The following is a 56684-nucleotide window of genomic DNA, read 5'->3' as shown; positions in this document are numbered from 1 at the left end:
TGTGTGCACCTATCTGTTTGTGGTGCCGCTGATCCGCACCCTCCTTGGCAACACCCTCATCCATCACCGACGCGAGACGGCGGTGTTGGGGCGCAATCTCGCGGCAAACGACGTGCGCGAGGACTATTTGCGGGCCGTCATCGAGGCGCGCGCCGATGGCACGCTGGTCGCAAATCCTGTCAATCACCAGGATTCCTCGCTGCTCGCCAACCTCTCGCGCTCGCAGGGGCTCGTGATACGTCCGCCCTTTGCCCCTGCAGCGAAGGCCGGCTCGGCTTGCGAGATTTTGCGGCTGCCAGAGTAGCTTGCTCCGTCATTCCAGGGCGCGCGCGAGCGCGAACCCGGACTCTCGGGATTTTCAGGTGCGCAACGGCGCACCTGCGCTCGGTGCTTCGCATCACCCCGGAGTGCCGGGACCACGACTCAGACGATTCGCGGCCGATGCTGTGCGTATGAGCGGCCGAAGACACCTCATCCGCGCCGCGCAAAGAAAAATCATTCGCGCCTCTTGAGCGACGCCTTGGCGCTGGCGAGATCGACCTGCGGGCACCAGAACGCCTCTGTGACCGGCACATCCGCTCTTGCAGAAATGCCTGCGGCGCAGCTATTTCTCGCGTTCCACGCCGCATCGCTCGGCCTGATGCCTTGCGACCGCCTCGATGCCGGGACTAAGCTCGACCACGGCGTCGGCCGCGCCCTCAAATCGCGTTCACCTGAAATTAAGCTGTTGCAGAACACATATCGTACATATAGTGTACGTTCATGATTTGTTTCGAGTATCTGGGGGTCGGCTCCGCATCTCGTCATCGAACGACAAGCTAACTGGGGATTGGTCGCGATGCTTACGCGCAAACAGTATGAACTTCTGCGTTTCATCAATGAGCGGCTGAAAGAGGCCGGCGTTCCGCCCTCCTTCGACGAGATGAAGGATGCGCTCGATCTGCGCTCGAAGTCCGGCATCCACCGCCTCATCACGGCGCTCGAGGAGCGCGGCTTCATCCGCCGTCTGCCCAACCGCGCCCGCGCGATCGAAGTGATCAAGCTGCCCGAACTGTCGCCCGCCGGCGGCCGCCGCGGCTTCACCCCGAGCGTCATCGAAGGCAATCTCGGCAAGGGCCGCAGCAGCCCGCCGACAGCCGACGACGGCGAGCGGCCGATTGCGGTTCCCGTGATGGGTCGCATCGCGGCCGGCACACCGATCGAGGCGCTGCAGACCCGCAGCCACACCATCAGCGTGCCGCCCGACATGCTCGGTTCCGGCGAGCACTATGCGCTTGAAGTGCGCGGCGACTCCATGGTCGATGCCGGCATCCTCGACGGCGACATGGCACTGATCCAGCGCAACGAGACCGCCGACACCGGCGACATCGTGGTGGCGCTGATCGACGACGAGGAAGCAACGCTCAAGCGCTTCCGTCGCCGCGGCGCCTCGATCGCGCTGGAACCGGCGAACACCGCCTACGAGGTCCGCATCCTGCCGCCCAACCGGGTGAAGATCCAGGGGAAGCTGGTCGGGCTGTACAGGAAGTATTAGACTGCAAGTAACGGTCGGTTTGGCGCAAGCGGCATCGCTCTCGATCCGTCGTCCTGAGGTGCTCGCGAAACGCGAGCCTCAAAGGATGAGCGGCTCCGCTGCGAGAGCCGGGCTCGTCACCTTCGAGACGCGCGAAAATCGGCGCGCTCCTCAGGGGGACGGGTCAGCGCAAAGAGCCCGTTGCGCCAAACGATCTTGCTGGGTGCGCGCCTGACGTCATGCAGGCAGGCATCGCTGGTGTGGCACCTGCCGGACACATGATTCCGGCAGCATGTGATGTTGTGTTGCCGGCAACATCCTTCGCGCGCAGGCGAAGCGCGCCTGCCGAAAAACAATCGCACACAGTCAAACGGATGTGATCGCACTTCGCGCGAACGGGCCGCATAATCGCCCACAAGCCCTCACAACCTGAGGAGCTTCGTCCACTCTGATAGAGGCCTGCGCCTCGATGAGAGAGCGCGGGTTGGCTATCGCAATTGGACTATCTCAAAGCGAGGAGCAATCCGATGTGTGACTACAGCCTGCATGCCGTGGCGTCGCGTCCCGCCCAGGTCGGCGAAACGCTGATCACCACGACATTCCGCGGCACCTCGACCCGCGGTTTTGCATCAGAGAGCGATCCAACGGTCGCGGTCTGCATGCTGCCCGGCACCGAGCTCGCCTTCGCCGACAACGTCAGATATGACAACCGCTGGATCTGGACCCGCACGGTCAACTTCCGTGTCGGGAAGTTCAACACCATCGACACGCACGTTCCGGATCGTCACCACGACGCGATCGAATTTCCGGATGGAAGCCATGTGCTGGTGACCCTGCTCTGCGAAGGGCAGCGCGTGACGGTGCTGCAATTGCCGGTCACGCATCCTGCAAGCACGCCGGCGCATTCGGCGGAAGCGGCGACCACGACACGGCGGCTGCCGGTCGGCTGAGATTTGCTTTGCGCAGTCGATGGTCCCGCCGGCAATGTCCGGCGGCGCCGTCGCCTGTGACGTTGCGTGCAGTTGCTCAAGTGGCGTCGGCGTGAGCTAAGGGGCAGGCTTGGCAGTGCTCAACAAGATCACGTGGCAGAAGGCTGGGCGCGTTGCGCAGCCCGGCCGTTACATGTTCACCTTCGGCTGGCTCACGGTCACCGCCGAAGATCTGCGCGTTTGGGAGCAGTTTCCGGACGCCGCCTTCACGCTGGTGCGGCAGCCCAAGACACACGATGCAGGCTGTTCGCAAGACAGCTCGCAAGACAACCAGGACGGCGATGGCGTCGCGGACGAATTCCATCTCGGCGCCTTCGAGATACCCCTCGCAAATTCCGCGAGGTCCCCCCCGAGTCCGCATGGCGAGGCGTGAGCGGTAGGTCGGCCCGCCGGTCGCTGAGCGATCCCGATCGCTGCTCCAGCGGCCCACCGCCGTCACCGGCCCAAGTGCTTGCGAGAGCAAGCCGCAATGGGTTGCGAGCCTTGCTTCCTGCAAACGGCCGGCCGTCAATCGTCAGGCTGCAGGTCGCTTTCGGACGGCGTTACATCCTTGCGGCGCGCGGCTTGTAGGCGTGACAAGGTCGCAGCATCGGTTGCATCCTCGCCCGAGGCCGGGGCCCAGGGCCGGTCGAAGCCCGGTGGCTTCGCCGCCTCCACATCGAAGCCGTCGGCCTTGCGTCGCAGCGTGAGCGCGCCTTGCCGGCGCAGCCGGTCGCGGTCAATCACAGCGGCCGGGCAATCGCGCGGCGCCTGGCGAGCGCTGACAATGAGCGCGGCGCGGTCGCAGTCATCCAAGATCGCCTCCGCGCTGTTTGCGTGCGTCACCAGCCCGCCGTCGGCGAGCGCCGCCACGCAACCCTGATCGTCGCAGGAGACGCCGCTTGCGAGCGAAGCCTCGCCCGGCAGGCGTGCGTCCGCATCGGCGGCGAGCCATTCCTTGACCAGAAAGACATCCTTCCCTGTCTGCATCAGATGCAGATGGCCGTCGCGGCCACGCACCGCGACGCTGCGGCCGTCTGCGGAAATCAGCACCTCGGGCTGCGCCACCGTCAGCGCCCAGACCACAGCGAGCACAAGCGCCGCAGCGCCCGACCAGCGCAGCGGCGTGCGCAACAGGCCCATCACGATGATGCCGATGGACGCCGTGATCAACGGCCCCGTGCCGAACGCCGCCATGCGGCCGACCGCGCCCGGAAGGGCCGCGACCCATCTCGTCACCGCAATCATCCAGTCGATGCCGATCCCCATCAGCCACCAGAACACGCCGTCGAGGCCGAACGGCATCGCCGCAAGCCCGAACAGGCCGGCCGGCATCACCAGCACCGACACCACCGGCATCGCCGCGAGATTGGCCAGCACGCCATAGGGCGTGACCCGATGGAAGTGGAAGGCAGCATAGGGCGTGGTCGCAAGGCCTGCGACCAGCGAAGCCAGCACCAGCATCGATATCTCCCGGCCGCCCCACAGCGCGATGCGTGTCGCGGCGGAACTGTCGGGCGTCGCAAACAAGCGCGGCATACCGAGTTGCACCAGCGCAACGAGCCCAAGGGTTGCCGCAAACGACATCTGGAAGCTCGGGTGCACCAGTGCTTCGGGTGCAAGCGAAAGCACGATGAGGGCGGCGACCGCAAGCGTGCGAAAGGTGACGGCGCGGCGGTCGACGATGACGGCAATCAAGACCACTGCCGTCATCAAGAACGAACGCTGGGTCGCGACTTCGGCGCCCGACAGCAACAGATAGAACGCTGCGGCGAGCAGTGCTGCAGCCGCCGACCATTTCTTTATCGGGAAGCCCACCGTCAGGCTGGGGATCAGCGCAAGCAGCGCGCGCACGGCAAAGAACACGACGCCGGCGACGACAGCCATGTGATAGCCGGAGATCGACAGGACATGGCCGAGGCCGGAGATGAACATCGCATCGTTGACGGGCTCGGTGATGGCATCGCGCCGCCCGGTGAGCAGCGCGGTCGCAATCGCCCGCTCATCGCCGTCAAGGCGCGTGCGGATGCGCCGGTCGATGGCGTCGCGCAGGCCCTGCATGATTGTTGCATAGCGCAGGCCGAGCCCGCCGCTCCCGGCCGGCTCTGCCACCGTGATCGCGCCAATCGCAAAGCCGGAGGCGCCGATGCCCTGGAAGAACAGGTCGCGCGCGAAATCGTAAGACCCTGGCCGCAACGGAGGCAGCGGTGGCATCAGCCGCGCCTTCAGGCTGACAAAACTGCCGACATCGGGCGCGGTGCCCTTGCGCACGGAGAGCCGCACGCGGTCGAGCCTGATGTCGCCACGTGGCAGTTGAATGTCGGTCACGCGCAGCACGAAACGGTCGGTGCGCTCGCGAATGTCACGCGTCTCGACAAAACCTGACAGCGACACATCGTAAAGCGGACGGGTGAGGACAATGTGGGCGAGGCGCGCCGTCCTGATCGTCCCGGTGGCAAAGCCGGCGGCGGCGGCCGCCGCAAGCACCAGAGCGGGAAAGTATCTTTGCCGCCGCAGCAGAAAAGCCGCCATGCAAAGCCCAACGGCGAGCGGCACCGCCGCCAAAAGCGCCGGCTCGTGGTCCGCCGCAAAATAGACCGCGATCCCACCGCCGAACGCCACCGGCACCCAGGGAAAGAGCCGCCCCGCCCCTGCTTCCGCCCGCGCCCAGCCCTTCAGCCTGGCGACGAGAGCGGCGGTCCAGACATCGAAGCCGGCAGGAGCAAAGCCCCCGGCCTGCATGGCGCCGCGCGGCGGCCACGTGCCTGCGATCTCGCGCACCCTGCCCCCGCCCCGCCCCACCATCGAACGCCACTTTGAATACAAGCTGTGCGTCGATGCTACCTGAAGCAGGCAATACCCAGATACCGGAACAAAATGAGAATCAGTAGGAGGCTCGGGACTTCGGTGCGGTGCCGGGTTCCACGATGAAAGAAAAATTGATGATGGAAAACCTAAAAGATGACTTGATTTCCGTGCCTACTTGATTCGTGTCAATTTGTTCGAGTGAGGGTGATGACTGATCAGCAATTGACCCTTCAAATTATATGCGTAGCTCAATCCATATTTGAGGAATGTCGCCGGCCCCAATCGCAGAATATTAGCGAGCTCATCAGCGACAGGCTGTTGGCGGCGGTTCGCGAACCGCCCGATCCGGTGGCCGCTGTAAGTCGATTGCAGCAGCGAAGCAGTCTTGAGTGCTTCCGATGACGAAGCACCTTCCCCCCACCGTTCTGGCGGTCTGCATTACGACATCCTCATTGATTTGGATGATGCCCACCGCGCAGGCGAAGCAGCAGTGCGCCGCGGCCCCCTCAAACCAGCACGGGTACTGGTCCTGGCGCATCATCGATGGACGCAAATGCTGGTACGAAGGCAAGCCCATGCTTTCGAAGTCGTTGCTGCAATGGCCCGCACGGATTGCAGCACAGCCGGATTCCAGCAGGGAGCTCGCAAGCGCTGTCAAAGAGAAGCCTGAAGATCCATTGGATTCACAGGCGTGGGCGCCGGCCGCCTCGGATACCTTCGATGCCTTATGGCGCGCCAGGATCGAACGGCATTGAGCATTGGCGACATGCCGGTCAGCCACTGCTCATGGTGAACCAACTCTTAACTCGGGACTGCTATCGTTTGCCGTGTTCAGGCGGTGACCGCCCGATGAGACGGGAGCAAACGACGTGCCCCTTGAGATGCTGACATATGCCGAACTGGGCGAAAGGCTCAAAATCTCGCCCGAAGCCGCACGGGCGCTGGTGAAGCGACATCGATTGCCGCGCTCTCGTTCCAACGACGGCAAAACACTGGTCCAGGTCGACCTCACGGAAATCAATCATTCTCCGGTCGCTCGGTCGCCACAAATACCGGCCGCTCAACAGGCGGTCACAACCCTCAAGCAAAAAATCGAGACGTTGCAGACCGAGCTGATCGAGATGGAGGCTACGGCCCGCGGCCATCGGGCCGACTTTGAAAGAGAGTGCGAGCGCACGAACAAGCTCCTCGCCGAACTGCTCAAGTCGAGCGTGGAAACGCTGGCAGCCCGGGAGAGATTGGCCCTGGTCGAAGGAAAGCTTTCGATACTGACGCAGCCTTGGCGGCGCCGGCTGGTCGATGCCTTCACCCTTTGCCTGCCGCAAGCTGCCACGACAGTGCGCGAGAGACGGCTTGGCCGAAAGGCTGCCTAGTCCGGGCAGCACGAACGCAAGGGTGCCCGACCGGTCACCGGGCGGCCTAAAGCGCGATGAGGTTTGGTTGCATCGTCATCGCGCTTTAGGTCTTTGATTGAGCATGATCTTTTCGGAAAACCGCTGCACACTTTTCCGGATCATGCTTTAGGCCTTACGCCCTGAACGTATCAGCAGGGACCGGTAGTCGCGTCACGGGGTTCTCAACCGGCCGCTCGGATCTGGCCTTGGGCGGGTTGGCGGCGTGCTTGCGGCGGGCCTTTTCCGACGCATCGGCGCCGGCATAGGCTGTGGCCAGCATGGCTGCGACCACGAGGATGGCGAGCTTGCGCATCTCAAATCTCCTGCTGACACCGCCGGGCTCGAAGCCGGATCTCGGCTAGTCCCACTCCCGGCGCTATGCCGTGATCCAGATCACGCCAGCGCCGGCGGACAACCTTACCCCTTGCCCCCGACTTCTTTCGCAAAGGTGTCGCGCAAGCCGATGGTTCGGTTCAACACCAGCTTCGCCGGCGTCGAATCCTGGTCGCGCACGAAGTAGCCCTGCCGCTCGAACTGCATGGGCGCGTCCGAATTTCCTTGCGCGATCGCCGGCTCGATCCGCGCGTCGCTCAACACCTCCAGCGACTCCGGATTGATGTCGGCGGCGAAATTCGCGGCATCCGGATTGGGCTTGGCAAAGAGCTGGTTATAGAGGCGGATCTCGGCAGGCAGCGACTGCACGGCGGGCAGCCAATGCAGGGTAGCCTTGACCTTGCGGCCATCGGGGGCGTTGCCGCCCTTCGTCGCCGGATCGTAGGTGCAGCGCAGTTCCACCACCTCGCCCGATGCGTCCTTGATCGCCTCCCGGCACTTGATGAAATAGGCGTAGCGCAGCCGTACCTCGGCTCCGGGCGACAGGCGAAAGAATTTCTTCGGGGGATTCTCCATGAAATCCTCGCGCTCGACATAGAGCTCGCGGCCGAATGCGATGCGGCGCGTGCCCTTCGAAGGATCGTCGGGATGGTTGACCGCCTCCAGCTCCTCCGTCTGCCCTTCGGGATAGTTCTCGATCACGACCTTGAGCGGACGCAGCACCGCCATGCGGCGGAGCGACGTGCGGTTGAGCTCCTCGCGGATGCAGAACTCGAGCATGCCGACATCGACCACGCTGTTGGCCTTGGCCACGCCGATGCGCTTGATGAAGCTGCGGATCGCCGCCGGCGGCACGCCGCGCCGCTTCAAGCCGGCAATGGTCGGCATGCGCGGGTCGTCCCAGCCCGAGACATGGCCGTCGCGCACCAGCATGGTCAGCACGCGCTTCGACAGCAGCGTGTAGGTCAGGTTGAGCCGCGCGAATTCGTACTGATGCGGATGCGCCGGCACCGGGAGCTTGTCCAGGAACCAGTCATAGAGCGGCCGGTGATCCTCGAACTCCAGCGTGCAGACCGAATGCGTGATGCCTTCGATGGCATCCGACTGGCCGTGCGCATAATCGTAGCTCGGATAGATCGACCATTTATCGCCGGTACGGGGATGCGTCGCATGCAGGATGCGGTACATCACGGGGTCGCGCAGGTTGATGTTCGGCGAGGCCATGTCGATCTTGGCGCGCAGCACCCGGGTGCCGTTCGGAAACTCGCCTGCCTTCATGCGGCGAAACAGGTCGAGATTCTCCTTTGCCGAGCGATCGCGGAACGGCGAGTTCTTGCCCGGCTCGGTCAGCGTGCCGCGATTGACACGGATCTGTTCATGCGTCTGGTCGTCGACATAAGCGAGCCCCGCCTGGATCATGCCTTCCGCCCACTCGTAGAGCCGGTCGAAATAGTCGGAGGCGTAGAACAGGTTGGTGCCCCAGTCGAAGCCGAGCCAGCGCACATCGGCCTGGATGGAATCGATATATTCCTGCTCCTCCTTGGTCGGATTGGTGTCGTCGAAGCGCAGATTGCACTGACCGGCAAACTCCTGCGCAATGCCGAAGTTGAGCGCGATCGACTTGGCATGGCCGATGTGCAGGTAGCCGTTCGGCTCCGGCGGGAACCGGGTCACGATCCGCTTGTATGTCTGGGCAGCGAGATCGGCCTGGACGATATCGCGAATGAAGTCGCTGCCCACCTCTGCCGTATCCGCGGTCGCCGGTTCAAGAGCCATTCTGTCGTCCTTAAGGAAGCGGAAAATCCGCGCCCGTTCTGCCAAATTCGTCGGGATGAGCCAATAGCGCATCCGGGGGCGCAAAACGAATCCGCCCCCTCAACCAACCCTTTAGTTATGCACCGTTCCTGCTATACACCACCGCCCCTGCAGCCCACGACCTCGTTTCCTCATGACCAATTCCGTCGTCACCCGCTTCGCCCCCTCGCCCACCGGCTTCCTCCACATCGGAGGGGCGCGGACCGCGCTGTTCAACTGGCTCTATGCCCGCAAGCACGGCGGCAAGATGCTGCTGCGAATCGAGGACACTGACCGCGAGCGTTCCACCGAAGCGGCCATCGCTGCCATCCTGGACGGGCTGAAATGGCTGGAGCTCGATTGGGACGGCGAGGTCATCTACCAGTTCAGCCGCGCCGCGCGCCACCGCGAGGTGGCGGAGCAGCTCCTCGCTGCGGGCCGCGCCTACCGCTGCTACGCGACGCCGGAAGAGCTGCAGACGATGCGCGACAAGGCCCGCGCGGAGGGCCGCACCCGGCTTTATGACGGCATGTGGCGGGACCGCGATCCGGCCGAGGCGCCGGCCGGCACGAAGCCGACCATCCGCCTGCGCGCGCCGCTGACCGGTGAGACCGTGATCGAGGACCAAGTGCAGGGCCGCGTGGTCTGGCAGAACGAGAACCTCGATGACCTCGTGCTGTTGCGCGGCGACGGCACACCGACCTACATGCTGGCGGTCGTGGTGGACGACCACGACATGGACGTCACCCACATCATCCGGGGCGACGACCACCTGATCAACGCCGCGCGCCAGAAGCAGATCTACGATGCGATGGAGTGGGCGATCCCGAGCATGTCGCACATCCCGCTCATCCACGGGCCCGACGGCTCAAAATTGAGCAAGCGCCACGGCGCGCTTGGGGTCGATGCCTACCGCGCCATGGGATATCTGCCGGCGGCACTGCGCAATTACCTGGTGCGGCTCGGCTGGAGCCATGGCGACCAGGAGATCTTCTCCACCGAGGAGATGATTGCCGCCTTCGACCTCGCAGGCGTCGGCCGCTCGGCCGCACGCTTCGATTTCGCCAAGCTGGAAAACCTCAACGGCTATTACATTCGCCATGCCGACGACGCTGCGCTGGTCAGGATGTTCGAGGCCGTGCTTGACCACGCGCCCCAAGGCGCCGAGCTCAAGCCCAAGCTGAACGACGTGACCCGCGCCCAGCTCTTGGCAGCCATGCCGAGCCTGAAGGAGCGTGCCAAGACCCTGCTCGAACTGATCGACGGCGCCAATTTCATTTTCGCCGACCGGCCGCTTACGATCGAGCCGAAGGCGCTAGCCTTGTTGACGCCGGAGACCCGCGTGCTGGTCGGCCGGCTGCACGCGGCGCTGGAAAGCGTCGCTCCCTGGACGCAGGAGACCACGGAAGCGGCGATGCGGGCCTTTGCCGAGGCCAATGGGCTCAAGCTTGGCGCCGTCGCCCAGCCGCTGCGCGTCGCTTTGACCGGCAAGACCACCTCGCCCGGTATATTTGAGGTCCTTTCGGTGCTGGGACGGGCGGAATCGCTGCAAAGACTGGCCGATCAGGCCTCAACTTAAGTCGGGCGTTACCCCTTGAAGCGCCTATCTTGCAGCGCACATAGCAATAAGATACCCATTTCCCGAGCGCTCCTGGAATAACCGGCTGACGCCCGCCTCTCACCTAGTCCGGACAGGCTTAGCCGGCCGGCTTTCACAACGATTTCATCGGGGACTCACGATGGACGCATCCAACACAAAAACTGCAACGCTGACGGTCGGCAACAAGACCTACGATCTCCCGATTCAGAGCGGCACTGTCGGTCCTGACGTGATCGACATCGGCAAGCTCTATGGCCAATCCGGCCTCTTCACCTACGATCCGGGCTTCACCTCGACCGCGAGCTGCCAGTCCAAGATCACCTATATCGACGGCGATGCCGGCGTTCTCGAATACCGCGGTTATCCGATCGAGCAACTCGCCGAGCACGGCGACTTCCTGGAGACGTGCTATCTCCTGCTCTATGGGCAGCTGCCGACCGCGGCGCAGAAGAAGGATTTTGATTTCCGCGTCACCCACCACACTATGGTGCACGAGCAGATGGCCCGCTTCTTCCAGGGCTTCCGCCGCGACGCGCATCCAATGGCGGTGATGGTGGCCTCGGTCGGCGCACTCGCCGCTTTCTACCACGACTCCACCGACATCAACGATCCGCAGCAACGCATGATCGCCTCGATGCGGATGATCGCGAAGATCCCGACGCTCGCTGCGATGGCCTACAAATATTCGGTCGGCCAGCCCTTCGTGTATCCGAAGAACTCGCTGAAGTTCGCCGAAAACTTCCTCAACATGTGCTTCGCGGTGCCCTGCGAGGAATACAAGGTCAGCCCGGTGCTTGCGGATGCGCTGGAGAAGATCTTCATCCTGCACGCCGACCACGAGCAGAACGCCTCGACCTCGACGGTGCGTATCGCCGGCTCCTCGGGCGCGAACCCGTTCGCCTGCATCGCCGCCGGCATCGCCTGCCTGTGGGGGCCGGCGCATGGCGGCGCCAACGAGGCGGCGCTCAACATGCTCTACCAGATCGGCAGGGTCGAAAACATTCCGGACTTCATCAAGAAGGTGAAGGACAAGAACTCCGAAGTGCGTTTGATGGGCTTCGGCCACCGCGTCTACAAGAACTACGATCCGCGCGCCAAGATCATGCAGAAGATGTGTCATGCCGTCTTGAAGGAGACCGGCCATGGCGACGATCCAATACTCAAGGTCGCGCTCGAGCTCGAGAAGATCGCGCTGTCCGATCAGTACTTCATCGAGCGCAAGCTGTATCCGAACGTCGACTTCTATTCGGGCATCACGCTGAAGGCGATGGGTTTCCCGACCTCGATGTTCACCGTGCTGTTCGCGGTCGCGCGCACCGTCGGCTGGATCAGCCAGTGGAGCGAGATGATCGAGGACCCGCAGCAGAAGATCGGCCGTCCGCGCCAACTCTACACCGGCCCGACCCGCCGCGACTACATTCCGATCGACAAGCGCAAGTAAGACGCACGTCGTTCAGTTTTGCAGCTGCAGCTCCCGTCCGAGGCAACCGTCTCGGACGGGATTCTTGTTGGTGCGATCGGATGTCGCGCTGTGCGGGCCTGCCTCCATTGCGCCTCCATTGCTTGCCACCAAGCGCGCCCTGCAAAGGAGACCTGACATGCTGACCCGCCGCCGCTTCTCAACCGCCGCATTCGCAACCATCGCTGGCGCGTCGACCATCGGCTGGCACTCGTCGGCCTGGTCGTCGGACAACGGGCTCGGCGGCCTCGCAGAGGCCTTTGCCAGGGTCGAAGCCGATAGCGGCGGCCGACTCGGCGCAGGCGTGCTCGATACCGGAACCGGCGCGACGGCAGGCCATCGCCAGGACGAGCTGTTTCCGATGTGCAGCACCTTCAAATTTCTCTGTGTGGCCGCGATGCTTGCGCGTGTCGATGCCGGCAAGGAACAGCTCACGCGGCGCATCCCCGTCACGTCGGCCGATCTCCTGGACTACGCGCCGGTAACGAAGCAGCACGCGGGCAACGACATGACGGTCGCGGAGCTGTGCGAGGCCGCAGTGATCCTGAGCGACAACACCGCCGCCAATCTCCTGCTTGCGAGCATGGGCGGACCATCGGCCATCACCCAATACGCCCGCGCCATCGGCGATTCCGTGACCCGACTCGATCGCACCGAGCCCGAACTCAACACGGCGGAAGCGGGTGATCCGCGCGACACCACGACGCCCGCGGCCATGGCGTGCAACCTGCAGACGCTCGCGCTCGGCGTGGCATTGCTTCCAGCCTCGCGGGACCAGCTGAACAAATGGCTGGTCGGCTGCAAGACCGGCGATGCCAGGCTGCGCGCCGGCCTGCCGAAGGACTGGCGCGTCGGCGACAAGACCGGTTCAGGTGCGCACGGCACCTCCAACGACATTGCCGTGATCTGGCCGGCTGGCCGCGCGCCGATCATGATCACAGCCTATCTGACGCAATGTCCGGCCGGCGACGACAAGCGCAACGCGGCGATTGCCGCGATCAGCAAGGCCGTGGCGAACGCGATCACCTAAAGCGCGATGAGATTTGGTTGGATCGTCGTCGCGCCTTAAAGCGTTTTCGAGCGAAGTGGACACCGGTTCGCGTGAAGAAAACGCGTCAAAACAAGAATCTAGAGCTTCGATTCTAATTCGATCAGAACCGCGAATGCTCTAGGTCTTTGATTGAGCATGATCTTTTCGGAAAACCGCTACACACTTTTCCGGATCATGCTTTAGATTGTTCGCCTGCCCTTGCGCATCGTGGCCAGCACGATGTCGGCGGCGCGCACGCTCGGTGGCTCCTTGCCGGTCGACATGATCGGGTCGATCTTCTGGAACGCCTCGACCTGCCGCCGGCGCTCCGGCGAGTCGGACAGAACGGTCCGCAACGCCCCCGCGAGGTTTTCCGGGGTGCAGTTCTGCTGCAGGAATTCCGGAATCACCGCCTCGCCGATCACCAGATTGGCGAGGATGACCGACTGCACCTTGATCGCGCGCCTGAGGATGAAAGCCTCCACTGCGCCCACCTTGTAGGCCGTGACCATCGGCACGCCGGAGATCGCAAGCTCGAGCGTCACCGTGCCGGACTTGGCGAGTGCTGCGCGCGCGCTTCGGAAGGCCGCGCGCTTTTCCGCCTCGCCCATCACGATGGTGGGCGCAACCGGCCAGTCCGCAATGCCCTCACGCACCGTGTCCAGAAGATGCGGCATGGTCGGCAGCATCAGCTCGAAGGCAACACCTTGTGCGCGCAACTGTCCGAGCGCAGCGCCGAACACCGCAAGATGATGCCGGACCTCGCTGCGGCGGCTGCCGGGCAAAACCAAGAGCACCGGCGGCTCACCGCTGCGGCGTGCCTGCTCGGTTGCGTTGGGCCTGAGGCTTGCGAGCTGCTCGGTCAGGGGATGGCCGACATAGCTGCAGGGCGGCCCCTGCAGCCGCTGATAGGCCGCAGGCTCGAATGGCAGCAGCGCCAGCACATGGTCGACATAGCGGCGCATGGCGCGTGCGCGCCCCTGCCGCCAGGCCCAGACCGACGGCGAGACATAGTCGACGATCGGAATGCTGGAGTCGCGCGCGCGCACCAGGCGGGCGACGCGATGGGTGAAGTCGGGGCTGTCGATGATCACCAGCACATCAGGCCCGGCCGCGAGCGCGGCCTCGGCTGTCTGCCGGATCAGCCGCAGGATCTTCGGCAACTGCTTGACCACCGCCGCCAGCCCGACGATCGACAGCTCCTCGATCGGAAACAGCGTGGCCAGGCCCTCCTTGGCCATGGCGCGGCCGCCGATGCCTTCGAACTCGACGGCATCGCCGAGGCGCTGGCGCAGCACCTTCATCAGCGCAGCGCCCAGCCGGTCGCCGGATTCCTCGGTGGCGATCAGAAAGATCCGCCGCCCGATCCGCCCTGGCGTGCGCGCGAGCATCATGCCGATACGCCTGCGACGAACAGGCCGGCCGCGGCGGCCCGCTCGATCATCGCCTGCGGTTCGGCAAGAAGCGCGTTGCCGGCGACCACCGCGATCCCGGCGAGCTTTGCTTTGGCCACACCCTCGACGGTGCGCGGGCCAATGGTCGGCAGGTCGAAGCGCAGATCCTGGCCGCGCTTCGGCGCCTTCACCAGCACGCCGCGACCTTCCCTGGCGCGGATGCGGCCCTGCTGGCGCAGACTTGCGATACGCGCGAGCAACCCGTCGGTGCCCTCGATGTCCTCCACGCCGACCACGTGGCGATCGATCACCACCACCGCCTGCCCGATGTCGAATGGGCTCAGCGCGGTGAGCACCTCGCGCGCGAGCGCAATATCGGCGCTCGCATCGGCATCGGGCACGGCTCGGGTGAGGCAGCCTTCGGGCGCAAGCAGATCGGGCGCGACATCTTTGATGCCGACCATGCGAAAACCTTCCCGCTCGAAAATGCGGCCGACGCCCGAGAGCAGATGATCGTCGCCGCCGCGGAAGGACGCCCAGACCTGGGGCAGCACGCGCAGGGTCGTCCAATCGAGCCTGATATCGGAGAGCGCCGGGCGGCCCAGCGTGCCGATGAAAACGAGGTCACGGCAGCCTTCGCTGCGCAGGAGTTTTGTCGCCCGCCCGATCTCGCCGACCGAGATCCAGTGATGGCGAAAGCGTCCAAGCCGCGCCGGATCGCAGACGCCGCGCAGCGCGAGCAACACCGGCGCGATGCCGCGCGCTGCGAGCGAATCCGCGACGGCAAACGGCATCACTCCGCCGCCCGCGATAATTCCGACGGGCGAGGAGACCTGCTCGGCGTGCACGGACGCCACGCTCAGTCCCGGCCGGTCGCGGCCGGAAGACAAAGCGGCCGATGCTTGCCGTTGGCGATGAAGGTCAGGATATCCGCGATCGCGGGGTCCTCGCCTGCGAACCCCTGCACGGACGCGAGCCGCTCGGCGAAGGTGCCGGGGCCGTAAAACAACCTCTTGTAGAAGGCGCGTAACGTGGCTAGCCGCTCGCGGGTGAACTTGCGGCGTTTCATACCGATGATGTTGAAGCCTTCAAGCACAGCGTATTGGCCATTGACGAGGCCAAAGGGAATGACATCGTCGCGCACGCCGCAGACACCACCGACCATCACCTGCGAGCCGATCCGGGTGAACTGGTGCACCGCCGACAGGCCGCCGATATAGACAAAGTCACCGATCTCGCAGTGGCCACCGAGCGTAGCGGAGGTCGCGAAGATAGCGCCGTTACCGACCGTGCAGTCATGACCAACATGGCTGTTGTTCATGAAGAAGCCACCATTGCCGACGCGTGTCAGCCCGCCGCCCTTTGCGGTGCCGACATTCATCGTCACTCCCTCGCGGATGGTACAGCCGGAGCCAATTTCGAGCCGTGTCGGCTCGCCGCGATAGCTGAGATCCTGTGGCGGGCCACCAAGTCCCGCAAATGGCGAGATCACGCAGTCATCGCCGATTGCGGTGTGCCCCATCACAGACACATGGCCGATCAGTTTGCAGTTCTTGCCGATCGTCACATGCGGGCCGATCATGCAGAAGGGACCGATCACCGTGCCTTCGCCGATCACGGCGCCATCCTCAACGCGTGCGGTCGGATCGATCGTGCTCATCGAGTGGTTTACCCCAGCCCGGAATGCGTTTGATTTTTCGGTGGTTAGCCTGCGGGCTCAACCCTGTCCAGTGACAGATGGTTACGTCGTGTTGCGATGAGGGGCGCGCTTGTGCGCCCAGAGGTCGCCATGGCTCCAAACGCGAAAACAGATCGCAAGCTTGCGCCCGTCACCCTGAAGGCGCTCGCGACAGAGAGCCTCGAAGGACGATGGACCGGGCGGCTGCAACAGGGGCCGATTCATCCTTCGAGGCTCGCTGCGCTCGCGCCCCTGGATGACGGGGCGACAGCATCAATCGGTCAGCATGGCGCCGACATCGGCTTCGGCGACCACCGCGCCGTCCACTTTGGCCTCGCCGTGAAACCACCACATGGTCTTGCGGCGGCCAATGGAGCGCATGTGATATTCGACGGTGTTGCCGGGCATCACGGGCTTCCTGAACTTGCACTTGTCGATGGTCAGGAAGTAGACGGCGCGCGGCTTCTCGGTGCCTTCGACCGATTTGATGCCGATCACGCCCGCGGTCTGCGCCATGGCCTCGATCATCATCACGCCTGGATAGACCGGTCTTTCAGGAAAATGGCCGAGAAAGCATGGCTCGTTGAAGGTGACGTTCTTGATGCCGATGCCGCTGTAATCGGTGCGGATATTAATGACGCGGTCGATCAGGAGCATCGGATAACGGTGCGGAAGGGTTTTGAGGATCTCGTTGATATCGACCACCTCGAACCTGACAGATGCCTCCTCCATCACTCCCGCCTCTCGTCTTTCGCGACCTTTGTTTTCGCTTCATGGGTGCCGTCCTGCACCAGACGTTCCACCGCCAGGATTTCGCGGAACCATTGCTTGGTCGGCTTGGCAAAATGACCTCCCCAGCGGCCACCCGCGGGGATATCGTCCTTGACCGCGCTCATGGCCGTGACCTGAGCGCCGTCACCGATCTTCAGGTGGTTGTTGATTCCAACCTTTGCCCCCAAGGCCACATTGTCACCGATCGTCAGGCTGCCTGCGAGCCCGATCTGGGCGGCCAGCAGGCAGCGCCGGCCGATGGTCACATTGTGGCCGATCTGAACCTGGTTGTCGATTTTGGTGCCCTCGCCGATCACGGTGTCGCGCAGGCTGCCGCGGTCGATGGTGGTTCCTGCCCCGACCTCCACATCATTCTGGATCAGGACGCGCCCGGTCTGAGGGACCTTCAGATGGCCCTCGGGGCCAAAGAAAATGAAGCCATAGCCGTCTTGGCCGATGTGGCAGCCGGGATGCATCAGCACATTATTGCCGATCAGCGCGCACTGGATCGACGAATGTGGCCCGACATTGCAGTCCCGGCCGATCTTGACGTCAGGCCCGATCACGGCGGCGGCGCCGATCACCGTGCCCGAGCCGATCTCGACATTTGCCCCGATCACGGCGAGATGTTCGACAATGACGCCATCCTCCAGCCGCGCCGTCGGGTCGATGATGGCGGACGGCGCGATGCCCTCGCAACCGAACCAGGACTGCGGCCGCAGCGCATCCTGATGCAGATCGCTGGCGATCTGCACGAAGGCACGGAAGGGCTGGCTGGCACGCAGCACGGCAACATGCGGCGGCACCTGCGCCTCGAATCGTGGACTGACGAGAATGGCACCGGCGTTTGTCGCGGCAAGCTGATCGATATATTTGAGATTGTCGAAAAAGGCCAAGTGCATTGGGCCGGCTTCATCCAGCGACGCCAGTCCCCTCACGGTCTGGTGGGCCCGCGATGGATCGACCAACAGCGCCCCGGTCGACGCGGCCAATTCAGCCAGCGTCAACGACCGGGGTTGCTTAAAGAACGCGGGCTGCGCCATTCCCTCCGTCGCGATTTGCGCTGCTACAGTATGACCCGGAAAGCGCGTCGCGACTTTCCGGAAAAGATTATGCTTTATCAAAGACGTAAAGCGCGATGAGTCAACCTCATCGCGCTTTAGTGAGATCAGAAGCTGGTGCCGCCGCCGAACTTGAACTGCTGGACGCGGTCGAACTGGCCCTTGGTGAGCGGCACCGCATAGTCGAAGCGCAGCGGACCGAAGGGCGAGGCCCAGATCAGGCCGATACCGACCGAGCTGCGGATGACGTTGCTGTCGTTATACACTAGGCCCGTACAGGTGCCGGAGCTAAAGGCCGGCGGCTGGGTCGGCGGAATACAGTTCGAGTTGCCGCCCTTCTGCGAGGCCGGCGTCGTGAGTTCGCCGGTCGCAGCCCAGGTCGTCGGACCCTGGTAGTCATAGAGACCACCGGCGTCGGCATAGACAGCGCCCTTCAGACCCACTTCCTTGGGCAGGAACCAGAACGGCATCTGCAGTTCGAACGACGCACCCCAGTACTTGGTGCCGCCGATGGCGTCCTGGGTACCGAACGGATTGATGTCGCGTGGACCGATGCCGTTGGGCGCAAAGCCGCGGACCAGGTTCGGACCCATCTGGAAGTGATCCAGCATGCGCAGCTCGTCGTTGCCGATCTTGTTCAGGATGCCGCCCTGCAGGTGGATCAGGCCGACGATGTCGGAAACCAGCGGCGCGTAGTACTTGGCGTCGATCTGGCTCTTCAGGTAGGTGACGTCGCCACCGACGCCGGCGAAGTCCTGCTTGAAGTCGATCAGGAGGCCGTCGGTCGGATTCTTGTTGTTGTCGAGGGTGTTGTAGTTGAGCGTGTAGCCAATCGCGGAGGTGATCGCCGCGCCCTCCGAGAGCTCCTTGCGCACCGGCAACGAAGCTTCGCCGTCACTGTAACACCACAGGCCCAGGCCCGACGTATCCGTGGCGGTTTGCCCCCCGTCTGTGACCGTGCCACCGTTCGCAGTACCCGGTCTATTCGCAGTGACCCAAGCCGGCGACGGGTTGAAGGCAAGCAGGCCGTTGCCCGGGTTGTTGTTACAGTTGGCAAGATAAGAGGGCAGCGAGATCTCTTGCTGATAGATCGAGTAGCGCAGCTGCATCGAGAGATCTTCACGCAGTTGCAGGCCCAGTCGGGGGCTGAAGCCCACCGTCTTGGTGCCGTACGCGATGTAGTTGTTCGCCATCTGCTCGCGGTAATAAGCGTCGAGGCCGAGCGCGATGCGGTAGTCGAGCAGATAGGGCTCGACAAAGGACAGCGACAGGCCGCGCGCATACTGACCGTAGGTCACGGCTGCCTTTGCGAACAGGCCGCGGCCGAGGAAGTTGCGCTCGGAGATGCTGACCTCGGCCAGCGCGCCGTCGGTGGTCGAATAGCCGCCGGACACCGAGAAGTCACCCGTCGACTTCTCCTCAAGATTGACGTTGAGGACCACCCGGTCGCTGGACGAACCCGGCTCGGTGGTGATCTTCACTTCCTTGAAGTAGTCGAGGTTCTTCAGGCGCCGCTCGGCGCGGTCGACCAGCGCGCGGTTGTAGGCGTCGCCTTCGGAGATGTCGAACTCGCGACGGATCACATAGTCGCGGGTGCGGCTGTTGCCGCGGATGTTGATGCGCTCGATATAGGTGCGCGGACCTTCATCGACGGAAAACACGATAGACACGGTGTGGGCGTCGAAATTGCGGTCGCCGCGCGGACGCACCACCGCGAACGCATAGCCGCGCCGCGAGGCCTCGATCTGCATTTGCTCGACCGACTTCTCCACCGCCTCGGCATTGTACAGCGAGCCGACATAAACATACGAGAAGTTCGACAGCGCGTTGGGGTCGAAATTGGCGATGGTCGTTTCGTATTTGACCGAGGCCACGCGGTATTGCTGGCCTTCCTCGATCTTGAAGGTAACGAGGAAGCCCTTCTTCTCCGGATCATATTCGGTCAGCGCGGCGACGACCTGCACGTCGGCAAAGCCGTGCTTCAGGTAGAAGCGGCGAATCAGGTCACGGTCGGCTTCAACGCGATCCGGATCATAGATGTCGCCACTGCCGAGGAAGCTGAGCCAGTTCGTTTCGTGCGTCTTGATGACGTCCTTGAGGCGGTAGGACGAATAGAAATTATTTCCGACGAAGTCGATTGATCTGACGCCGGTCTTCCCCCCCTCGTCGATCGTGAAAACGAGGTCGACGCGGTTGTTGGGCTGCTCGATGATTTCGGGCGTCACATGCACGTCGTAACGGCCGGAACGGCGATAGATCTCGGCGATCCGCTGCGCATCCGACTGGACCATGGGACGGGAGAAGGTGCCGCGGGGCTTGGACTGGATTTCAGCCGAGAGCTGCTCGTCCTTGATCTTCTTGTTGCCCTCGAAGGCGACGCGGTTGATCACGGGGTTTTCAACCACCACGACAACCAGGCGGCCGTGGTCGCGATTGATCTTCACGTCCTGGAACAGGCCGGTCTCGATCAGCGCTTTCAGGCCGTCGTCGATGCGGCCGGCATCAAGTTGGCCGTTAGGACCCGGCTTGAAATAGGAGCGAATGGTCTCGACCTCGACGCGACGGTTCCCCTCAACCTCGATCGACGCCACCGTCTGCGCGGCAGCCGGAGCCGACGCAAAAGTAGCCACCAATGCGGTAGCCACCGGCACGGCAAACATGATCAGGGCGGCGAGCAAGCCCCCCCGCACTCGCATTCCAAACTTCATGCGCAACGCGCCCTTGTCATTTCATGCCGGACCGTAACCCCCACGGCCCGACAGATTCTCTTCACCGCTCCGGTTCTAGCTAAATTCGCCGGAGCGGCAAACGCCAGAGAAGGCGCGATTCCATTTTCATTCCAAGACGTTGCCATTAGGCAACGCCACAAAAAAGCCATTTCACGATGCGGCGAGGTGCAAGATGTCGTTATAGGTCGCAAACACCATCAACATCAGTACCAACGCAAGCCCGATTCGGAACCCCATCTCCTGGGCCCGCTCCGACAACGGGCGCCCGCGTATCGCTTCCACCGCATAAAACAGCAGATGGCCCCCATCGAGCAGCGGAACCGGGAACAGGTTCAACAGCCCGATTGAAATTGACAGGATGGCGGCCAGTTGGATCAAACCCGGCAGCCCCGCCGTGGTCGCGACCTGGCCGGAGATTCGCGCGATTCCGATCGGGCCACCAAACTGGTTCGCCGCCTCGTGCCCGACGAAAACCCCGCCGATGTAGGCGAGCGTCCGGTCGACCACGAACCAGGTTTCCTTCACCCCCAGCCACAATGCGGTGGCCGGATCGACCCGTTCAGTCAGCACATCGCCCGCCGCGGTCTGGCGGGTAATGCCGAGCACGCCAATCCGATGCAGGTTCCCAAAGGGGTCTTTGACTTCTCTTAACTCCGGCGTTCCCTCCAGATCGATGCTCGAATCACCGCGTTTGACCACAAAGCGCAGCTTGTCGCCGGCATGGGTCGAAACGATGCGCTGCATGTCGGTGAAGGTGTCGATCTTGCTGCCGTCAATCGACTGTACGATGTCGCCGACCTGGAACCCGGCGGCCGCGGCAGCGCTATTGGCCTCGATCTTGTCGACCCGGGCCGTGGTCGAGGGCTTGCCGAAGAAGGTGAAAAGGCAGGTGAAAATCACGATTGCCAGAATGAAATTGGCGATCGGGCCGGCGGCCACGATCGCCGCGCGCGGCCCCACCTTCTTGTGGTGGAAGCTGCCCTGCCGCTCCTCGTCGGTCATGGTCGCGAGCGCAGCCGCCGACGGTGTCGAGGCCTCGGTGTCGTCGCCGAAAAACTTCACATAGCCGCCAAGTGGCACGGCCGAGATCTTCCAGCGGGTGCCATGGCGGTCGTTGAAGCCGACCAGCTCCGGCCCGAAGCCGAGCGAAAAGGTCAGCACCTTCACCCCGGCGCGGCGGGCGACCCAGAAGTGGCCGAGTTCGTGGAAGAAGACGACAATCGTCAGGACAAACAGAAACGGGATGACATAGCCAATCAGGCCATGACCCAACACGTTGAAACTATGGAGAAAAGCTTCAGTCATCAGAATCCCCTCAAGCAGAGCCTGAGGCCCCCTCCCACCGCTCTAGGATGCCTTTAAGGCAACATGAGGCAATAGGGAGGCGGCCACATTTCGGGCATTATTGTCAACGGCGATGGCCTCGTCGGCCGAGCGGAGCGGGGCCAGATTGCTAGAACGAATCCACGTTTCAATGGTTGCTTCCACGAGCCGGGCAATCGCTCCGAACTTGATCTTTCCGCCAATAAAGGCAGCCACGGCAATCTCGTTCGCCGCGTTGAAGACCGTGGTCGCCCCGCGCCCGGTGCGCAGCGCCTCATAGGCAAGCCGCAGCCCTGGAAAGCGCTCGAAATCGGGCGCCTCGAAGGTAAGCTGGCCGATCTTGGCAAGATCGAGCCGGGCCGACGGCCCCTTGATGCGGTCCGGCCAGCCCAGGCAATGCGCGATCGGGATGCGCATATCTGGCGCACCGAGCTGGGCAACCACCGAACGGTCGGAAAACTCCACCATGCCGTGGATGATGGACTGCGGATGCACCAGCACGTCGATCTCGTCCGGCTTCAGCGAGAAGAGATAGGCGGCCTCGATCACCTCGAGCCCCTTGTTCATCATCGATGCGGAATCGATGGTGATCTTCTGGCCCATGCTCCAATTTGGGTGTTTCAGGGCCTGCGCGAGCGTCGCCTGCTCGATGTCGGAAGCGGCCCAGGTGCGGAACGGACCGCCCGAGGCCGTAATGATGACGCGGACCAGTTCATCGCGATTGCCCGACGCCAAGGCCTGGAACAGGGCATTGTGCTCGGAATCCGACGGCAGAATGCAGGCGCCGGCTTTTGCGGCCCGCTCCATGAAGAAGTCGCCGGCACACACCAGGCACTCCTTGTTGGCGAGTGCAACGGTGGCACCCCGATCGACCGCCGCCAGCGCCGGCTTCAATCCGGCAGCTCCCGACACCGCGGCCATCACCCAGTCCGCGGGGTGCGCGGCGGCCTCGATGATGGCGCTTTCGCCTGCCCCGCATTCGATACCGGTACCAGCCAATGCCTCGCGCAATTCGCTCAGGCGCGCGGGGTCCGCGACCGCCGCAAAGCGCGCATTGAACTCGCGGGCGAGTTTCGCAAGCCCTTGCACATTGCTGTTGCCGGTCAAAGCCTCGACGCGGTAGCGGTCGCGCGCGCCGCGCAACAAGTCCATTGTGCTGTCGCCGATCGAACCGGTCGCACCCAGCACGGTGACGCTGCGGACATTCGCCGCCGCAGCCTTGTTGTTACGCAATGGAACGGGGTTCATCGTTTCACCAAACCATAAGACCGCGGCCAATGCCATCGGCACCATGCCGCACAAATCCGAAAATGGCCGCCAGCACAAGCACGGCGACCAGGCTGTCGAGCCGGTCCAGCAGCCCGCCATGGCCGGGAATGATGTGACTGGAGTCCTTCACCCCAAACCGGCGTTTGACTGCGGATTCAAAGAGATCGCCGAACTGCCCGGCGACCGACAAGATGCCGCCAAGAACGAGCAGCGGCCCGATCCGCCCCACGCCCGCAGCCGCAAAGCCGGCAGCAACCACAAGGCTTCCCAGAAAGCCGCCGACGGCGCCCGCCCAGGTCTTGTTCGGGCTGACCCGCGGCCAAAGTTTCGGGCCCCCGATACCGCGGCCGGCAAAATAGCCGCCGATATCGGTCGCCCAGACCACCAGCAGCACGAAGATCAGCGCGGCAAAGCCCATCTCCTGGTCGGCACGCAACAGCACCGCAGCGAACAGGGCGGCACCCGCATAGAGGTACCCCGCGACGGCCCAGAGGCGGCCTTGCGCAGACAGCGCGGCGACGGCGGCAAGTCCCGCGACCGCCGCAACCAGCGCAAACTCGAATCGGACAAGTGCAAGGCCTGCCCCGGCAAGCACAAGCGCGACCACGCCGGCCGCGGCGGCGGGCCTTTGCTGCACAGCCCCAACGACCATCAGCCATTCGATGAACAAACCGATCACCGCGAGCGTGACCAGCGCAGTCCACAGCGCGCCGCCAATATAAGCGGAACCGAGTGCCAGCGGCACCAGCACCACTGCCGCCAGCACGCGCATCAGAAGATTGCGCGACGCAGGAGGAACCGGCTGCGCCGCCACGGCCTCGCGTTTGCTCACGATGCGGTTTTCGCGACGAGGCCGCCGAACCGGCGCTCGCGTCTGGCGAACTCGGCGATTGCGCCTTCGAGCGCCGCCTTGTCGAAATCGGGCCAATGCATGGGCACGAAGACGAGCTCGCTATAAGCCGCCTGCCACAACAGGAAATTCGACAGCCGCTGTTCGCCGCTGGTGCGGATGATCAAATCGGGATCGGGTATATCCGGCGCCTCGAGATATTGGCCGAGCATCTCGGCATCGATCGTGTCAGGATCGCGCTTGCCTTCGGCAACCTCGCGCGCCAGCCGCTGGGCTGCGCGCGCGATCTCCTGGCGCGAGCCGTAATTGAAGGCGACCACCAGCGTGAGACGGCTGTTGTTGCGGGTCAGCTCCTCGGCCTCGTTGAGCAGCGCGCAGATGTCGGGTTCGAGGCCATCGCGCTCGCCGATCACCCGCACGCGCACGCCGTCGCGATGCAGGCTTGCGAGGTCGTTGCGGATGAAGCGGCGCAACAGGCCGAACAGGTCGCCGATCTCGGCTGCCGGCCGCGACCAGTTTTCCGATGAGAACGAGAAGATGGTGAGATAGCCGATGCCGAGCTCATGCGCGGCGCGCACCACGCGCCTGAGCGCATCGACGCCACGCCGATGGCCCTCAGCCCGCGGCAACCCGCGCGCCGCCGCCCAGCGTCCGTTGCCGTCCATGATGAGGGCGACATGCAGCGGAGCGTCGGAGCGATCGGCCACGGGTGCGATCGGGGCAGCGTTGGACATCGGACGGTCCTTCAAACCGTGAGGATCTCTTTTTCCTTGGTCGCCAGCAGCTGGTCGATTTCGGCAATCGTGCCGTCGGTCGCCTTCTGCACGTCGGCGGACAGCCGCTCCTCATCGTCCTCGGAAATCTCGTGGCCCTTCTCGAGCTTCTTGACGAGGTCGAGGCCGTCGCGCCTGACATGGCGCACCGCGACGCGCGCGGCTTCGGCATATTTATGCGCGACTTTCACGAGCTCCTTGCGGCGCTCCTGATTCAGTTCGGGGATGCGCAGGCGCAGTACCTGACCTTCGGTCGCCGGTGACAGGCCCAGATTCGAATCGATGATGGCCTTCTCAACCGCCTTCACCATCGTCTTGTCCCAGACCTGCACCGAGATCATGCGCGGCTCGGGGACGCTGACGGTGGCCAGCTGGTTCAGCGGCATATGCGTGCCATAGGCGTCGACCTGCACCGGCTCCAGCATCGAGGCCGAAGCGCGGCCGGTGCGCAAGCCGCTCAGTTCGTGCTTGAGCGCCTGGGTCGCGCCCTGCATGCGGCGCTTCAATTCGTTGATGTCGAACTTACCCGTGGGCATAACGCTCTCCCGTCATTGCAAAATTCATCCCGGCCAAAGCCGTCTCGCTAACGTCGGCCAGCCCTCGATCGAGTGGCGGTCGGCTTATTGTTCCGATCAGCCGGCGACGACGGTCCCGCGTCCTGTGCCAGACAACACGGCGCCGATCGAACCGGGTTCGGCGATCGAGAACACGATGATAGGCAGCGAAGTCTCGCGGGCAAGGGCGAATGCGGTCGCATCCATGACCTTGTAGCCGCCTTCGATCGCCTCGGTATGGGTCAGACGGTCAAAACGCTTGGCAGCCGGGTCCTTTTTGGGATCGGCGCTGTAGACACCGTCGACATTGGTCGCCTTCAGCACCGCCTGGGCATCGATTTCGGCCGCACGCAGCACGGCAGTGGTGTCGGTCGTGAAAAACGGATTGCCGGTTCCACCGCCCAGAAGCACGATGCGGCCTTCGCTCAAGCATTTGTGCGCCGCACTACGGGTGAACAAGTCGCAGATCTCCGGCATCACGAACGCCGAGAGCGCCTTCGCCGCTCCGCCCTTGGCCTCGATCGCAGCTTCCAGCGCGAGGCAATTCATGACGGTGGCCAGCATGCCCAGGGTATCGCCGGTCGTGCGCGACATGCCGCGGGCAGACCCGCCGCGCATCATGTTGCCGCCGCCGACCACCACCGCGATCTCGGCGCCGAGCTTCGCGGCCGCGATCAAATCAGCGGCGATACGGTCAACGGTCGGCTGGTCGATACCGAAGGACTGGCTGCCTGCGAGATATTCGCCCGACAGCTTGACCACCACGCGACGATAGACCGGCTCAGCCATTCGCATTCGCTTTCGCTTGCGGATCGAGCTTCCAGCGCTCCAACGCCGGAAGCTCGATCTAAAGAGCTAGGCGCGATGATTCCATCGCGCTTTAGCCGCTTACTTCTTGCCGCTGGCGGCCGCAACCTCGGCTGCGAAATCGCTTTCCTGCCGCTCGATTCCCTCGCCGAGAGCATAGCGCACAAAGCCCGCGATCTTCACGGGGCCGCCGACCTTACCCTCAGCTTCCTTCACCGCCTGGGCGACCGACTTACCGGTGTCATGGATGAAGGCCTGCTCGAGCAGACAGACTTCCTTGTAGTAGGTCTTCAGGCCGGATTCGACGATCTTCTCGATCACGTTCTCAGGCTTGCCCTGCTGGCGATACTTGTCGGCGAGCACGTCCTTCTCGCGCTTGACGAGTTCGGGATCGAGACCCGACGGGTCGAGCGCCTGCGGATTGGCCGCGGCGACATGCATGGCGAGCTGACGGCCGAGCGCGGCAAGCTCGTCGGCCTTGCCGGCCGATTCCAGCGCCACGATCACGCCCATCTTGCCCGCGCCGTCAACCACGGCGCCGTGGACATAACTCGAGACCACGCCTTGGCCGACTTCGAGCACGGCAGCGCGGCGCAGCGTCATGTTCTCGCCGATGGTCGCGATCGCATCCGCAATCGCGGTCTCCACGGTGACGCTACCGACCTTTGCGGCCTTGATCTTCTCGATATCGGCGCCGACATCGAGCGCGACCTGGGCGATCATCTTGACCAGCCCCTGGAACTGTTCGTTGCGCGCGACGAAATCGGTCTCGGAATTGACCTCGACCACGACGCCCTTGCTGCCCCTGGTGAGGGCGCCGATCAGGCCGTCGGCCGCGACGCGCCCGGCCTTCTTGGCAGCCTTGGAAAGCCCCTTTTTCCGCAGCCAGTCCTGCGCGGCCGTCATGTCGCCGCCGGTCTCGGTGAGAGCGGCCTTGCAATCCATCATGCCTGCGCCGGTCGACTCGCGCAGGTCCTTCACCATCGCTGCGGTGATAGTAGCCATTGCTGATGTTCCTTTTGCCTGTTCGGACCGAGAACGGCGCGGCTCAACCGCCACGCCGCCCCAGCCACCAGGAATCTATCGTTGCTATGTGAGAGCCGGAAAACACCGGCCCTCGCCAATCCTTGAGCATGATCGCTTCGGAAAATCGGGTCCCCGCTCTTCCGGAACATGCATCTTGGTTATTCCGCTTCCGCGGTCAGCTTCTTGGCCTGCGCGACCCAGGCATCGGCGCGGCTCGGCAAGCCGACCTCTTCGCCGATCTGGTGCGCGGTGTCGTGATTGAGCTCGGCCAGCTGCCAATAGTGGAACACGCCGAGATCGTTGAGCTTCTTCTCGATCGCGCCCGATACGCCCTGCAGCTTCTTGAGGTCGTCGGCGGTGCCGCGCGGCCCGGGCAGGCCCTGGAAGCCCGACGCAGGAGCGGTCGGGATATCCTCGGCCACCGGCTGAGCGGAGGCACCGATATCGATGCCCGAATCGCCCTGCGCCCGCGAAATGCCGTCGATCGCGGCGCGCGCAATCAGGTCGCAATAGAGCGAGATGGCGCGGCCGGCGTCGTCATTACCCGGCACCACATAGGTGATGCCCTTGGGGTCCGAATTGGTGTCGACGATCGCGGCGACCGGGATGTTGAGGCGCTGGGCCTCCTGGATCGCGATGTCTTCCTTGTTGGTGTCGATCACGAAGATCATGTCGGGCAGGCCGCCCATGTCCTTGATGCCGCCGAGCGAACGGTCGAGCTTGTCGCGCTCGCGCTGCAGCGTCAGGCGCTCCTTCTTGGTGTAGGAGTTGCCCTCGCCCGAGGAAAGCACGTCATCAAGCTGGCGCAGCCGCTTGATCGAGGCCGAGATCGTCTTCCAGTTGGTCAGCGTGCCGCCGAGCCAGCGCGAGTTGACGAAATACTGCGCCGAACGCTTGGCCGCGTCGGCGACGTTGTCCTGCGCCTGTCGCTTGGTACCGACGAACAGGATACGGCCACCCTTGGCGACGGTGTCGCTGACCGCCTGCAAGGCATGATGGAGCATCGGCACGGTCTGCGCGAGGTCGATGATGTGGATGTTGTTGCGGGTACCGAAAATGTACTCCGCCATTTTCGGATTCCACCGATGGGATTGGTGACCGAAATGCACGCCAGCCTCAAGCAGCTGGCGCATAGAGAAATCAGGAAGCGCCATTGGTCTATTCTCCGGTTGGTTCCTCCGGAAACGCGTGAGCAAACGGACCCTTTGGGCCCGGTTGCCACCGGACGGCCTCTACAGCCATGTTTCCGTGTGAGATGGCGCGGTATATAGCGCGATTTCGGCCAGAAGCAAGAAAATAAGCCCGGATTTTGGGGCTAAAGCCCCGAAAATCATGCCGTTTTGGGCCAATTTCGCGCTCAAACCCGCGCGCGGGCTAGTTCGCCAGTTGAAGGCTCGAAAGCGTGGTCTGCGCGGTCGCAGGGCATAGATGTGGCACGGAGAGGTTGCAATATGCCGCGCGTCTTCGGCCTGTGGGAGCTGTCACGCGACCATATCGACCTTGCCGGTGCGCAGGCGATAAATGCCGCCCACAATCTTGAGCTTGCCCTGCTCGACGGGGGCGCTCAGGCTCGGGGCGGTCGATTTCAGCTTGGCGACGGTGTCGACCACGTTCTGCTTGATGGCATTGGCGAGCACATCGCCCGCCTCGCCTGAGACCGCCTTCACTGCGGGAGCGATTCCCGCCACCAGCGACGGCAGTCGTGGCGGCGCGTGACGCCCTCGATAGCGCTCATTGCCCTCCTCCAGCCGCTCGAGCGCGGCCTCCGGCGACACCGCGTTTTGCGGCTTCGGCGGCTTGCTGGCCTCTTTGGCGCGCGCGACGCCGCCGATCAGCATGGCCGAGGCCCCCAGCAACAGGCCGCGCCGCGACGGCACAAAGACATGAGGAACATGCCGCCCGCATTGTTCGCACATTGATCCCCTCCCCTTATGTGCACCAGAGCCTCAATTCTGATCGGCTCAGAATCGAGGCTCAAGGTCTCCTCAGCATTTCGGTTGGTTTGGCGGACATTTCTTCGCCGCCGCCGGCCTGGGTGGTGGCGGTGCAGCCGGTCTGGGTGGCGGGGGTGGCGCAGCGTGCGCGACCGGCGCTGGAGGTGGCGGCGCCGGATGCGGCGATGGCGGCGGCGCGTGAGCCGTAACAGGTGGCGGCATCGGTCTCGATGGCGCGGGCGGCGCCGCGTGCTGGACGCTTGGCTTTGGCGCAGCCGGCGTTGTTGGCGGAGTGAGCTTGGCCGTGGGCTTGGGCGTGGGCTTGGGCGCCGCACTCGGCGCCGGCGACGGCGTTACGTGGGCCGCCGGCGTTTGCGAGGGCGCAAGCTTGGTGTTGGTATGCACCCCAGCCGCCGGCGCAGCCGATTGTAACGGAGTTGGCGTCGGCGCAAGCTTGGCGGCAGGACTCACGCCGGGCGTTGGAGCGCCCGAAGGCGATGGCGATGGGCTCGCCGTCGTCGGCGCAAGCTTGGCACTGGGCGCAGCGACAGGCGACGTGGTCGCTGTGCCGGGGCCGGTGCCCTTGCTGGTCTGCGGAAGCGGCGTGGATCCGCTACCCGGCAGCGCATTCTGCGGGGCGATCGTCGGCGTGGCCGTCGGCGTCAAATTGGACGGCGCAAGGGCTGCCGGGCTGGCCTTGGCGCCGCCGCTGATCACTGCGCTTTGCGGCATCGGCGCCCTGCCCTGCTGGATCAGGGTCGCCTGACGCTGCGCCGATTGCGGCAGCTGGGGTCCTGCACCAGCCGCGGCAGCTCCGACATTCCCCGCCGGCGCCGCAGCCGGCTGCACGTTGATGACGTTGTTGATGACGGTGGTGTTGTGGATGTTGTTGAAGATGACGTTGTTCGGCGGCGGCGCGACATAGACCGGCGGCCGGACGAACACCGGCATCGGCACGAAGCGCGGCTGCGGCAGGATAAACAGCCCAACCGCAACAAAAGGCGGCGTCAGCACCACGAAATCCGGCGGCGGCGGCGGCAGCAAGAACACCGGGGGTGGCGGCGGGGGCGCAAAGGCGAAATCCGGATCGCCGAAATAGAGCACCGGCCGATCGACATAGACGATCTCTTCCGGCGGTGGCGGCGGCACGTCGTAGTCAAGCATCGCAAAGGACGGTGGCGGCTCCAGCGGCGCGACCAGGATGGTGAGCCTTCGCCGCGCATCCCATGCATGCGGCCCCTGCGGATAGAGTCGCAGGTACGACCAGTAGGCCTCGCGCGAGTCGACCCGGTAGGTCCGGCGCCAGGTGATGGCCTCGCGCCGCGCGGCAATGATCGCTCTCACCCGCTTGGCCAGAGGATCGGCGGGGAAGCCCAGGACAAAATCCTCATAGCCCTGCAGCGTGTCGCGCTCGAGCGCCGCAGCGTAAGCATCGTGCGCCGACATCTCGCGGATCGGCCGATCCCGGATCGCCGCCACCTGATCGGCGGGTCCTTGCGCGGGCGGCGCGTCGGGCGCGCGATCGAAGAAGGCGAACTGGGCCTGGATCTTCTGGTCGTCCCACGGGACCTGCGCGCCCTTGCTCGATTCGTTGACGCGCAGGCGCACCCGATCGAACACGTCGGGCAGCGAAAGTCCGCCGGTGCGGATCATTTCGGCAAGCGACTGGGCGTAGACGCCGTACGGTCCAGGCTCGGTGGGCGCGACGGTGCCCGGTGCCGCATTGAACGCGATCAGCATGTTGTTTTCGGCCTCGACCAGCGCAAGTCCGCTTGCGATCTGCTGGGCGCCACCTTCGATGAAAGGCTGCTGGCGGGCCGCATCCAGCACCACCACGCTTGCCTTCAACGGAATAGACGCAAGCTGCCGGGTATAGTCGCTGATCCGCAAGCCCTCGATCGGGATGTCGGGATCACGGGTGATGTTGGAATCGACCGGAATGAAATAGTTCTCGCCCGCGAGCTGTACGCCGTAGCCGGCGAGATAGATGATCGCGACGGTGTTCCGCCCCGAGCTCTCCGCCTTCTGGATGAAATCGCGCAGGCTCTTGCGCAGTGTATCGCCGTCGAGATCGCGGGCGCCGATCACATCGAAGCCGGCCGCCTGCAGGGTCTGGGCCATCAGGCCTGCGTCATTGGCCGCGGTCGCGAGTGGCGCCTTGCCATAGGCGCCGTCGCCCACGACGAGCGCAATTCGCTTTTCCTGCTCCTCGGCAGCGGCGGAACCACCATAGACAGCCAGGGCAGTCAGCAGAAGCGAGAGGAAGACGACCGGGAATATCTTGAACCGAAAGGTGCTGGCCAGTCGCATGGCTTGACGCCTTCTTCTGGGTTTGAAATTTCCGCGTGATATTGAGCACAGCGATACCTGAATGCTCGTTGAACAGAAAGAGCGAGCATTAAGGCAGCGCGGTGACGAACCGCATGGAAACTGGAACTCGACCTGCTGGTCTCAGGGCGTTTGGCCTGGGCTCGGCCCGGTTTGAGCGCGATCGCGATCAAGCGTCGCCTTGAGATCTCCCACCGCCCCGAAGAAATCGGCCTCGCTGCGATAGGGCACGGCACGCAAGGACGGCGGCAGCAGGATGTGCAGTGTGGTCTGGCGGCCCGAATCGGACAGCGCCTGGGAACGCTGCAAGGTCTGTACGGATATAGCGACGACCAGCAGCGCCGCTACCAGCGCGCCCTTCAGCCATAGCCGTGTGGACCCGACCTCGCGCAAATGAAAAAAGCAGACAGCCGCGACGATGATCCATATTGCGACGTATTCGTAGGTACCGGCGACCGGCCTGGTCCAGGCGAAAGCGAGGTATTTCGCAAATTCGCCGTAGAAGGACAGCGCGAAGGCGCCCGACAGTGCGATCAGGAGATGGCGGAAGAAGTGCGAGCGGCCTGCGAAAATCCGCGACAGCAGCGCCCACATCCCGACCCATGTCAGGATCGCGCCGCAGGCCGACAACAGCGGGGTCAGATAGTTCAACGCGCGCGGTTCGACGACCTGGCCGAACCAGACGGTCAGCGCCTCGAGCCCCAACACCGCCGCGCCGAACAAGACGGCCGCGACAACGGGCAGGATATGCCAGCGTTGCGGCGCCACCCGTTCGGGCTCGACCGCGTGGCCGGGCTCGCGGACGCGCAGGAAGGTCTGGCCGATGCGAATCGGCTGCTGGCCGTCCAAGAGGATGCGCGGAAGGCGGGTCTTGTTGCCATCGAGGAAGGTGCCGTTGGTGCTGCCGAGATCCTCGGCGACCAGACGCCCGGCGTCGTCGCGGAACACGCGCAGGTGCCGCGCCGCCACATAGGGGTCGTCGACAATGACGTCATTGTCATAGCCGCGGCCGATACTGACTTCCGGACCGGGAAAGCGATGCCGGCTTGCGATGTCGCGGTGACGCGATAGAATCTCGACCCAGATCATTTGGACACTTGCACTGCTTCAAGAAAGCGCCGGCCGAGCGCCATCGCATCATCGTAGCCGACGGCCTGCATGCTCAATCGCGACACCAGGGCCTCATCATTATGATCCTGGGTGACGGCGATCAGCGCCACATCATAGAGCCCCTCGAACTCGCGATAGGCCTGTGCGCACCAGATCACCCGCAGCGGCGGATGATCGGGCGCAGTGGCGATGCTGACAAAGTCCTCCTGGCAGCGCTCGCGGCTGTACCATTTGCGGAATGGACCGCCGCCGACGAGACGCGGCTGGCTCAGCTGGGTCAGCACGGTCGCAAACTGGAACTGGTTGAGGTCGATGGTCTTGGCAAAGGAATGCGTGATCTGCACCGTCCCGGTGTTGAGATCGGCGGCGACGAACAGGCCGGTGTCGCTGGTGCAGCTCGTCGAATTGATGCTGGCGCGCGGCGCCGGCGTTGCACCGGCGTTGGTCGAGGCCCAGCAATTGAACCATTGCGCCTGCGTTTCCGGCGCGCGGTACGGGCCGAGCGCGGTTTCACGAAAGCCGTCCTTTTCCAGCGCCTTGTAGAGCGCCGAGCGCCACGCCGTCAGCTGCCGTCCGACCGCGTCATGCAAATCGGGCGCGGCCGCAGCTTGCGCGCGCGCCCGCTCCAGAAGCGTGGCGGCGAAGCGCGCTGGCACCAGGAAGCTGATCAGCTGCCCGCCGCGGCGCGTGGCGACATTGATGCCGACCACACGGCCGTCGGCCGTGACCGCGGGCCCCCCGCTCATGCCCGGGTTGAGCGCGCCGGTGAAGTGCAGGCGTTCATTGTAGCTGTGCTCGACCAGCCCGTTATAGGTACCCTCGACGATGGTGAAGCCGAGGTCGAGCGGATTGCCCATCGAATAGAGGCGCTCGCCCTTGGGCAATTCGCCGCCCATAGCCTTCTCGTCGAAGGAGAAGTACGGCGCGTCATGCTTGTCGATGCGGATGATGGCGAGGTCGTCGGGCAGATCGACATCGACGAGCGTGGCGGCGCCCTGGCTGCCGTCGGCTGCGACATATTCAAGCCGGTAGGTCTTCGGCTCGAGCGCGACCTGGGCGACAACGTGATAATTGGTGATCGCAAGCCCGTCGGCGGAGACCAGAAACCCTGACCCGTTCGAGGTCTGCCGCCCGGCGTCCGCGACGAGAGTGCGGATCTGCAATAGCCGCGGCGGCGCGCTCGCATAGATCGCCTCGGCAGCCGAAGGTTGAGCCTTTGCGGCCTCTGTGAAGGTGCCTGCGATCGCGCCGGTCAACAGCAGCAATCCAAGCGCGCGGGCGATGCCCGCAACGGACACAATCAAGCAGTCCCCCTGATCATTCGCCGATCCGCCCCTCGCGCCGAGCGGCCTCGCCGCAGCGATCCGATTTTCGTCCAGCCGGGCGCCATCGGCAAGCCTTGCTTGCGCACCACCTTTGTCGGCACGGTCACGGCGCTGTCACAGCGCCGCGCAGCTTAGAGCTGCTGCACATCGACCACGCCTGACACCGCCTTGATGGCGCCGGCGATCTGCGGCGAGACTTTGAAGCGGCCGGGCAGCTTCAGTTCGATCTCGGTTTCGAGGTCAAGCATCATGACCAGGCTGACCTCGCCCTCGCCATTGCGCGGGCCAGGCGCCGGTCCCTTGACCGCGCCGCCATTGGCGGGCGCGCCCTCGCCTCCCGCAAGGCGCCGCGCGATCGAATCGAGCGGCTTGGTGTCGCGCAGGAAGATGCGCAGCCCTTTCTGGGTCTTGGCGGCGGCATCATCCAGCGGCTCGGCATGCAGCACGCGCGCACGCACATCCTCGCCTTGCAGCTCGGCTCCCAGCTGCAGCAGCACGGCCCCGCCGGGTTCCAGCAGGTCGCGATATTGCGCAAGACCTTCCGAGAACAGCACCGCCTCGAAATGGCCGGTCGGATCGGACAGGCCGATGATGCCCATCTTGTTGCCGGTCTTGGTGCGCCGTTCCATGCGCGATACCACGGTGGCAGCGACCTTGCCTGCGGTGGCGCCAGTCTTCACCGCGCGGGAGAACTCGGCCCATGATTGCACCCGCAGGCGCTTGAGCACGGTCGCGTAGTCGTCCAGAGGATGGCCGGACAGGAAGAAGCCGATGGCGTCGTATTCTCGGCGCAGCCGCTCGGCCGGCAGCCAGGGCTCGACCTGCGGCAGGATGATGGTCGGCGCATCGGCGGCGTTGCCGAACATGTCGTTCTGCCCGCTGCTTGCCGCCTCATGACTGCGCTGGCAGGCGGCAAGGATCGCGTCGGCGCCGGCGAACACCCGTGCACGGTTCTTCTCAAGCACATCGAACGCTCCGGCCGCCGCCAGGCTCTCGATGATCCGCTTGTTGATGGCGCGCGGCGAGACTCGGCTGGCAAAATCGGCGAGCGAGGTGAACGGACCCTTCCTGCGTCGTTCCTCCACGATCTGCTCGACGGCCTGCGGACCGACGCCCTTCAGCGCGGCCAACGCATAATGGATTTTGCCCTCGCTGACTTCGAAAGTGGCGCCGGAGTGATTGATCGAAGGCGGCTCGACCTTGATGCCCAGCCGCTGTGCCTCGCTGCGGAATTCGCTCAGCTTGTCGGTGTTGTTGAGGTCGAGCGTCATGGACGCCGCGATGAACTCCACCGGATAATGCGCCTTCATAAAGGCGGTATGATAGGACACCAGCGCGTAGGCTGCGGCGTGGCTCTTGTTGAAGCCGTAGTCGGCGAATTTCGCGAGCAGCTCGAAGATCGTCTCCGCCTGCCCTTTGGGCACGCCGTTCTTGACCGAGCCGGCCACGAAGATAGCTCGCTGCTTCTCCATCTCGGCGCGGATCTTTTTGCCCATCGCGCGGCGCAGCAGGTCGGCATCGCCGAGCGAATAGCCGGCCATCACTTGCGCGATCTGCATCACCTGCTCCTGGTAGATGATGACGCCGAAGGTCTCCTTCAGGATCGGCTCGAGCAGCGGGTGCAGATATTCCGGTTCCTCCTCGCCATGCTTGCGCGCGCAATAGGTCGGGATATTGGCCATCGGGCCCGGGCGGTAGAGCGCAACGAGCGCGATGATGTCCTCGAACCGGTCGGGCCGCATGTCGATCAGCGCCCGCCGCATGCCCTGGCTTTCAACCTGGAACACGCCGACCACATCGCCGCGCGCCAGCATCTGGTAACTTGGTGCGTCGTCGATCGCCGTCGTCGCCAGATCGACATCGATGTTGCGCTGCTTGAGCAGCTTCACCGCGACGTCGAGCACGGTCAGCGTCTTCAGGCCGAGGAAGTCGAATTTGACGAGTCCTGCCGGCTCGACCCATTTCATGTTGAACTGGGTGACCGGCATGTCGGATTTGGGATCGCGGTAGAGCGGCACGAGCTCGCTCAAGGGACGATCGCCGATCACGATGCCGGCGGCGTGCGTCGAGGCATGCCGCGTCAATCCCTCCAGGCGCATCGCGATATCGAAGGCGCGCGCCACCACGGGGTCCTCGTCGCGGAACGCCTGCAGCTTGGGCTCGCCCTCGATCGCAGCCGCAAGCGTGATCGGCGCTGCCGGATTCTGCGGCACGAGCTTTGTCAGCTTGTCGACCTGCCCATACGGCATCTGCAGCACGCGGCCGACGTCGCGCAACACTCCGCGCGCCTGCAGCGTACCGAAGGTGATGATCTGGGCTACCTGGTCGCGGCCGTAGCGCTGCTGCACATAGGAGATCACCTCGCCGCGCCGGTCTTGGCAGAAGTCGATGTCGAAGTCCGGCATCGACACGCGTTCCGGATTGAGGAAGCGCTCGAACAGCAGCCCAAAACGCATCGGGTCGAGGTCGGTGATGGTGAGCACCCAGGCAACCAGGGAACCCGCGCCGGAACCGCGGCCCGGACCGACCGGAATGTCGTGCGCCTTGGCCCATTTGATGAAGTCCGACACGATCAGGAAGTAGCCCGCATATTTCATGCGGGTGATGACGTCGAGCTCGAAGGCCAGCCGCTTCTGGTAGTCCTCGTCCGTCATGCCGGGCGCCATGCCATGCACGGTCAGCCGCCGCCGCAGGCCCTCTTCCGCCTGGCGCTTCAGTTCGGCGGCCTCGGCGGTTACAGCATCCTCGGCGCTCGAGCCGGCGCCGACCGTAAACAACGGCAGGATGGGCTTGCGCGTTCGCGGGCGGAACGAGCAGCGCTCGGCGATCTCGATGGTCGAGGCGAGCGCCTCCGGAATGTCGGCAAACAGCACCGCCATCTCGGCACGCGTCTTGAAGCGATGATCGTTCGTCAGCTGATGTCGTTCGGCGTCGGCGATCAGATGGCCGCCGGCAATGCAGAGCAACGCGTCATGCGCTTCATAATCGTCGCTCGCGGCAAAATAAGGCTCGTTGGTCGCCACCAGCGGCAGGCCCTTATCATAGGCGATATCGATCAGCCCGCCTTCGATGCGGCGCTCCCTGTCGATGCCGTGACGCTGCAGCTCGACATAGAGGCGATCGCCGAACAGGCGCGCCAGCCGCTCGCAGCGCTGCGCCGCCAGCGCCTGCTGGTCGTGCTGGAGCGCGAGCGAAACCGGCCCGTCTGGCCCGCCGGTGAGCGCGATCAGGCCTTCGACGCCCTCGTTCAACCAATCGAACTTGATGTGCGGCGCCTGATGCGTGGGCGTTTCCAGAAACGCCCGTGAATTCAGCCGCATCAGGTGGCGATAGCCTTCCTCCCGCGCGGCCAGCAAAACGATTCGCGCCGGCGCCGCAACGGCAGTCGCATTGCGTGCGTTCGGATCCGTATCGCCGAAATCGACCGCGAGCTCGCAGCCGACGATCGGCTGGATGCCGTAGCCGGCCATCTTGTCGGAGAATTCCAACGCCCCGAACATGTTGTCGGTGTCGGTCAGCGCCAGCGCGGGCTGGCGGTCGGCCTTGGCAAGCTCGCCGAGCTTGGCAATCTTGATCGAGCCCTTCAGCAGGGAATAGGCGGAATGGACGTGAAGATGGACAAAGCCGGCGCTGGACATGGTGCAGGTTGCGGAAGCTCGGATCGTGGGTTCTCGCGACCGGCCTGAGATCGAGGCGTCTCGCCTCAACCGACTCGCTCACCTTATCGTGGGGGCGCAAGACGAAAGAGTCCACGCATGCTGCGCGGTTTGGACCCGCCGTCCTGCTTTTCCCCAGCGTATCAGGCAAGTTGCTGTCACAGCGCGGAAATCAGCTGCGCCCAGACCGCAATCATCCCGATAAACAGCGTGATCGAGGCCAGCGCAGCCGCTTCTTCAACAAAGATCCGCAACATTGTTCTGCTCCCTTTATAACTAGAACATACAGCGAACATTGTTCCCATTTTGTTCTAGCGTCAAGAGTGCGCGGCGGAGCCGCCTCGAAAACGGCTCAGCTTAGTTAATGGCGGAAACGGAACTAGGCGCCTGGAAAGGTTCCAGCCGCGGATTTATCACTTCTTCTTGCCGAAAACCGGCACCTTCGACCTGACGGCCTGCCAATTGAAGAAATGATGATAGCCGGACCAGTAGTGGACCTCGGCGTTGCAAATGCGGCAGCTGAAACTCCCGGAGCGCTTGTCCGGATGTTCCTCTCTGGTCGCGGTGTAATTCATCCCGCAGCTTTCGCAGGTGAATTCCTCTGTGGTCCAGATCGTATTGGCCATGGCGCACAGATATGCACCTCATCACCTTAATTTTTCCACCCATTGGGGCGGTGGAATTCGCGGTTATTCGGCCGGCGGCGGCTGCAGCCTTGGCACGCGCACGAGCAAAAGCTCGAACAGCGCCCGCTCGCCGCGATATTTGGCAGCATTACGGGTCTCCTCCCAGCCTTGAGCCAGGATTTGCCCGGCACGGTCGCGGATTCGCCACTCCCACCGGAACTGGCCGCGCTTTTCGATAACCATCTCGAACATCGAAGAGATCAATACGGCCCCGGCTCAGGCCGGCCTTGCGCCATATCAAAAGTCCTCGCCGTAAAATTACCGATGTACCGGCTGTTTCCTCGCACGAAAAAGCCCCGGCCAGGGGCCGGGGCTTTTCGATCCGCCGCTCGAAAAGCGAAGATCAGTACGTGACCGGGAGGCTGATCAGTACTTGCTCGGTGGTTGCTCAGTACTTGCTCAGTACCTGCCGATGATCGGGCCGCCGAACTTGTAGTTGATGCGCGCGGTCACGACATCGATGTCCTGGCTGATGCGATCGCTGGCAAAGGCAAAGCCGGCTGGGGTGGTGAAGCCGATCGTCGAGTCCTGCATGAACAGGTGATCGTACTGCACGCCAACCGACCAGTTCGGCGCGAAGCCGACTTCGACGCCAGCGCCGATTGCGCCGCCCCAACGCGTGTCGTCGCCGCCGGTCGCGGCCAGGGCACCGGCTGGCCCGAACACACGGTAGCTGTTTCCGGTCACGGCAGCACCGCCGTTGGCGTAGAGCAACACGTTGTTGAACGCATAACCGATCTGGCCGGTGATCAAGCCGAATGCATCGGTCTTGGTGTGGTTGGTGAAGCCCGGAGCTACGAGGCTGGCATTCGAGCCCTTGAAGTCGGCCCAGTTGCCCTGGCCCTCAACGCCGAACACGAGCTGGCCCATCTGCCAGCGATAGCCGATCTGCCCACCAGCCGTTGCGCCGTTCGCATCGTGCGACCCTTCCGGCCCGACGCCTACGAGATCCCAGGAACTATTGTTGTTGCCCCAGCCGCCGTTGCCACCGATATAGAAGCCACTCCAGTCATAGAGAGCGGCCGAAGCCGGCGGCGCCTTGGTATACATCTGATGGCGCGCTGCCAGGTCCGCGCCAAATGCGGGCGCCGCCGCGCCAAGCGCAACGATGCTCGCGGTCACAAAAAAGAAGTTCTTATTCATTTCCAGTTCGATTCCTTTAGATGGCCCCCTGGCCAGCCGCGTACTTAACAGCGTGAGCGCGAATTGCTGTAACTTGAGCGCCACACCGCCTTGGAAAGCCCCGAGTTAAGGCAATTTATTGTTACATCTGCAAGGGCTTGCGGAAACTCTTGCATTTGCAGGGCTTCCACGCTCGGCTACAAGGAACGGAACTCGCGCGAATTGCGGCAAAACCTTGCAATGCGTGTGAACGGATATTGTGGGAGCTCTTCATGCGCAACATCGCACGCGGCACGGCACTTATGGTTCTTGCACTCGGTGCATCAACAATGTTGAGCAACGCGCCGGCCAACGCCTACGGCATACGTCACGCCTTCTGTATTCAGGGCGACGAATATCCCGGCTTGAGCACCTGTACGTTCGACACCTATGCGCAGTGCCAGGCATCCGCTTCGGGCCGCAACCTCTACTGTATCGCCAATCCCTATTACGGCGGCAGCAGCGACGATCCCTATGCGTATCAAAATCGTGCCCGTCCCTTCCCGCCGCAATACATTCCCGCGCCGCCCAACACCTATTGGGCGCGCTGACGGTTCGTACACGGGTCGTGCGGCAGCGCATCACGCGCGAACGTGACTTGACGGACGCATCACGGAATTGATGCTGTCGCTCTTATGCAAACGATGGGAGGAAGCGATGCGGAGAATCCTGCTGGCCCTGCTTGCGATCTCCACGGCTGGCGCAATCCACGCCGCCGCCGCCGGGGGTTACCCCTATTGTCTGAGGGGCTGTGATTTCGGCGCCGGCGATTGCAGCTTTTATACCTATCAGCAATGCCTGGCGACGGCGTCGGGCCGCGATGCCTGGTGCGATGCCAATCCGTCATTCCACCAAGCCCGCGAGCCGCAAGCAGTCCGCTACAGCCGAAGGAGACCCTGATGCGCATCCTCGCTTTGGCGACTCTGGCGGCCGGGACATTGCTCGCGGCTTCAGCGGCGCGTGCGCAAACTTTCGCTCCAGGCTATCCGGTCTGCCTGCACGTCTATGGCCAAGTCACCTATTACGAATGCGGCTACACCTCGCTGGCCCAATGCAACGTATCGGCCTCAGGCCGCGCGGCACAGTGCGTGGTCAATCCCTATTACGCGAGTGCCACGATTCCGGGGCCAGTGCCTCGCTATCATCGCCGGCACTATCGCGCCTATTGAAGCGCGATGAGATTTGGTTGAATCATCATCGCGCTTTAGGTCTTTGATTGAGCATGATCTTTTCGGAAAACCGCTACACACTTTTCCGGATCATGTTTCAGTGGGGTTAGACCGGCGTATAGATCACGAGCTTGAGCGCCGGATCGTCGTTAGCCTGGAAGCTCGTGTACTCGTATTGCACCACGCCCTTTTTTGGATGGTTCAGGATCTTGCGACCCGCCGCAGTGCCGCGCACCTCATGTGCGCCCCACCAGCGCGAGAATTCCGGGCTGCCCTGGCGCAGCCGCTCCAGCAGCGTATTGAAAGCGGGATCGCCGGCCCAGACGTCGTGGCTGGCGCGAAACTGCGCCACCATGCGCCGCGCCTCCTCCGCCCATGAACTGCCGAACAGCCTTCGCGTCCGCGTATTGGTGAACATGAGAAGCAGCACGTTGCGGTCCTCCTCGCGCAGACGACCGAAGGCGAATACCTCTTCGGCAGCCACGTTCCAGGCCAGGAGGTCCCAGCGCCGCCCGGTGATGTAGGCTGGCTGGTTTAACCCATCGAGCATGCGCCGGATCGTCTCCGGCACGATCTCAATCGCGAAGGCACGCGCGTCAGTGTCGCGCGCGAGCATGCGCAAATGCGCATGCTCGGCCTTGGAGAGCTTGAGCGCGCGCGCCAGCGCATCGACTGTAGTCACCGAGGGGTTGACGGTGCGGCCCTGCTCCAGGCGGATGTACCAGTCGACCCCGATGCCGGCGAGCTCTGCGACCTCCTCGCGGCGCAGGCCCGCGGTACGCCGGCGCCGCCCGATCGGAAGACCGACCGATTTCGGCGTCAGCCTTGCGCGGCGCGAGCGCAGGAAATCTCCGAATTCAACGCGGCGGCCATCGGCCATGATGTGTCCTCAGAGACGCGAGGGAGGGTCTGAGCAATCCCAGGATAATACCAGGCCTTCCAGGATAGCAAAGGAGCGCCACAATGGGAATCTGTCAATGGAGATCGATGCCCATGAAAGCCGCCGTCCTCAAAGCCTTCGGTTCGCCCCTTTCGATCGAAACGGTTCCTGCGCCGGTGCTCGGCACCGGCGAGGTGATCGTCGATGTCGTCGCCACCCGCGTGCTCTCCTATGCGAACGAGGTGTTCAGCGGCGAGCGCAAATATGCGCTGGACCTGCCTGTGATCCCCGGTCCCGGCGGGATCGGCCGCGTGCGGGCGCTCGGTCCCGACGCTACCCATCTTGCCGTCGGCGACTGGGTGTTCTGCGATCCGACCGTGCGCTCACGCGACGACGTGCTCGCGCCTGACATCACGCTGCAGGCCTGGAGCGCGCGCGACGCCGGCGGCATGAAGCTGCAGCAATATTTTCGCCACGGCTCGTTTGCCGAGCAGATGCGGGTGCCGACCGAGAACGCCAAGCCGATCGGCCCGATCGATGAGAAAGCGGCCTTGCAATGGTGCGCGACGGGGACGCTGCTCGTACCCTATGGCGGCTTCCTCGCCGCCCATCTGCAGCCCGGCGAGACCGTCCTGGTCAGCGGCGCCACCGGCAATTTCGGCAGTGCGGCTGTAGCGGTCGCGCTCGCGATGGGCGCAAGCCTTGTCGTCGCACCCGGCCGCAATGAAAAGGTGCTCGCCGACCTTAAGCGCCGCTTCGGCGATCGCGTCCGCACCGTGACGCTGTCGGGCAATGAGCGCGACGACCGCGAGCGGATGAAGAAGACCGCAGGCGGCCCGATCGATTGCGTGCTGGATATCCTGCCGCCTTCGGCGCCCGCGACCGCCGCGCGCGCTGCGATCATGGCGGTGCGTCCCTACGGGCGGGCCGTTCTCATGGGCGGCGTCGGCATGCTCGGCGGGGGCGGGCTGGACCTGCCCTATCCCTGGATCATGCGCAATTGCATCGCCGTCCATGGCGCCTGGATGTATCCGCCCGACGCGACCGTCCGCCTGGTGGGGTTGATCAGGTCCGGCCTGTTGGATCTCAACCAGTTCGAGCCGACGAGCTTCGATCTGGACCACGCCAACGACGCGGTGGCGCACGCTGCGGCGAATGGAGGACCATTCAAGATGACCGTGATTGCGCCGTAGCGCCGTCATCGCGCTGCGGCGGACGCGGTCGTCGCGTTGCTTCTCGCAATGACAGCTGAGACGCTATTCCATTTCGACGATCTGGCCGTCGACGATTGACACGCGGCGATCCATTCGGCCCGCGAGTTCCATATTGTGGGTCGCGATCAGCATCGCGACCTGGGTAGCCTTCACGAGTTGCATCAACGCCTGGAAGACGTGATCGGCGGTGTGCGGGTCGAGATTGCCGGTCGGCTCGTCCGCGAGTAGCACGCGCGGGGCATTGGCGACTGCGCGCGCGATCGCGACCCGCTGTTGTTCGCCACCGGAGAGTTCGGCCGGCCGGTGCTTGAGACGGTCGGCGAGGCCGAGATAGCCCAGGATCTCGGTGGCGCGCTTCACCGTCTCGGACTTTTTCAGGCCGCGGATCATCTGCGGCAGCATGACGTTTTCCAGCGCGGAAAATTCCGGCAAGAGCCGGTGCGACTGGTAGACAAAGCCGATTTCGGTCCGGCGAAGCAGGGTGCGCTCGGTATCCGACAATTGCGAGGTCGGCGCGCCCCCAACATAGACCTCGCCCTGATCGGGCGTTTCGAGGAGGCCCGCGATATGCAGCAGCGTCGACTTGCCCGAGCCCGAGGGCGCGACCAGCGCCACCGACTGTCCCGCCCACAATGCCAGCTTGACGCCATTGAGAATGATCAACGGCGCTTCACCCTGCATGTACTGGCGCTTTATCTCATGGAGATAGACGACCGGTACATCTTCCGTCCCCTGCTCCATAAAATTCCTCACTCGTAGCGCAGCGCTTCGACGGGATCGAGCCGTGCGGCACGCCACGACGGATAGAGGGTGGCAAGGAAGGAGAGCGTCAGCGCCATGATCACGACGGCCGCCGTCTCGCCAAAATCGACATCGGCCGGAAGCCTGGACAGGAAGTACAGCATGGGGTCGAACAATTCGGTCGCGGTCAGCCAGGACAGGAACTGCCGGATGGACTCGATGTTCATGGCGATGACCAGCCCCACCAGGAAGCCGGCGAGCGTGCCGACCACGCCGATCGCGGAGCCCGTGATCAGAAAGATCCGCATGATGGAGCCCTGCGAGGCGCCCATGGTGCGCAGGATCGCGATGTCGCTGCCCTTGTCCTTCACCAGCATGATCAGGCCGGAGATGATGTTGAGCGCAGCGACCAGCACGATCATGGTCAGGATCAGGAACATCACATTGCGCTCGACCTGCAGCGCGTTGAAGAAAGTGGAGTTGCGCTGCCGCCAGTCGACCAGGAACACCGGCCGCCCCGCCGCCTCCGTCACGCTCTTGCGGAAAACGTCGATACGATCAGGGTTGTTGGTGAAGACCTCGATCGCGGTGACGTCGTTGTTGCGGTTGAAATAGGCTTGCGCCTCCGTGAGCGGCATGAACACCATGCCCGCGTCATATTCGGACATGCCGATCTCGAACACCGCTGTAACCCGATAGGGCTTGATGCGCGGCGTCGTTCCCATCGGGGTCACCGCGCCCTTCGGCGAAACCAGCGTCACGCTGTCGCCGGCATGTACCGACAATTGATCGGCAAGCCTTCGCCCGATCGCGATCCCCTGACCATCGTCGAAGCCCTCGAGCGTGCCCTGCTTGATGTTCTTGGCGATCGAGGTGAGGTTGTTCAGATCATCCGCTCGCATGCCGCGAATGAGAACGCCGGCGGCGTTGAATGGCGAGGACGCGAGCCCCTGCCCGTCCACGACGGGTGCTGCGAGCCGAATGCCGGACACCTGGCTGATCCGCTCCGCCACGTCCTTCCAATCGGTCAGCGGGGATTCCAAGGGCTGCACCAGAAGATGCCCGTTCAGGCCGAGGATCTTGTCCAGCAGCTCCTTGCGGAAGCCGTTCATCACCGCCATCACGATGATCAGCGTGGCGACGCCGAGCATGATGCCGATGAAGGAAAAGCCGGCAATGACCGAGATAAAGCCTTCCCTGCGCCGCGCGCGCAGATAGCGCGCTGACAGCATCCATTCGAACGGCGCAAAGGGCGCGGTCTGGATCGGTTCATTCATGGTCTCTTCCATGGCCCGATAATCCCATGATTCGGGGGCAAATGTGGCCGCGTTGGCCAGTGGAGAAGCCCGTTCGGTGGATAATCCTATCCGGCTATCCTTGCCACGACGTCGGACGCGGACATGTTTTCGCGCGAGCCGTCGGCGCGGCGCTTGATTTCGATCTTGCCTTCGGCAAGGCCCTTCGGCCCCACCATGATCTGCCAGGGAATGCCGATCAGGTCGGCAGCGGCGAATTTTGCACCGGCCCGCTGGTCGGTGTCGTCATAGAGCACGTCGACACCCTTCGCGGACAGCTCGCGATAGAGCTTCTCACACGCCGTATCGGTATCGTCGGAGCCCTGCTTCAGGTTCAGGATGACGGCCTTGAACGGGGCGACCGCCTCGGGCCATTTGATGCCAGCCTCGTCGTGGCAGGCCTCGATGATCGCACCAACCAGGCGCGAGACGCCGACACCATAGGAGCCGCCATGGATCGGCACGTCGGTTCCGTCCGGGCCGGCGACAGTTGCCTTCATCGGCTCGGAATATTTGGTACCGAAATAGAAGATCTGACCGACCTCGATGCCGCGGGTGTTGACGCGACGCTCGGCCGGCACTTCCTGCTCGAAGCGCGCGGCATCATGGACGTCCTCGGTCGCGGCATAAAGCGAGGTCCATTGCTTGATGATCGGCGTGAGGTCGCCATCATAATTGACGTCTTGGCCCGGCACGGGCAGATCGAGCACATCGCGGTCGCAGAACACGCCGGATTCGCCGGTTTCCGCCAGCACGATGAACTCATGGCTGAGATCGCCGCCGATCGGACCGGTTTCGGCGCGCATCGGGATCGCCTTCAGCCCCATGCGCGCGAAGGTGCGCAAATAGGCGACAAACATCTTGTTGTACGAGCGTCGCGCGCCGGCTTCGTCGAGATCGAAGGAATAGGCATCCTTCATCAGGAATTCGCGGCCGCGCATCACGCCGAAGCGCGGACGCTGCTCGTCGCGGAACTTCCACTGGATGTGATAGAGGTTGAGCGGCAGGTTGCGGTAGGACTTCACGTAGGCGCGGAAGATCTCGGTGATCATTTCCTCGTTGGTCGGCCCGTAGAGCAGCTCGCGCTTGTGGCGATCGGCGATCCGCAGCATCTCCGGTCCATAGGCGTCGTAGCGGCCGCTCTCGCGCCAGAGATCGGCGAGCTGCAGTGTCGGCATCAGAAGTTCAAGCGCGCCGGCGCGGTCCTGCTCCTCGCGCACGATCTGCTCGATCTTCTTCAGCACGCGATAGCCCAGCGGCAGCCAGGCATAGATGCCGGCCGCCTCCTGCCGCATCATCCCGGCGCGCAGCATCAGCCGGTGCGACACGATCTCAGCCTCTTTCGGATTTTCTTTTAGAATCGGCAGGAAGAACCGCGTCAATCGCATGGGCTTGAGCCTTGAGGGAATCGTTCGTGGAAACTTTGCGGCAGAGTAGAAACCGGATTGGCCGCGAAAACACAAGGGAGACTTCAAAGAAAGCCGCTAAGCCATCGTATTCTCTGCCGTTTCGGCGATAAAGCTAAACGCCATGATTAAGGCACGAGCACGTCAGGCGTAACCCCTGATGTCAAAGAATTAGGCCATCCTATTGCGCCGGCAGGTCGAAATCCTCCTCAAGTGCGATGGTTTTGAACAGGGTCGCGGCCTCGATCCGAACACGCCATCGGCCGGCGACCGTGATCGGCACGTTCTCGACATGCCAGTAGTGGTCGCCACCGAGTTCGGCCTTACGGCTGATCGGCTCGGCGCCGCCCTCAAGCCTCGTCAGAACCAAGGTTGCGGCCCTAGCCTGCAGCAGCGTGCCGTCGCCGTTCATCAACTGCAGGACAATGCTGTCGTTCCCCGTCTTGCCCGGCGAGATCAGCACCTGGAACATCGCCATGTCGCTGTGGATGTGGATGCCAAGTGTCGGCTCGGCTGCGTGAGTCGCGCCCGCATGGAGTGCGAGCGCGGCAATTGGCAGCACGGTTGCGATCAGGCGCGGCAGCCCTCTCACATCTTCATCCCGGAGCGATCCTGCATCTTGTTCATCTCCATCTTGCCGCCGCTCGCACCGGCGCCGGCCGGCCCCTGCGCGCCGACGCCCGCGACATCAAGCGAGACCGTCACCTTGCCAGCCTTCTCGAACTCCAGCGTCACGGGCACCTTGTCGCCCTGCTTCAGCTGCGACTTCAGGTCCATCATCATCAAATGATTGCCGCCGGGCGCGAGCTTGACGGTCTTGCCGGGGTCGATGGTGAGCCCCTTTTCCAGTGGGCGCATCTTCATCACGCCGCCATCCATGGACATCTCATGGACCTCGATTTTGCCGGCGACATCGGCCGAGCCACCGATCAGCCGGTCGGGCGCGCTGCCCTTGTTTTCGATGGTGACATAGCCGCCGCCGATCTTGGCGCCGTTCGGGGTCGCGCGGGCCCAGGCCTGGCTGATGACGAGGTCGCCGGCCTTGACCTCATCGGCGCGTGCGGGGGCGAGAGCGAGCAACGCCGCGAGCGCAGCGCTCGCGATCGAGAGCCATGTCAGTTTTCCGATGGTCATTTGTTTTCTCCTTCTTGCAAATCCAGCGGTTCATTCGACGAGATGGATGGCGGGGTGCAGCGTGCCGAGCACCCCGACAATGGCGAAGATCGCAAGGCCCAGCGCGATCTCCACGAGAGTGTTGCGCTTCAGCGCCGCGAGCGCATTGGGCTCGGCACCGCTCTTGACGCCAGCAACAAGCCGCGGCGTGAGCGAGACGCGGTTGACGGCGGCAAGGCTGACCATGATTATAAAGGCTGCGAACTTGACCAGCAGCAACCGGCCATAGTCGGTCACGAGCAGCGCACGAACGGAGCCCACGAGGATCCAGGTATTCACGGCGCCAGAGGCGATCAGGGCTGCAACGCTGACAATGCCCAGGATGGAAAATCGCCCCACGGCGTCGAATTGCAGCGGCCCCCATCCCGGCGCGGGACGGCGCCGACCGACCGCAAACAGGACAGAAAGCCCGGCGAGGCCGCCAATCCAGGCCGATGCGGCCAGCAAATGCAGGCCGTCGGCGGCGAGATGCAGATCGCCCAACCCGCCGAGCGTTGCACCGGCGTGTCCGGTCCAGGCGATGGCTGCAACAAGCGAAAGGCCAGCCGCGAGACCGACCCATCGCGCGAGCGCGAAGCGATCGAGCATGAGACAAGCCGCCAGAACGACCGCAAGCCCGCCGCGGATTTCCGACACCAGCCCGAATTGTGTCTCGTTGACGACAACCAGCATCGCGCCCGATCGTATCGCCTCGCCGAAGGCAACGCCCGCCAGCATCATGGTCTCAAGCGTCAGCCAGAGGATTCCAGTCGCGACCGCAACCGCAAGCCCCGCCCAGGTAAGTCCAACAAGCCGTGCCTGGACGATGGCGTAACCTTCCGGAGAAGGCCGCAAAGCCGGCTGCGCCACCAAGCCGCGGAACGTCAGGACACCCGCGACCGTCGCCGACGCCGCGAAATGAATCGCGCGCGTCAGCACCAGCGGGCCGTCGATTTCCGCGGCAAAGAAGCTCATGGCCTTCCTGCTGCCACTACTGGCCGACCTGGAAGGTGAAGTTGCCTTCGGTCGTATGCGTATCCACCGACAGCACGTGCCAGTTGACGTGATAGGTGCCGGCCCCGCCGGGTCGCAGCGGAATGGACATCTGGTTGCCGCTGACCCGCGCCTTGCCGCTGTCGACGCGCTCGCCAGCGGGATTGGTCACGGTGACAGTCGAGAAGGCAGGCTCGAGCTTCTGGGTGAACCACAGGGTGACTTCCTTGGGCGGGCTGGCGACCTTGTTGCCGACGCGCGGCTCGGCGTGGTCGAGCATGGCATGCGCCTGAGCGGCGCCGGTGGCGAGCACGAGGAGAAGCGGGATGGTTGCGATCAGGGACGGGTGTCGCATGGTCAATTCCTTGCTCAATTCCTGAAGGGGCTGGCGGGTTGGACCGGACCGCCGAACAGCGGCTTGCCGATCCCATGCGGATCAATGTCATCGAGGTAAAGGTGTAGCTGCGCGATTACACCAACATTACTGCCGCTTTGCCGATTGATCGGGATCAGCGCCTCGACGCCGACTTGGAAGGTGTTGCCGACCCAGATCACGCCAGGGTTGATGGTACCGGTGGTCAGTGTCCCCGAGGTTAGGGTGTTCGACATCGGCGTCTGCAGATTGGCCTCGACCAAAGGGATCAGGTGATTGATGAAATCCGGCAGGCCCAGATCGACCACCGACGATTTCAGGTAGGGCATGCTGTATTGAATGCTCAGGCCCCAGTTCAGCACACGCGGGTTAAACTCGGTGTCTGCAGTCGGAGCGCCGGTGTCGGGATCAACCCCGAAGGTCGTCGTGAAATTCCGGTCCGGGATTCCGTAGCCGACCTGGCCGGTGATCGCGACTGGCCTGAGCCACGACAGTGTGTCCGGCAAATCGCCCAAGCCTTTGCCGAAATAGACCGTTGGCGTGTAGGTGTTGAAGGGTTCGGCGCCCACTGTGGCAGAGCCGGAGCCGCTCCACTCCACGCTTAGGCCCACCGACATCACGAACTCATGCTCGGGGTTTTTGAACACCCGATATTTGAATGTGGTCTCCAGGTTCTGGAAACCGTTGGCCCCGGCCGCCGTCGGATCGATTGGTCCGAGGAAGGTGTAGGTCGTGCCGAACGATATCGCAAAATCCTCGGTGATCCGCTTGGAGAACTCGGCGGAGATGTCGCGCTGTCGCACCGGCGGAACGTCGCCGGTGTTGAAACTGTCGACAGTCGGAAGCGACAACTCGTCATTGACGCCGGGATCGTCGATGGTGAGCGTGGCCGGGAAGAAGCGATTGCCGACGATTTCGTGGGCTAGGCCTGGGTAGAGTGGAGCAAGAGCGACGCCGAATCCAAACAGACCCGTGCGCAAAAGACGGAAGGACATTGTAGATCTCCGCTGGCAAGCGACGGTGATGGTTCAGCGGCCGAATTGGCCGCAAGCCTCACAGCGGCAGCGGCGGCGCGCGGGCCTGCGTATTGGAGCCGGTACGGGCCGGCGAGACGTCCCGCACGGCAATGTGCCAGATCACCCGGGTGGTCTGGCGGTAAGGAACCGGGAAAGCCGCCTGCTGCGGCGAATCGACCGCGGCCCCTGCCTGCACCGCACAGCAGATGAGACAGGCTCCGTCATGGGCATGCTGGTCGGTGCCCGGATCGGTCTGCCCGGAACTCTCCCCGAGGATGCTATGGCAGATTTCGGCCGCCCGTAGCGGGTCGGAAGCGGTGGCGGCCGCAGCCCAAGAGGCAGCAATCGGTGCAAGGATCTGCACCGCCAACGCGATCAATACGACCGGAAGGAACTTCTGAAGCTGTCGCCGCATCGGGGAATCCACCAAGGCGCGCCACCTAACCACCACGGGTCTGCCAAGTCGAGGCGTTCCACCGCAAAGCGGCGGCTTTCCGGTCGAAATCGCAGAGATTTCCGCCCGGCGTTGCCGAATTGCTGTAGGCCCGACGAAATAGCCGGGCGGAGTATTTCCTTACTATATTACCGCAATCGAGGGCGAGCCGGCATACCCAACAGGGTTGCTCTGGTCAACTCGCAATCATTACGAAAACTGCTCGAAGTTTGAACATTCGTTGCTGAAATTGATGACAAAAAAGCAAAACTGGTCTAGGAATCTGCGCGCAGGCTGAGCCCGAGGGTTCGAGCCTGGTGGTCCAAGTCTCGGGAGGAGCCCTAACGCGCAAAAGCAGCGTTGCCCCGCCAGCCAAGATCAAATCCAAACTTTGCGGGATAATAGGGTCGACACAATTTTTGGAGCAGGGCTCGATGCCCTGCTCTTTTTCTTTAAGCCCCCTCTCTCATTGGCATTTCAAATGACGTGATGTGCAGGCGTGATCAATTTCATCCAGCACAGTTTTGAACTTGCGTCCGCGCATTGTGGAGACCTGACTCCGCTGGTCTATCAACGCCTGCATCGCGCTCATCCCGAGACAATTGCGATGTTTCGCAGCGAAGGCAGCGACCTCGTGAAGGGATCGATGCTCGCCTTCACCACCGAGGCGTTGCTGGATTTCGCAGGCGAGCGCAGCGGCAAATTCCGCATGATTGCGTGCGAGGTGGTCTCGCATGATGCCTACGGCACGCCGCGCGATCTGTTCATCGCATTCTTCGGCGTGATCGCGGACACGCTGCGCGAATTGCTCGGCACGCAGTGGACGGACGACATCGACGCGGCGTGGCAAGAGCTGCTCGCAGAGATCGAGCAATTCGTATCCCGCCAAGCGGCAACGTAGCGAGACTTCTCGCAATCGGGGCCTTTGCCTACCCGGAACGTAAGCGGGCGCACGGCAGTGCACAAACGATGAGAGCCGCGCAGCATCGTCCTTCCGGTAGCGCGACGAAATTGATTGTGAGACACTGATCCTCCAGCCGCGGCGCACAAGACGTCGCCGGTGATAAGAAGCACATGGGAGCGACCGATGTCCGGGACTGATAAACCCACTACGAGCAGGCGTGATCTTCTGACCTCCACGGCAGGCGCCGGTGCCGCCGCGGCACTGTTGGGCGCATTCGGCGTCAATCCGGCCATGGCAGCTGAAGTCGGCCGCTCCGAGAAGCCCTTGAAGGCCGCCTTCTCCAATGCCGGCCTGCAGGCGACCTGGTGCGCGCAAGGCAAGCAGGCGGCCGAATGGTGGGGCAAGCTGTTCAATGTCGATGTCACCTGGTTCGACGGCCAGCTCGATGCCGTGAAACAGCGCGCCGCCATCGACAACATGGCCTCGCAGAAATGGGACTTCGTCGCCATCCAGGCCTTCGGCATCGGCACGCTGACCCAGCCCGTGCAGAAAATGATCGACGCCGGCACGCCCGTGATCGACATGGATACGCTGATCGCCCCGCTCGACCAGATCAACGTGCACGCCTTCCTCGCTCCCGACAACGAGTTCATGGGGGCCTCGGTGACCCAGGCGCTGGTCAACGCCATCGGCGGCAAGGGCAAGGTGATCATGACCCAGGGCGCACTGGGACACACCGGCGCACAGGGCCGCGCAAAGGGCTTCAACTCGGTGATCAAGCAGTATCCTGGTATCGAGGTGCTCGACACCCAGCCGGCGGATTGGGACGTGTCGAAGACCGCGCGGCTGTGGGAAACATATCTCACCAAATACCCGCAGATCGACGCGGCCTTCTTCCACAATGACGACATGGCGCTTGCCGCCTACAACATCATGAAGGCGCACAACCGCACCAGCATCCTGATCGGCGGCGTCGATGCCATGCCGCCGGCGATCCAGGCGGTCAGCGAGGGCCGCATGTATGCGACCGTGCGCAACCCGTCCTGCCGCATCCATGGTGGCGCGATCGTCGCGGGCGTCGCGGCGGTGGTGGCCGGCGAGAAGACCGGCCAGGGCATTCCGAAGAACGTCGTGACCGACGGGCCGGTCGTGACCAAAGCCAACGCGGCCGGAATGCAGTGGATGGAGGATCACTTCCTGATCTGAGCCCTTCGCAATGCCGCAGGGAAGCTCCCCTCTCCTCGAACTCACGCAGATCACCAAGGCCTTCGGCGGCGTTGAGGCTCTGCGTGGGATCGACTTCGCGCTCTCACCCGGCGAGATCCATGGTCTGGTCGGGGAGAACGGCGCAGGGAAAAGCACGCTGATGAAGATCATCGCCGGCGTGCATCCGGAATTCTCCGGCCGCTTCATGCTGGATGGCCGCGAGACACGCTTCCGCTCGACCCGCGACGCGCGTGCTGCGGGGATTGCCATGGTGCATCAGGAGCTCAGCGTCGCGCCTGACCTCTCGGTCGCCGAGAACGTCTTCCTCGGCGTGCAGCCCACCAATGCACTCGGCTTCGTGCAATGGCGCCGCATGGCACGCGAAGCCGGCGAGCAGCTGTCGCGCTTTGGCATCGACGTCGATCCGACGGCCAGGCTCGGCGACCTGCCGATCGGGCTGCAGCAATTGATCGAGATCGCGCGTGTGCTGTTCTCGGGCGCCCGCATCATCATCCTGGACGAGCCGACCTCGGCGCTGTCGCCGCCTGAGGTCGAGCGTCTCTTTGCAACCCTGCGGCGCCTGCGCGACGCCGGGTCCGCGATCATCTTCATCTCGCATTTCATCGAGGATATCCTCGGCATCTCCGACACCGTGACTGTCTTCCGCAATGGCCGGAAAGTCATGGATACGGCAGCAGGCGCCACCATCAAGGCGACCCTGATCGAGGCCATGATCGGCAAGGGCCGCGAGGCGCTGGAGGAAACCTACACCCACGATGTCGCTCTGCCTGCGCCAAGCGAGACGCCGGTCGTGCTGGAAGCCAGCGGACTTTCGCTGGCGCGCAGTCTGAACGACGTCTCCTTCCAGGCCCGCGCGGGTGAAGTGCTCGGGGTCTACGGCTTCATGGGCTGCGGGCAGCTCGAGCTCGCCCGCATCCTGTTCGGCAAGCTCAAGCCCGATCGCGGACAGCTCCAGGTCGCCGGCGAAACGAAAGCCTTCGGCTCGACCGCCGATGCGCGGCGTGCCGGGATCGCCTTCGTGCCGGAAAGCCGCCGGGCGATGCTGTTCCACCAGGAGCCGGTCTACAAGAACGTCTCGATCAGCATTCTCGATCGCATTTCCTCGCTGTGGCTGAAGCCGTCGCAAGAGCGCGAGATCGCAATGCGCCAGGTCGAGCAGCTGCAGATCAGGCCAAGCGCGGTCGAGCTCGATCTCGGCATGCTCTCCGGCGGCAATCAGCAGAAAGTCGCGCTCGCCAAATGGCTGACCTTCCCGCCGCGCGTGCTGGTCTTGTGCGAGCCGACCCGCGGCATGGATGTCGGCGCCAAGAACGACGTCATCCACATCATCAGGCATTTGCGCGAACAGGGGCTTGCCATCGTCGTGCTCTCGACCGAGCCGGAGACGGTGCTGTCGCTCGCCGACCGCATCATCGTGCTCAAGCGCGGCGCGGTGGTGCGCGAGTTCACGGGCGAAAAAATCAGCAAGGACCGCCTGCTCGAAGCGGCGTGAGGAGCGACTAATGGTAAGCAGCGACAGTGCCGCAGTGCCTGCGGGCGACCGCAAGGGATCAAGGAGGATTGCAGCGCTGCTGCGCTCGCAGATGCGCAACATCGCGCCGTTCCTGACCTTGATCTTCCTGTCGGCCTTCTTCGCGATCGCAAGCCCCTCCTTCGCGACCATTGACAATGTTGGCAACATCCTGACCCAGGTCTCGGTCACCGGCATCATCGCCGTCGGGCTGACCTTCGTCATCCTCTGCGCCGAGATCGATCTGTCGATCGCCTCCATTGCCAATGTCACAGGCATTGCGGTCGCCTATTTCACGCTGCAGGAATCCTACGTGAACATCGCCAACATTCCCCTGCCCGGCTGGGCGGCGATCCTGCTGGCGCTTGTCCTGTGCGCCGTGCTCGGCCTGGTCAACGCCTTCGGCCTGACGGTGATCGGCATCCCCTCCTTCATCATGACGCTCGCCATGATGCAGATTGCGGCTGGCATCTCCGCGCTGCTGGTGCGCGGCCAGATCGCCTACAAAGTGCCCGACCTGATAGCAACTTTGGGCTCGGCTTCGATCGGCGGCATTCCCTGGATCGTTATCGTCGCAGCGCTGATGCTGCTCGCCGGCCATCTGGTGCTGACCTACACACGCTTCGGCCGCTACGTCTACATGGTCGGCGGCAACCGCGAGGCAGCGGAATATTCCGGCCTCAACGTCAAGCTGATCCTCGGCAGCGTCATGGTGATTTCAGCTGTGTGCTCCGGGATCGGCGGCATGCTGGGCGTCGCCCATTTCGGCAGCGCGCAGCAGAACGAGTTCGACACTTATCTGCTTGATTCCATCGCTGCCGTCGTGGTCGGCGGCACCAGCCTGTTCGGCGGCCGCGGCGGCATCGGCAACACGATTGTCGGCCTGTTCGTGCTAGGGGTGCTTAACAACGGCCTCGATCACGTCAATATCGACAGCTTCCTGAAGATCCTGATCCGCGGCTTGATCCTGCTGGCGGCGCTGGTGATCAACGTCTACGCGCAGCGGCTGCGGGCCAAGGCGGCGGATTAGGATAAGCGCCAGTCGGCTACGCCGCAAAATCGGGCCGCCAGTCGTTCACCTCGCGCGCCATTTTGGTGACGGCCGCGATATTCGTGAAGGATTTTGCGTCCGTCAGCATCGCGCGGGCGAGCCGGAGGCTCCGCGCCTCGCAGACGGCCCGGAGCCTTGTGTCCTCGATCCACTCGAAATCGATATTGTGCGCGAGGCCGAGGATACGACGGATGATCTTTGCCGCCGCAAAGCCGACCGTGTCGCGGAACAGCTGATCCATATTGCGCTGGCGCTCGGCCTCCAGATGTAATGCGCCGGCCGATCCCACGAAAAGACTTGTCGGATAGGCATCGCCGCGCGCTTCGGTCCGCCACAACTCGAGGAATTTGCGCTCAAACTCAGTCCAGACTTTTTCGATCGTCTCCACCAGCCACGCTTGGAATACGCGCCGGTCGCCGGACGTGCGTTCGTGGCCGGGCGAGGCGAGATAGGCCATGACGAGGTTGGCGATGATGGCGCCAATGTCGAACGCCATCGGACCGTAAAACGCGAATTCGGGATCGATCACCCGCGTCTCGCTCTCCGTAACCATGATCGATCCGGTGTGGAGGTCGCCATGGATCAGCGCCTCCGGCTGGCTCATGAATTTGAGCTTGAGCCGGGAGATCGCGACATGCGCCTCCATGTCCTCGCGGAAAGCGGCTGCGGTTCTGTCGAGCCAGGGTGAGGTCCAGCGGTTCTGCTCGGCCTCGCGATAGGGATCGGTGAAGATCAGGTCCTCGGTGATCTTGCACAGTGCATGGTTGCCGGCGAAGGCCGCAACACCCTCCTTCTTCTCCGCTGCCGTTATGGCAAGGTCGGAGGTGAAGAACAGCATCCTCGCCATGAAGGTCGTGATGTCCTCGACAAAGCGCGGATAGATGGTACCGGCGATCAGGCCCCTGCGCATGATGATATGCGGCGACAACAGCTCCATGGCAGTTAGCGCCAGCGCCTCGTCATGGTACAAGATCTGCGGCACTAGCCGCGGTGCGAGCCGGGCGTGCGTAGTCAGCGCCAGATATTCGTAATGCGCGCGCGACAGCGGCAGCGGCCAGCTCTCGCCGACCAGGCGCACATAGGGCAGCGCCTGCTTCACTGCCATGCCGCCGACCGTCCCCTTGACGATGAAGACAAGGTTCAGATTGCCGTCGCCGACCTCGCTGATGGACCAGCTTTCAGGTGCGCCGCCAAGCGTATCCGCCACATCTGGAAGTCCGGCCAGATAATCCCGCAGTTCGGCCTCATGCAGGATGCGATAAGGACCCGGCCTCGCGTCGCCTGGCGGTCGCTCTATCGAGGTCATGGCCGTTCCTTTTCCGTGGCCGTGCTCAGTCCCGTTCCAGGAAATTCGAGCCGATATCGGCCTTGCGCTTGATGGGATCGTAATCGCAATAAACGCTGTCGGCGACCAGCGTGAAGCTGGCGATGACGGTGTACTTGTTGAGCTTGACCGAGTTCAGCCCGACGATGGAGGTGTTCTTGCCGTTGTTCCACTTGAACGGCGTCGAGCTTGGCGCCTTCTCGCAGGCCGACACCGCTTCAGCGAACACATAGCCTTCGACAAAGGCTTTCATGGTGCGCAGCTGGGTGGCCATGCGCCAGTCGATATAGAAGGCGACGCCCAAGGCCGCGATCACCAGCACAAACAATCCGACGACGATTCTCTGAAATGTCATGGCCTCCCCCACCCCCAGTCCCAACCCCCGGCTCTAGTTGTGGAGCCTCAAGAGGTTATACCCGGCCAAGCCGAGCCTGCTGATTGGTGGTACAGACCCGATACTGCCATGAGGACGATGCCAATTGTAGCGGTGGAGCCATCTTGGCAACTCGGCGGCGCGTTCTCTTGAGGTGTTGTAGGCCTGGGCGTAAGCCCACTCGCGCAGGCTGGTTTGAATGAAGCGCTCGGCCTTGCCGTTGGTTTGTGGGGTGTAGGGCTTGGTGCGGATGTGTTTGAGGCCGAGGCGCTTGCAGGCCTTCTGGAAG

The 56684-nt window shown here is 63.6% G+C and carries 55 protein-coding genes (1 of these 55 running past the window's edge); 17 read left to right on the top strand and 38 right to left on the bottom strand.

From position 1 onward, the window contains the following. From A3AI_RS0128025 to A3AI_RS0128010, 4 genes are all read left to right on the top strand, one after another. Positions 1 to 304, top strand: the 3' portion of a protein-coding gene (locus A3AI_RS0128025; RefSeq protein WP_024518766.1) for a molybdopterin molybdotransferase MoeA. It extends 908 nt beyond the left edge of the window; the window shows 304 of its 1212 coding nt (coding positions 909–1212); the start codon falls outside the window, past its left edge; its stop codon occupies positions 302 to 304. Positions 305 to 838: 534 nt separating this feature from the next. Beyond that, positions 839 to 1534, top strand: a complete 696-nt coding sequence (lexA, locus tag A3AI_RS0128020; RefSeq protein WP_024518765.1) for a transcriptional repressor LexA — start codon at positions 839 to 841, stop codon at positions 1532 to 1534. Positions 1535 to 2040: 506 nt separating this feature from the next. Continuing rightward, complete coding sequence (locus A3AI_RS0128015) at positions 2041 to 2463, top strand: hypothetical protein (RefSeq protein WP_024518764.1); 423 nt, start codon at positions 2041 to 2043, stop codon at positions 2461 to 2463. Between the two features lie 115 nt (positions 2464 to 2578). After that, complete coding sequence (locus tag A3AI_RS0128010) at positions 2579 to 2875, top strand: hypothetical protein (protein ID WP_051382516.1); 297 nt, start codon at positions 2579 to 2581, stop codon at positions 2873 to 2875. Between the two features lie 134 nt (positions 2876 to 3009). Here A3AI_RS0128010 and A3AI_RS0128005 read toward each other — a convergent pair whose 3' ends face one another. Continuing rightward, complete coding sequence (locus A3AI_RS0128005) at positions 3010 to 5286, bottom strand: ComEC/Rec2 family competence protein (RefSeq protein ID WP_024518762.1); 2277 nt, start codon at positions 5284 to 5286, stop codon at positions 3010 to 3012. Between the two features lie 401 nt (positions 5287 to 5687). Between A3AI_RS0128005 and A3AI_RS0128000 the strand changes: the two genes are divergently transcribed. Then, on the top strand, positions 5688 to 6044 hold the full coding sequence (locus A3AI_RS0128000) for a hypothetical protein (RefSeq protein ID WP_024518761.1): 357 nt from the start codon (positions 5688 to 5690) through the stop codon (positions 6042 to 6044). Between the two features lie 126 nt (positions 6045 to 6170). Beyond that, positions 6171 to 6662, top strand: a complete 492-nt coding sequence (locus A3AI_RS43525) for a hypothetical protein (protein WP_024518760.1) — start codon at positions 6171 to 6173, stop codon at positions 6660 to 6662. Positions 6663 to 6816: 154 nt separating this feature from the next. On the opposite strand, the gene A3AI_RS0127990 is transcribed toward A3AI_RS43525, so the two are convergent. After that, entirely contained in the window at positions 6817 to 6996 is a 180-nt protein-coding gene (locus tag A3AI_RS0127990; protein ID WP_024518759.1) for a hypothetical protein, read from the bottom strand. A gap of 104 nt (positions 6997 to 7100) precedes the next feature. Next, the gene (locus A3AI_RS0127985) at positions 7101 to 8792 is read right to left on the bottom strand and encodes a glutamine--tRNA ligase/YqeY domain fusion protein (RefSeq protein WP_024518758.1); all 1692 of its coding nucleotides are present in this window, start codon (positions 8790 to 8792) and stop codon (positions 7101 to 7103) included. Between the two features lie 172 nt (positions 8793 to 8964). Here A3AI_RS0127985 and gltX point away from each other — a divergent pair, with 172 nt between their 5' ends. The 3 genes from gltX (at position 8965) to bla (ending at position 12899) form a co-directional block, all read left to right on the top strand. Beyond that, a complete protein-coding gene (gene gltX, locus A3AI_RS0127980) occupies positions 8965 to 10389 on the top strand; it encodes a glutamate--tRNA ligase (protein ID WP_024518757.1) in 1425 nt (474 codons plus the stop codon). 160 nt (positions 10390 to 10549) lie between these two features. Further along, positions 10550 to 11851: a citrate synthase gene (gene gltA, locus A3AI_RS0127975; RefSeq protein WP_024518756.1), complete on the top strand. Its 1302-nt coding sequence runs from the start codon at positions 10550 to 10552 to the stop codon at positions 11849 to 11851. Positions 11852 to 12008: 157 nt separating this feature from the next. Then, positions 12009 to 12899: a class A beta-lactamase gene (bla, locus tag A3AI_RS0127970; RefSeq protein ID WP_024518755.1), complete on the top strand. Its 891-nt coding sequence runs from the start codon at positions 12009 to 12011 to the stop codon at positions 12897 to 12899. Between the two features lie 200 nt (positions 12900 to 13099). On the opposite strand, the gene lpxB is transcribed toward bla, so the two are convergent. From lpxB to A3AI_RS0127855, 22 genes are all read right to left on the bottom strand, one after another. Then, the gene (gene lpxB / locus A3AI_RS0127965; protein ID WP_036049830.1) at positions 13100 to 14293 is read right to left on the bottom strand and encodes a lipid-A-disaccharide synthase; all 1194 of its coding nucleotides are present in this window, start codon (positions 14291 to 14293) and stop codon (positions 13100 to 13102) included. Next, positions 14290 to 15150 (bottom strand): LpxI family protein, encoded by an 861-nt coding sequence (locus A3AI_RS0127960; RefSeq protein ID WP_502685772.1) that lies wholly within the window; start codon positions 15148 to 15150, stop codon positions 14290 to 14292. Before A3AI_RS0127960 ends, lpxB begins: the two co-directional genes overlap by 4 nt. Positions 15151 to 15152: 2 nt before the next feature. Then, positions 15153 to 15953 carry an acyl-ACP--UDP-N-acetylglucosamine O-acyltransferase gene (gene lpxA / locus A3AI_RS0127955; protein ID WP_024518752.1) on the bottom strand — a complete coding sequence of 267 codons (801 nt, stop codon included), beginning with the start codon at positions 15951 to 15953 and terminating at the stop codon, positions 15153 to 15155. A gap of 291 nt (positions 15954 to 16244) precedes the next feature. Beyond that, positions 16245 to 16703 (bottom strand): 3-hydroxyacyl-ACP dehydratase FabZ, encoded by a 459-nt coding sequence (gene fabZ / locus A3AI_RS0127950; protein WP_024518751.1) that lies wholly within the window; start codon positions 16701 to 16703, stop codon positions 16245 to 16247. Further along, positions 16703 to 17785, bottom strand: a complete 1083-nt coding sequence (lpxD, locus tag A3AI_RS0127945) for a UDP-3-O-(3-hydroxymyristoyl)glucosamine N-acyltransferase (RefSeq protein ID WP_024518750.1) — start codon at positions 17783 to 17785, stop codon at positions 16703 to 16705. Before lpxD ends, fabZ begins: the two co-directional genes overlap by 1 nt. A 125-nt stretch (positions 17786 to 17910) precedes the next feature. Further along, positions 17911 to 20511, bottom strand: coding sequence for an outer membrane protein assembly factor BamA (gene bamA / locus A3AI_RS0127940; protein WP_024518749.1), 2601 nt, complete (start codon positions 20509 to 20511; stop codon positions 17911 to 17913). A 171-nt stretch (positions 20512 to 20682) separates the two neighbouring features. Next, a complete protein-coding gene (rseP, locus tag A3AI_RS0127935) occupies positions 20683 to 21837 on the bottom strand; it encodes an RIP metalloprotease RseP (protein ID WP_024518748.1) in 1155 nt (384 codons plus the stop codon). Between the two features lie 42 nt (positions 21838 to 21879). Continuing rightward, entirely contained in the window at positions 21880 to 23103 is a 1224-nt protein-coding gene (gene dxr, locus A3AI_RS0127930) for a 1-deoxy-D-xylulose-5-phosphate reductoisomerase (RefSeq protein WP_024518747.1), read from the bottom strand. 4 nt (positions 23104 to 23107) lie between these two features. After that, complete coding sequence (locus tag A3AI_RS0127925; protein WP_051382524.1) at positions 23108 to 23896, bottom strand: phosphatidate cytidylyltransferase; 789 nt, start codon at positions 23894 to 23896, stop codon at positions 23108 to 23110. A gap of 56 nt (positions 23897 to 23952) precedes the next feature. Continuing rightward, the gene (locus A3AI_RS0127920) at positions 23953 to 24708 is read right to left on the bottom strand and encodes an isoprenyl transferase (RefSeq protein WP_024518745.1); all 756 of its coding nucleotides are present in this window, start codon (positions 24706 to 24708) and stop codon (positions 23953 to 23955) included. A gap of 11 nt (positions 24709 to 24719) precedes the next feature. Beyond that, positions 24720 to 25283 (bottom strand): ribosome recycling factor, encoded by a 564-nt coding sequence (gene frr / locus A3AI_RS0127915; protein ID WP_024518744.1) that lies wholly within the window; start codon positions 25281 to 25283, stop codon positions 24720 to 24722. Positions 25284 to 25379: 96 nt separating this feature from the next. After that, positions 25380 to 26090 (bottom strand): UMP kinase, encoded by a 711-nt coding sequence (gene pyrH, locus A3AI_RS0127910; RefSeq protein WP_024518743.1) that lies wholly within the window; start codon positions 26088 to 26090, stop codon positions 25380 to 25382. 99 nt (positions 26091 to 26189) lie between these two features. Beyond that, the gene (tsf, locus tag A3AI_RS0127905) at positions 26190 to 27113 is read right to left on the bottom strand and encodes a translation elongation factor Ts (RefSeq protein ID WP_024518742.1); all 924 of its coding nucleotides are present in this window, start codon (positions 27111 to 27113) and stop codon (positions 26190 to 26192) included. A gap of 179 nt (positions 27114 to 27292) precedes the next feature. Then, entirely contained in the window at positions 27293 to 28288 is a 996-nt protein-coding gene (locus tag A3AI_RS0127900; RefSeq protein ID WP_036049826.1) for a 30S ribosomal protein S2, read from the bottom strand. 327 nt (positions 28289 to 28615) lie between these two features. Then, positions 28616 to 28972 (bottom strand): carbonic anhydrase, encoded by a 357-nt coding sequence (locus A3AI_RS0127895; RefSeq protein ID WP_502685771.1) that lies wholly within the window; start codon positions 28970 to 28972, stop codon positions 28616 to 28618. 147 nt (positions 28973 to 29119) lie between these two features. Continuing rightward, positions 29120 to 31378 carry a caspase family protein gene (locus tag A3AI_RS0127890; RefSeq protein ID WP_024518739.1) on the bottom strand — a complete coding sequence of 753 codons (2259 nt, stop codon included), beginning with the start codon at positions 31376 to 31378 and terminating at the stop codon, positions 29120 to 29122. Between the two features lie 141 nt (positions 31379 to 31519). After that, positions 31520 to 32485, bottom strand: coding sequence for an FHA domain-containing protein (locus A3AI_RS0127885; RefSeq protein WP_024518738.1), 966 nt, complete (start codon positions 32483 to 32485; stop codon positions 31520 to 31522). Further along, positions 32482 to 33810, bottom strand: coding sequence for a S1 family peptidase (locus A3AI_RS0127880; RefSeq protein ID WP_024518737.1), 1329 nt, complete (start codon positions 33808 to 33810; stop codon positions 32482 to 32484). Before A3AI_RS0127880 ends, A3AI_RS0127885 begins: the two co-directional genes overlap by 4 nt. Positions 33811 to 33962: 152 nt before the next feature. Further along, positions 33963 to 37469: a DNA polymerase III subunit alpha gene (gene dnaE, locus A3AI_RS0127875; RefSeq protein WP_024518736.1), complete on the bottom strand. Its 3507-nt coding sequence runs from the start codon at positions 37467 to 37469 to the stop codon at positions 33963 to 33965. 431 nt (positions 37470 to 37900) lie between these two features. Further along, complete coding sequence (locus tag A3AI_RS0127865; protein ID WP_024518735.1) at positions 37901 to 38113, bottom strand: hypothetical protein; 213 nt, start codon at positions 38111 to 38113, stop codon at positions 37901 to 37903. 63 nt (positions 38114 to 38176) lie between these two features. After that, on the bottom strand, positions 38177 to 38365 hold the full coding sequence (locus A3AI_RS0127860) for a YegP family protein (RefSeq protein WP_024518734.1): 189 nt from the start codon (positions 38363 to 38365) through the stop codon (positions 38177 to 38179). 207 nt (positions 38366 to 38572) lie between these two features. After that, a complete protein-coding gene (locus A3AI_RS0127855; protein ID WP_024518733.1) occupies positions 38573 to 39316 on the bottom strand; it encodes an outer membrane protein in 744 nt (247 codons plus the stop codon). Positions 39317 to 39567: 251 nt separating this feature from the next. Between A3AI_RS0127855 and A3AI_RS0127850 the strand changes: the two genes are divergently transcribed. From A3AI_RS0127850 to A3AI_RS0127845, 3 genes are all read left to right on the top strand, one after another. Beyond that, positions 39568 to 39885 carry a DUF3551 domain-containing protein gene (locus A3AI_RS0127850; protein WP_024518732.1) on the top strand — a complete coding sequence of 106 codons (318 nt, stop codon included), beginning with the start codon at positions 39568 to 39570 and terminating at the stop codon, positions 39883 to 39885. A gap of 106 nt (positions 39886 to 39991) precedes the next feature. After that, entirely contained in the window at positions 39992 to 40234 is a 243-nt protein-coding gene (locus A3AI_RS43520; RefSeq protein ID WP_036049824.1) for a DUF3551 domain-containing protein, read from the top strand. Continuing rightward, positions 40234 to 40503, top strand: coding sequence for a DUF3551 domain-containing protein (locus A3AI_RS0127845; RefSeq protein WP_024518731.1), 270 nt, complete (start codon positions 40234 to 40236; stop codon positions 40501 to 40503). The genes A3AI_RS43520 and A3AI_RS0127845 overlap by 1 nt, the downstream gene beginning before the upstream one ends. Before the next feature lie 106 nt (positions 40504 to 40609). Here A3AI_RS0127845 and A3AI_RS0127840 read toward each other — a convergent pair whose 3' ends face one another. Beyond that, entirely contained in the window at positions 40610 to 41383 is a 774-nt protein-coding gene (locus tag A3AI_RS0127840) for a helix-turn-helix transcriptional regulator (protein WP_024518730.1), read from the bottom strand. A gap of 113 nt (positions 41384 to 41496) precedes the next feature. On the opposite strand from A3AI_RS0127840, the gene A3AI_RS0127835 reads away from it, so the two are divergent. Further along, complete coding sequence (locus A3AI_RS0127835) at positions 41497 to 42576, top strand: zinc-binding dehydrogenase (protein WP_024518729.1); 1080 nt, start codon at positions 41497 to 41499, stop codon at positions 42574 to 42576. A 63-nt stretch (positions 42577 to 42639) separates the two neighbouring features. Here A3AI_RS0127835 and A3AI_RS0127830 read toward each other — a convergent pair whose 3' ends face one another. The 9 genes from A3AI_RS0127830 to A3AI_RS0127790 all read right to left on the bottom strand — a co-directional run bounded on the left by A3AI_RS0127830 (position 42640) and on the right by A3AI_RS0127790 (position 49988). Next, entirely contained in the window at positions 42640 to 43338 is a 699-nt protein-coding gene (locus A3AI_RS0127830) for an ABC transporter ATP-binding protein (protein ID WP_024518728.1), read from the bottom strand. An 8-nt stretch (positions 43339 to 43346) separates the two neighbouring features. Next, the gene (locus A3AI_RS0127825; RefSeq protein WP_024518727.1) at positions 43347 to 44627 is read right to left on the bottom strand and encodes a lipoprotein-releasing ABC transporter permease subunit; all 1281 of its coding nucleotides are present in this window, start codon (positions 44625 to 44627) and stop codon (positions 43347 to 43349) included. Between the two features lie 74 nt (positions 44628 to 44701). Beyond that, positions 44702 to 46021, bottom strand: a complete 1320-nt coding sequence (gene proS, locus A3AI_RS0127820; RefSeq protein ID WP_024518726.1) for a proline--tRNA ligase — start codon at positions 46019 to 46021, stop codon at positions 44702 to 44704. A 199-nt stretch (positions 46022 to 46220) separates the two neighbouring features. Continuing rightward, the gene (locus A3AI_RS0127815) at positions 46221 to 46631 is read right to left on the bottom strand and encodes a hypothetical protein (protein ID WP_024518725.1); all 411 of its coding nucleotides are present in this window, start codon (positions 46629 to 46631) and stop codon (positions 46221 to 46223) included. Further along, a complete protein-coding gene (locus tag A3AI_RS0127810) occupies positions 46628 to 47173 on the bottom strand; it encodes a copper chaperone PCu(A)C (protein WP_051382515.1) in 546 nt (181 codons plus the stop codon). The genes A3AI_RS0127815 and A3AI_RS0127810 overlap by 4 nt, the downstream gene beginning before the upstream one ends. Positions 47174 to 47203: 30 nt before the next feature. Beyond that, entirely contained in the window at positions 47204 to 48166 is a 963-nt protein-coding gene (gene copD / locus A3AI_RS0127805; RefSeq protein WP_024518723.1) for a copper homeostasis membrane protein CopD, read from the bottom strand. A gap of 16 nt (positions 48167 to 48182) precedes the next feature. After that, on the bottom strand, positions 48183 to 48539 hold the full coding sequence (locus A3AI_RS0127800; protein WP_024518722.1) for a copper resistance CopC family protein: 357 nt from the start codon (positions 48537 to 48539) through the stop codon (positions 48183 to 48185). A 14-nt stretch (positions 48540 to 48553) separates the two neighbouring features. Then, complete coding sequence (locus A3AI_RS0127795) at positions 48554 to 49552, bottom strand: hypothetical protein (protein WP_024518721.1); 999 nt, start codon at positions 49550 to 49552, stop codon at positions 48554 to 48556. 58 nt (positions 49553 to 49610) lie between these two features. Continuing rightward, positions 49611 to 49988 (bottom strand): DUF2946 family protein, encoded by a 378-nt coding sequence (locus tag A3AI_RS0127790; RefSeq protein WP_024518720.1) that lies wholly within the window; start codon positions 49986 to 49988, stop codon positions 49611 to 49613. Positions 49989 to 50505: 517 nt separating this feature from the next. On the opposite strand from A3AI_RS0127790, the gene A3AI_RS0127785 reads away from it, so the two are divergent. From A3AI_RS0127785 to A3AI_RS0127770, 4 genes are all read left to right on the top strand, one after another. Further along, positions 50506 to 50907 carry a globin gene (locus A3AI_RS0127785; protein ID WP_024518719.1) on the top strand — a complete coding sequence of 134 codons (402 nt, stop codon included), beginning with the start codon at positions 50506 to 50508 and terminating at the stop codon, positions 50905 to 50907. Between the two features lie 186 nt (positions 50908 to 51093). After that, positions 51094 to 52116 (top strand): sugar ABC transporter substrate-binding protein, encoded by a 1023-nt coding sequence (locus A3AI_RS0127780; RefSeq protein WP_024518718.1) that lies wholly within the window; start codon positions 51094 to 51096, stop codon positions 52114 to 52116. Between the two features lie 10 nt (positions 52117 to 52126). After that, entirely contained in the window at positions 52127 to 53629 is a 1503-nt protein-coding gene (locus A3AI_RS0127775) for a sugar ABC transporter ATP-binding protein (RefSeq protein ID WP_024518717.1), read from the top strand. 10 nt (positions 53630 to 53639) lie between these two features. After that, positions 53640 to 54677, top strand: coding sequence for an ABC transporter permease (locus A3AI_RS0127770; protein ID WP_024518716.1), 1038 nt, complete (start codon positions 53640 to 53642; stop codon positions 54675 to 54677). Between the two features lie 16 nt (positions 54678 to 54693). Here A3AI_RS0127770 and mtnK read toward each other — a convergent pair whose 3' ends face one another. From mtnK to A3AI_RS0127755, 3 genes are all read right to left on the bottom strand, one after another. Continuing rightward, entirely contained in the window at positions 54694 to 56004 is a 1311-nt protein-coding gene (gene mtnK / locus A3AI_RS0127765; protein ID WP_024518715.1) for an S-methyl-5-thioribose kinase, read from the bottom strand. Between the two features lie 25 nt (positions 56005 to 56029). After that, positions 56030 to 56377 (bottom strand): hypothetical protein, encoded by a 348-nt coding sequence (locus A3AI_RS0127760; RefSeq protein ID WP_024518714.1) that lies wholly within the window; start codon positions 56375 to 56377, stop codon positions 56030 to 56032. 33 nt (positions 56378 to 56410) lie between these two features. Further along, positions 56411 to 56684, bottom strand: a 274-nt coding sequence (locus A3AI_RS0127755) for an integrase core domain-containing protein (protein WP_024518713.1), incomplete at its 5' end; no start/stop codon positions are given.

The sequence above is a fragment of the Bradyrhizobium sp. Tv2a-2 genome (assembly GCF_000472425.1).
Classification (GTDB): Bacteria; Pseudomonadota; Alphaproteobacteria; order Rhizobiales; family Xanthobacteraceae; genus Bradyrhizobium.
This window is presented reverse-complemented; position numbering and strand designations above follow the sequence as displayed.

Coding starts and splice junctions, on each gene's coding strand:
- lexA (WP_024518765.1), top strand. CDS start 839: ATGCTTACGCGCAAACAGTATGAACTTCTGCGTTTCATCAATGAGCGG.
- A3AI_RS0128015 (WP_024518764.1), top strand. CDS start 2,041: ATGTGTGACTACAGCCTGCATGCCGTGGCGTCGCGTCCCGCCCAGGTC.
- A3AI_RS0128005 (WP_024518762.1), bottom strand. CDS start 5,286: ATGGTGGGGCGGGGCGGGGGCAGGGTGCGCGAGATCGCAGGCACGTGG.
- A3AI_RS0128000 (WP_024518761.1), top strand. CDS start 5,688: ATGACGAAGCACCTTCCCCCCACCGTTCTGGCGGTCTGCATTACGACA.
- A3AI_RS43525 (WP_024518760.1), top strand. CDS start 6,171: ATGCTGACATATGCCGAACTGGGCGAAAGGCTCAAAATCTCGCCCGAA.
- A3AI_RS0127990 (WP_024518759.1), bottom strand. CDS start 6,996: ATGCGCAAGCTCGCCATCCTCGTGGTCGCAGCCATGCTGGCCACAGCC.
- A3AI_RS0127985 (WP_024518758.1), bottom strand. CDS start 8,792: ATGGCTCTTGAACCGGCGACCGCGGATACGGCAGAGGTGGGCAGCGAC.
- gltX (WP_024518757.1), top strand. CDS start 8,965: ATGACCAATTCCGTCGTCACCCGCTTCGCCCCCTCGCCCACCGGCTTC.
- gltA (WP_024518756.1), top strand. CDS start 10,550: ATGGACGCATCCAACACAAAAACTGCAACGCTGACGGTCGGCAACAAG.
- bla (WP_024518755.1), top strand. CDS start 12,009: ATGCTGACCCGCCGCCGCTTCTCAACCGCCGCATTCGCAACCATCGCT.
- lpxB (WP_036049830.1), bottom strand. CDS start 14,293: ATGATGCTCGCGCGCACGCCAGGGCGGATCGGGCGGCGGATCTTTCTG.
- lpxA (WP_024518752.1), bottom strand. CDS start 15,953: ATGAGCACGATCGATCCGACCGCACGCGTTGAGGATGGCGCCGTGATC.
- fabZ (WP_024518751.1), bottom strand. CDS start 16,703: ATGGAGGAGGCATCTGTCAGGTTCGAGGTGGTCGATATCAACGAGATC.
- lpxD (WP_024518750.1), bottom strand. CDS start 17,785: ATGGCGCAGCCCGCGTTCTTTAAGCAACCCCGGTCGTTGACGCTGGCT.
- bamA (WP_024518749.1), bottom strand. CDS start 20,511: ATGAAGTTTGGAATGCGAGTGCGGGGGGGCTTGCTCGCCGCCCTGATC.
- rseP (WP_024518748.1), bottom strand. CDS start 21,837: ATGACTGAAGCTTTTCTCCATAGTTTCAACGTGTTGGGTCATGGCCTG.
- dxr (WP_024518747.1), bottom strand. CDS start 23,103: ATGAACCCCGTTCCATTGCGTAACAACAAGGCTGCGGCGGCGAATGTC.
- A3AI_RS0127925 (WP_051382524.1), bottom strand. CDS start 23,896: ATGCGCGTGCTGGCGGCAGTGGTGCTGGTGCCGCTGGCACTCGGTTCC.
- A3AI_RS0127920 (WP_024518745.1), bottom strand. CDS start 24,708: ATGTCCAACGCTGCCCCGATCGCACCCGTGGCCGATCGCTCCGACGCT.
- frr (WP_024518744.1), bottom strand. CDS start 25,283: ATGCCCACGGGTAAGTTCGACATCAACGAATTGAAGCGCCGCATGCAG.
- pyrH (WP_024518743.1), bottom strand. CDS start 26,090: ATGGCTGAGCCGGTCTATCGTCGCGTGGTGGTCAAGCTGTCGGGCGAA.
- tsf (WP_024518742.1), bottom strand. CDS start 27,113: ATGGCTACTATCACCGCAGCGATGGTGAAGGACCTGCGCGAGTCGACC.
- A3AI_RS0127900 (WP_036049826.1), bottom strand. CDS start 28,288: ATGGCGCTTCCTGATTTCTCTATGCGCCAGCTGCTTGAGGCTGGCGTG.
- A3AI_RS0127895 (WP_502685771.1), bottom strand. CDS start 28,972: ATGCTGATCGGCGGCGTCGCGCGCGCCAAAGAGGCCAGCAAGCCGCCG.
- A3AI_RS0127890 (WP_024518739.1), bottom strand. CDS start 31,378: ATGCGACTGGCCAGCACCTTTCGGTTCAAGATATTCCCGGTCGTCTTC.
- A3AI_RS0127885 (WP_024518738.1), bottom strand. CDS start 32,485: ATGATCTGGGTCGAGATTCTATCGCGTCACCGCGACATCGCAAGCCGG.
- dnaE (WP_024518736.1), bottom strand. CDS start 37,469: ATGTCCAGCGCCGGCTTTGTCCATCTTCACGTCCATTCCGCCTATTCC.
- A3AI_RS0127865 (WP_024518735.1), bottom strand. CDS start 38,113: ATGGCCAATACGATCTGGACCACAGAGGAATTCACCTGCGAAAGCTGC.
- A3AI_RS0127860 (WP_024518734.1), bottom strand. CDS start 38,365: ATGTTCGAGATGGTTATCGAAAAGCGCGGCCAGTTCCGGTGGGAGTGG.
- A3AI_RS0127855 (WP_024518733.1), bottom strand. CDS start 39,316: ATGAATAAGAACTTCTTTTTTGTGACCGCGAGCATCGTTGCGCTTGGC.
- A3AI_RS0127850 (WP_024518732.1), top strand. CDS start 39,568: ATGCGCAACATCGCACGCGGCACGGCACTTATGGTTCTTGCACTCGGT.
- A3AI_RS43520 (WP_036049824.1), top strand. CDS start 39,992: ATGCGGAGAATCCTGCTGGCCCTGCTTGCGATCTCCACGGCTGGCGCA.
- A3AI_RS0127845 (WP_024518731.1), top strand. CDS start 40,234: ATGCGCATCCTCGCTTTGGCGACTCTGGCGGCCGGGACATTGCTCGCG.
- A3AI_RS0127840 (WP_024518730.1), bottom strand. CDS start 41,383: ATGGCCGATGGCCGCCGCGTTGAATTCGGAGATTTCCTGCGCTCGCGC.
- A3AI_RS0127835 (WP_024518729.1), top strand. CDS start 41,497: ATGAAAGCCGCCGTCCTCAAAGCCTTCGGTTCGCCCCTTTCGATCGAA.
- A3AI_RS0127830 (WP_024518728.1), bottom strand. CDS start 43,338: ATGGAGCAGGGGACGGAAGATGTACCGGTCGTCTATCTCCATGAGATA.
- A3AI_RS0127825 (WP_024518727.1), bottom strand. CDS start 44,627: ATGGAAGAGACCATGAATGAACCGATCCAGACCGCGCCCTTTGCGCCG.
- proS (WP_024518726.1), bottom strand. CDS start 46,021: ATGCGATTGACGCGGTTCTTCCTGCCGATTCTAAAAGAAAATCCGAAA.
- A3AI_RS0127810 (WP_051382515.1), bottom strand. CDS start 47,173: ATGACCATCGGAAAACTGACATGGCTCTCGATCGCGAGCGCTGCGCTC.
- copD (WP_024518723.1), bottom strand. CDS start 48,166: ATGAGCTTCTTTGCCGCGGAAATCGACGGCCCGCTGGTGCTGACGCGC.
- A3AI_RS0127800 (WP_024518722.1), bottom strand. CDS start 48,539: ATGCGACACCCGTCCCTGATCGCAACCATCCCGCTTCTCCTCGTGCTC.
- A3AI_RS0127795 (WP_024518721.1), bottom strand. CDS start 49,552: ATGTCCTTCCGTCTTTTGCGCACGGGTCTGTTTGGATTCGGCGTCGCT.
- A3AI_RS0127790 (WP_024518720.1), bottom strand. CDS start 49,988: ATGCGGCGACAGCTTCAGAAGTTCCTTCCGGTCGTATTGATCGCGTTG.
- A3AI_RS0127780 (WP_024518718.1), top strand. CDS start 51,094: ATGTCCGGGACTGATAAACCCACTACGAGCAGGCGTGATCTTCTGACC.
- A3AI_RS0127775 (WP_024518717.1), top strand. CDS start 52,127: ATGCCGCAGGGAAGCTCCCCTCTCCTCGAACTCACGCAGATCACCAAG.
- A3AI_RS0127770 (WP_024518716.1), top strand. CDS start 53,640: ATGGTAAGCAGCGACAGTGCCGCAGTGCCTGCGGGCGACCGCAAGGGA.
- mtnK (WP_024518715.1), bottom strand. CDS start 56,004: ATGACCTCGATAGAGCGACCGCCAGGCGACGCGAGGCCGGGTCCTTAT.
- A3AI_RS0127760 (WP_024518714.1), bottom strand. CDS start 56,377: ATGACATTTCAGAGAATCGTCGTCGGATTGTTTGTGCTGGTGATCGCG.